53 protein-coding genes and 1 pseudogene (1 of these 54 cut by a window edge) are annotated in these 55,384 nt (G+C 72.1%); 17 read left to right on the forward strand and 37 right to left on the reverse strand.

Going from position 1 to position 55,384, the window contains the following annotated elements; all coding sequences use genetic code 11:
* Both ACFVX6_RS01855 and ACFVX6_RS01860 read right to left on the reverse strand, forming a co-directional pair.
* Positions 1-948, reverse strand: a 948-nt coding sequence (locus ACFVX6_RS01855; RefSeq protein WP_389686932.1) for a glycoside hydrolase family 16 protein, incomplete at its 3' end; no start/stop codon positions are given.
* Between the two features lie 386 nt (positions 949-1,334).
* A complete protein-coding gene (locus tag ACFVX6_RS01860) occupies positions 1,335-1,889 on the reverse strand; it encodes a hypothetical protein (RefSeq protein WP_389686934.1) in 555 nt (184 codons plus the stop codon).
* A gap of 103 nt (positions 1,890-1,992) precedes the next feature.
* Between ACFVX6_RS01860 and ACFVX6_RS01865 the strand changes: the two genes are divergently transcribed.
* Positions 1,993-4,080: a bifunctional polysaccharide deacetylase/glycosyltransferase family 2 protein gene (locus ACFVX6_RS01865; RefSeq protein ID WP_389687218.1), complete on the forward strand. Its 2,088-nt coding sequence runs from the start codon at positions 1,993-1,995 to the stop codon at positions 4,078-4,080.
* Positions 4,081-4,082: 2 nt separating this feature from the next.
* Positions 4,083-5,381 (forward strand): acyltransferase, encoded by a 1,299-nt coding sequence (locus ACFVX6_RS01870; protein WP_389686936.1) that lies wholly within the window; start codon positions 4,083-4,085, stop codon positions 5,379-5,381.
* A 104-nt stretch (positions 5,382-5,485) separates the two neighbouring features.
* Here the strand turns inward: ACFVX6_RS01870 and ACFVX6_RS01875 are convergent, their stop codons facing one another.
* The 4 genes from ACFVX6_RS01875 to ACFVX6_RS01890 form a co-directional block, all read right to left on the reverse strand.
* Positions 5,486-6,019 (reverse strand): SixA phosphatase family protein, encoded by a 534-nt coding sequence (locus ACFVX6_RS01875; protein ID WP_389686938.1) that lies wholly within the window; start codon positions 6,017-6,019, stop codon positions 5,486-5,488.
* A gap of 10 nt (positions 6,020-6,029) precedes the next feature.
* Complete coding sequence (locus tag ACFVX6_RS01880; protein ID WP_389686940.1) at positions 6,030-6,332, reverse strand: ATP-binding protein; 303 nt, start codon at positions 6,330-6,332, stop codon at positions 6,030-6,032.
* A gap of 38 nt (positions 6,333-6,370) precedes the next feature.
* Positions 6,371-6,736, reverse strand: a complete 366-nt coding sequence (locus ACFVX6_RS01885; RefSeq protein ID WP_389686942.1) for an STAS domain-containing protein — start codon at positions 6,734-6,736, stop codon at positions 6,371-6,373.
* A gap of 111 nt (positions 6,737-6,847) precedes the next feature.
* On the reverse strand, positions 6,848-7,201 hold the full coding sequence (locus ACFVX6_RS01890) for a PRC-barrel domain-containing protein (protein ID WP_389686944.1): 354 nt from the start codon (positions 7,199-7,201) through the stop codon (positions 6,848-6,850).
* Positions 7,202-7,414: 213 nt separating this feature from the next.
* On the opposite strand from ACFVX6_RS01890, the gene ACFVX6_RS01895 reads away from it, so the two are divergent.
* Positions 7,415-7,648 (forward strand): hypothetical protein, encoded by a 234-nt coding sequence (locus ACFVX6_RS01895; protein ID WP_389686946.1) that lies wholly within the window; start codon positions 7,415-7,417, stop codon positions 7,646-7,648.
* An 11-nt stretch (positions 7,649-7,659) separates the two neighbouring features.
* Here ACFVX6_RS01895 and ACFVX6_RS01900 read toward each other — a convergent pair whose 3' ends face one another.
* From ACFVX6_RS01900 to ACFVX6_RS01915, 4 genes and pseudogenes are all read right to left on the reverse strand, one after another.
* Complete coding sequence (locus tag ACFVX6_RS01900; RefSeq protein WP_389686948.1) at positions 7,660-7,857, reverse strand: DUF6381 family protein; 198 nt, start codon at positions 7,855-7,857, stop codon at positions 7,660-7,662.
* 59 nt (positions 7,858-7,916) lie between these two features.
* Positions 7,917-8,873 carry a glutathione S-transferase C-terminal domain-containing protein gene (locus tag ACFVX6_RS01905; RefSeq protein ID WP_389687219.1) on the reverse strand — a complete coding sequence of 319 codons (957 nt, stop codon included), beginning with the start codon at positions 8,871-8,873 and terminating at the stop codon, positions 7,917-7,919.
* A pseudogene (locus ACFVX6_RS01910) lies at positions 8,795-9,841 on the reverse strand (glutamate--cysteine ligase); the annotation flags it as partial. The gene ACFVX6_RS01905 and the pseudogene ACFVX6_RS01910, both read right to left, overlap by 79 nt.
* 64 nt (positions 9,842-9,905) lie before the next feature.
* Positions 9,906-10,796, reverse strand: coding sequence for a class II glutamine amidotransferase (locus ACFVX6_RS01915; protein WP_389686950.1), 891 nt, complete (start codon positions 10,794-10,796; stop codon positions 9,906-9,908).
* Positions 10,797-10,989: 193 nt separating this feature from the next.
* On the opposite strand from ACFVX6_RS01915, the gene ACFVX6_RS01920 reads away from it, so the two are divergent.
* Complete coding sequence (locus ACFVX6_RS01920) at positions 10,990-11,412, forward strand: CBS domain-containing protein (protein ID WP_389686952.1); 423 nt, start codon at positions 10,990-10,992, stop codon at positions 11,410-11,412.
* A 723-nt stretch (positions 11,413-12,135) separates the two neighbouring features.
* On the opposite strand, the gene ACFVX6_RS01925 is transcribed toward ACFVX6_RS01920, so the two are convergent.
* Both ACFVX6_RS01925 and ACFVX6_RS01930 read right to left on the reverse strand, forming a co-directional pair.
* The gene (locus tag ACFVX6_RS01925) at positions 12,136-12,723 is read right to left on the reverse strand and encodes a TIGR03086 family metal-binding protein (protein ID WP_389686954.1); all 588 of its coding nucleotides are present in this window, start codon (positions 12,721-12,723) and stop codon (positions 12,136-12,138) included.
* Positions 12,724-12,929: 206 nt separating this feature from the next.
* The gene (locus tag ACFVX6_RS01930) at positions 12,930-15,014 is read right to left on the reverse strand and encodes a calcium-binding protein (RefSeq protein WP_389686956.1); all 2,085 of its coding nucleotides are present in this window, start codon (positions 15,012-15,014) and stop codon (positions 12,930-12,932) included.
* A 258-nt stretch (positions 15,015-15,272) separates the two neighbouring features.
* On the opposite strand from ACFVX6_RS01930, the gene ACFVX6_RS01935 reads away from it, so the two are divergent.
* Complete coding sequence (locus tag ACFVX6_RS01935; RefSeq protein ID WP_389686958.1) at positions 15,273-15,917, forward strand: dihydrofolate reductase family protein; 645 nt, start codon at positions 15,273-15,275, stop codon at positions 15,915-15,917.
* 141 nt (positions 15,918-16,058) lie between these two features.
* Positions 16,059-17,096 carry a PP2C family protein-serine/threonine phosphatase gene (locus tag ACFVX6_RS01940; RefSeq protein WP_389686960.1) on the forward strand — a complete coding sequence of 346 codons (1,038 nt, stop codon included), beginning with the start codon at positions 16,059-16,061 and terminating at the stop codon, positions 17,094-17,096.
* A gap of 25 nt (positions 17,097-17,121) precedes the next feature.
* Here the strand turns inward: ACFVX6_RS01940 and ACFVX6_RS01945 are convergent, their stop codons facing one another.
* The 15 genes from ACFVX6_RS01945 to ACFVX6_RS02015 form a co-directional block, all read right to left on the reverse strand.
* Positions 17,122-18,273, reverse strand: coding sequence for a hypothetical protein (locus tag ACFVX6_RS01945; protein ID WP_389686962.1), 1,152 nt, complete (start codon positions 18,271-18,273; stop codon positions 17,122-17,124).
* Complete coding sequence (locus ACFVX6_RS01950) at positions 18,270-19,178, reverse strand: phytanoyl-CoA dioxygenase family protein (protein ID WP_389686964.1); 909 nt, start codon at positions 19,176-19,178, stop codon at positions 18,270-18,272. Before ACFVX6_RS01950 ends, ACFVX6_RS01945 begins: the two co-directional genes overlap by 4 nt.
* Positions 19,179-19,192: 14 nt before the next feature.
* On the reverse strand, positions 19,193-19,654 hold the full coding sequence (locus ACFVX6_RS01955) for a lasso peptide biosynthesis B2 protein (protein ID WP_389686966.1): 462 nt from the start codon (positions 19,652-19,654) through the stop codon (positions 19,193-19,195).
* A gap of 1 nt (position 19,655) precedes the next feature.
* Positions 19,656-19,907, reverse strand: a complete 252-nt coding sequence (locus tag ACFVX6_RS01960) for a lasso peptide biosynthesis PqqD family chaperone (protein ID WP_389686968.1) — start codon at positions 19,905-19,907, stop codon at positions 19,656-19,658.
* Entirely contained in the window at positions 19,901-21,703 is a 1,803-nt protein-coding gene (locus ACFVX6_RS01965; protein ID WP_389686970.1) for an asparagine synthase-related protein, read from the reverse strand. Before ACFVX6_RS01965 ends, ACFVX6_RS01960 begins: the two co-directional genes overlap by 7 nt.
* A gap of 120 nt (positions 21,704-21,823) precedes the next feature.
* Positions 21,824-21,946 carry a lasso RiPP family leader peptide-containing protein gene (locus ACFVX6_RS01970; protein ID WP_133895650.1) on the reverse strand — a complete coding sequence of 41 codons (123 nt, stop codon included), beginning with the start codon at positions 21,944-21,946 and terminating at the stop codon, positions 21,824-21,826.
* A 177-nt stretch (positions 21,947-22,123) separates the two neighbouring features.
* Positions 22,124-23,149, reverse strand: coding sequence for a heme A synthase (locus ACFVX6_RS01975; RefSeq protein ID WP_389686972.1), 1,026 nt, complete (start codon positions 23,147-23,149; stop codon positions 22,124-22,126).
* A 175-nt stretch (positions 23,150-23,324) separates the two neighbouring features.
* Positions 23,325-23,702, reverse strand: coding sequence for an FKBP-type peptidyl-prolyl cis-trans isomerase (locus tag ACFVX6_RS01980; RefSeq protein ID WP_389686974.1), 378 nt, complete (start codon positions 23,700-23,702; stop codon positions 23,325-23,327).
* Positions 23,703-23,912: 210 nt separating this feature from the next.
* A complete protein-coding gene (locus ACFVX6_RS01985; RefSeq protein ID WP_389686976.1) occupies positions 23,913-25,976 on the reverse strand; it encodes a SpoIIE family protein phosphatase in 2,064 nt (687 codons plus the stop codon).
* Between the two features lie 168 nt (positions 25,977-26,144).
* Entirely contained in the window at positions 26,145-26,804 is a 660-nt protein-coding gene (locus ACFVX6_RS01990; RefSeq protein ID WP_389686978.1) for a Fic family protein, read from the reverse strand.
* Positions 26,794-27,519 carry a hypothetical protein gene (locus ACFVX6_RS01995; protein ID WP_389686980.1) on the reverse strand — a complete coding sequence of 242 codons (726 nt, stop codon included), beginning with the start codon at positions 27,517-27,519 and terminating at the stop codon, positions 26,794-26,796. Before ACFVX6_RS01995 ends, ACFVX6_RS01990 begins: the two co-directional genes overlap by 11 nt.
* A gap of 97 nt (positions 27,520-27,616) precedes the next feature.
* Positions 27,617-29,140 (reverse strand): aldehyde dehydrogenase family protein, encoded by a 1,524-nt coding sequence (locus tag ACFVX6_RS02000; protein ID WP_389686982.1) that lies wholly within the window; start codon positions 29,138-29,140, stop codon positions 27,617-27,619.
* Between the two features lie 56 nt (positions 29,141-29,196).
* Entirely contained in the window at positions 29,197-30,654 is a 1,458-nt protein-coding gene (locus ACFVX6_RS02005) for a transcriptional regulator (RefSeq protein ID WP_389686984.1), read from the reverse strand.
* Positions 30,655-30,791: 137 nt separating this feature from the next.
* The gene (locus ACFVX6_RS02010) at positions 30,792-32,096 is read right to left on the reverse strand and encodes an SWF or SNF family helicase (RefSeq protein ID WP_389686986.1); all 1,305 of its coding nucleotides are present in this window, start codon (positions 32,094-32,096) and stop codon (positions 30,792-30,794) included.
* A 5-nt stretch (positions 32,097-32,101) separates the two neighbouring features.
* Positions 32,102-35,125: a DEAD/DEAH box helicase gene (locus tag ACFVX6_RS02015; RefSeq protein ID WP_389686988.1), complete on the reverse strand. Its 3,024-nt coding sequence runs from the start codon at positions 35,123-35,125 to the stop codon at positions 32,102-32,104.
* Positions 35,126-35,382: 257 nt separating this feature from the next.
* On the opposite strand from ACFVX6_RS02015, the gene ACFVX6_RS02020 reads away from it, so the two are divergent.
* Both ACFVX6_RS02020 and ACFVX6_RS02025 read left to right on the forward strand, forming a co-directional pair.
* A complete protein-coding gene (locus tag ACFVX6_RS02020) occupies positions 35,383-35,565 on the forward strand; it encodes a hypothetical protein (protein WP_356511238.1) in 183 nt (60 codons plus the stop codon).
* Between the two features lie 20 nt (positions 35,566-35,585).
* A complete protein-coding gene (locus tag ACFVX6_RS02025) occupies positions 35,586-36,140 on the forward strand; it encodes an MOSC domain-containing protein (protein ID WP_389686990.1) in 555 nt (184 codons plus the stop codon).
* 131 nt (positions 36,141-36,271) lie between these two features.
* On the opposite strand, the gene ACFVX6_RS02030 is transcribed toward ACFVX6_RS02025, so the two are convergent.
* From ACFVX6_RS02030 to ACFVX6_RS02045, 4 genes are all read right to left on the reverse strand, one after another.
* A complete protein-coding gene (locus ACFVX6_RS02030) occupies positions 36,272-36,658 on the reverse strand; it encodes a hypothetical protein (RefSeq protein WP_389686992.1) in 387 nt (128 codons plus the stop codon).
* A 123-nt stretch (positions 36,659-36,781) separates the two neighbouring features.
* A complete protein-coding gene (locus ACFVX6_RS02035) occupies positions 36,782-37,261 on the reverse strand; it encodes an SAM-dependent methyltransferase (protein WP_389686994.1) in 480 nt (159 codons plus the stop codon).
* A gap of 108 nt (positions 37,262-37,369) precedes the next feature.
* On the reverse strand, positions 37,370-38,158 hold the full coding sequence (locus ACFVX6_RS02040; protein ID WP_389686996.1) for a hypothetical protein: 789 nt from the start codon (positions 38,156-38,158) through the stop codon (positions 37,370-37,372).
* Between the two features lie 330 nt (positions 38,159-38,488).
* Positions 38,489-39,196, reverse strand: a complete 708-nt coding sequence (locus ACFVX6_RS02045) for a class I SAM-dependent methyltransferase (RefSeq protein WP_389686998.1) — start codon at positions 39,194-39,196, stop codon at positions 38,489-38,491.
* Between the two features lie 167 nt (positions 39,197-39,363).
* Here ACFVX6_RS02045 and ACFVX6_RS02050 point away from each other — a divergent pair, with 167 nt between their 5' ends.
* The 5 genes from ACFVX6_RS02050 to ACFVX6_RS02070 all read left to right on the forward strand — a co-directional run bounded on the left by ACFVX6_RS02050 (position 39,364) and on the right by ACFVX6_RS02070 (position 44,430).
* Positions 39,364-40,161 (forward strand): MHYT domain-containing protein, encoded by a 798-nt coding sequence (locus ACFVX6_RS02050; RefSeq protein ID WP_389687000.1) that lies wholly within the window; start codon positions 39,364-39,366, stop codon positions 40,159-40,161.
* A gap of 96 nt (positions 40,162-40,257) precedes the next feature.
* Positions 40,258-42,951, forward strand: coding sequence for a nitrate- and nitrite sensing domain-containing protein (locus ACFVX6_RS02055; protein ID WP_389687002.1), 2,694 nt, complete (start codon positions 40,258-40,260; stop codon positions 42,949-42,951).
* Positions 42,951-43,394: a roadblock/LC7 domain-containing protein gene (locus tag ACFVX6_RS02060; protein ID WP_243340590.1), complete on the forward strand. Its 444-nt coding sequence runs from the start codon at positions 42,951-42,953 to the stop codon at positions 43,392-43,394. Before ACFVX6_RS02055 ends, ACFVX6_RS02060 begins: the two co-directional genes overlap by 1 nt.
* Before the next feature lie 71 nt (positions 43,395-43,465).
* The gene (locus ACFVX6_RS02065) at positions 43,466-43,792 is read left to right on the forward strand and encodes a DUF742 domain-containing protein (RefSeq protein ID WP_254381858.1); all 327 of its coding nucleotides are present in this window, start codon (positions 43,466-43,468) and stop codon (positions 43,790-43,792) included.
* Positions 43,792-44,430, forward strand: coding sequence for an ATP/GTP-binding protein (locus ACFVX6_RS02070; RefSeq protein ID WP_389687221.1), 639 nt, complete (start codon positions 43,792-43,794; stop codon positions 44,428-44,430). The genes ACFVX6_RS02065 and ACFVX6_RS02070 overlap by 1 nt, the downstream gene beginning before the upstream one ends.
* A gap of 62 nt (positions 44,431-44,492) precedes the next feature.
* On the opposite strand, the gene ACFVX6_RS02075 is transcribed toward ACFVX6_RS02070, so the two are convergent.
* A complete protein-coding gene (locus ACFVX6_RS02075; protein WP_389687004.1) occupies positions 44,493-44,921 on the reverse strand; it encodes a PPOX class F420-dependent oxidoreductase in 429 nt (142 codons plus the stop codon).
* 106 nt (positions 44,922-45,027) lie between these two features.
* Here ACFVX6_RS02075 and ACFVX6_RS02080 point away from each other — a divergent pair, with 106 nt between their 5' ends.
* A complete protein-coding gene (locus ACFVX6_RS02080) occupies positions 45,028-45,426 on the forward strand; it encodes a roadblock/LC7 domain-containing protein (RefSeq protein ID WP_389687006.1) in 399 nt (132 codons plus the stop codon).
* A 122-nt stretch (positions 45,427-45,548) separates the two neighbouring features.
* Positions 45,549-46,418: a DUF6397 family protein gene (locus ACFVX6_RS02085; protein ID WP_389687008.1), complete on the forward strand. Its 870-nt coding sequence runs from the start codon at positions 45,549-45,551 to the stop codon at positions 46,416-46,418.
* Here the strand turns inward: ACFVX6_RS02085 and ACFVX6_RS02090 are convergent.
* The 3 genes from ACFVX6_RS02090 to ACFVX6_RS02100 form a co-directional block, all read right to left on the reverse strand.
* The gene (locus ACFVX6_RS02090) at positions 46,382-46,795 is read right to left on the reverse strand and encodes a YchJ family protein (RefSeq protein WP_389687010.1); all 414 of its coding nucleotides are present in this window, start codon (positions 46,793-46,795) and stop codon (positions 46,382-46,384) included. The genes ACFVX6_RS02085 and ACFVX6_RS02090 overlap by 37 nt on opposite strands.
* 47 nt (positions 46,796-46,842) lie before the next feature.
* Positions 46,843-47,745 carry an acyl-CoA thioesterase II gene (locus ACFVX6_RS02095; protein WP_250745037.1) on the reverse strand — a complete coding sequence of 301 codons (903 nt, stop codon included), beginning with the start codon at positions 47,743-47,745 and terminating at the stop codon, positions 46,843-46,845.
* A gap of 106 nt (positions 47,746-47,851) precedes the next feature.
* Positions 47,852-50,374, reverse strand: a complete 2,523-nt coding sequence (locus ACFVX6_RS02100; protein ID WP_389687012.1) for a DEAD/DEAH box helicase — start codon at positions 50,372-50,374, stop codon at positions 47,852-47,854.
* 145 nt (positions 50,375-50,519) lie between these two features.
* On the opposite strand from ACFVX6_RS02100, the gene ACFVX6_RS02105 reads away from it, so the two are divergent.
* A complete protein-coding gene (locus ACFVX6_RS02105; RefSeq protein WP_389687014.1) occupies positions 50,520-51,311 on the forward strand; it encodes a metal-dependent hydrolase in 792 nt (263 codons plus the stop codon).
* Between the two features lie 49 nt (positions 51,312-51,360).
* The gene (locus tag ACFVX6_RS02110) at positions 51,361-52,056 is read left to right on the forward strand and encodes a hypothetical protein (RefSeq protein WP_389687016.1); all 696 of its coding nucleotides are present in this window, start codon (positions 51,361-51,363) and stop codon (positions 52,054-52,056) included.
* 31 nt (positions 52,057-52,087) lie between these two features.
* Here the strand turns inward: ACFVX6_RS02110 and ACFVX6_RS02115 are convergent, their stop codons facing one another.
* The gene (locus ACFVX6_RS02115; RefSeq protein ID WP_389687018.1) at positions 52,088-53,869 is read right to left on the reverse strand and encodes an ABC transporter ATP-binding protein; all 1,782 of its coding nucleotides are present in this window, start codon (positions 53,867-53,869) and stop codon (positions 52,088-52,090) included.
* A protein-coding gene (locus tag ACFVX6_RS02120) for an ABC transporter ATP-binding protein (RefSeq protein WP_389687020.1) crosses the window boundary here: on the reverse strand, positions 53,866-55,384 show its 3' portion. The gene runs 344 nt beyond the window's last position; 1,519 of the gene's 1,863 nt are visible here — the last part of the coding sequence; its start codon lies off the right edge, out of view; it ends in the stop codon at positions 53,866-53,868. The genes ACFVX6_RS02115 and ACFVX6_RS02120 overlap by 4 nt, the downstream gene beginning before the upstream one ends.

Genomic DNA, 55,384 nt, shown 5'->3' on the forward strand with positions numbered 1-55,384 from the left:
GGATGTGGGAACGGTGTTGATGTGGTTGGTTCCGGCGCTGTAGAAGCCGTCCACCGTTTTCTGGACGTCCGCCTGGGAAACGGCCTCACCGGCCTTGTAGTAGAACCAGTTGACTTTCATGTTCCACGTGCGTGAACCACCGGTGAAGGGAAGATCGATGAACCAGTTGCTGAAATGCATGTCCACCTTCTCGCGCGGGACGTATTTGCCGGAGCTGGTGAACAGGTCCTTGCCGTCCAGCGAATAGGTGGCCTTTCCGTCCACGAAGGTGATCATCATGATGTGCCAGCCCTCGAGGCGCTGCTTCTTGAGCGCGTGGGTGACCCGGTCCGGCGGATCGGCCTTGAACCAGCTCGTGGTGTCGAGCTGCGGACCCACCGAACCCCAGCCGCCGTTCGGCAGGTACTCGTAATCGAGTTCGCTGTAGTTCGGCGAGGAGTCCGAGGCGGAGATCGGGAAGAAGGTCTCGACGACGTGGTCGCCGTTGCGACCGCTGACGGGCTTGTCGCTCAGGTAGACCCGAGCGGCGTAGGTCCCCGTGAAGAGGGGGGTGCCGGTGGTCTGCACCTCGACCTGCTTGGTGCCCTGCTTGGTGCCGTCGGTGGAGGACTGCAGCTGAAGGACCCTGCCGCCCTGCGCGGTCGCGTCCGAAGGGAAGCTGGCGCCGGCGGAAGTCCAGCTGTCCTTGATCCCCGGGCCGCCCCCACCGGTACGGACCTCCCAGCCGTTGGCGTTGAGCGCGGGGTCGTCGGGGCCGCTGTACTGGAAGGTGTCGAACAGGGTTCCCGGCGGACCGGACGGGCTCGGCGAAGCGCTCTTGGCGGGCGCGGCGTCATCGCGGCCGGTGCCGCCGGAGCCGCTGGTGCACGCGGCGAGTACGCACAGGAGGGCAGGCAGCGTGAGCGCGGTCCACGCGCGGCGACGAGAGGTGCGGCGGGGGTGACTCACACGGGCTCCTTGGGGCGTAGAGGCGGTACCTGGACACGCCCTGACATGAGGATCAATGGCTGATCACATGAGGTGGTCATCCTAAGGTTCGCGGCGACCTGCTCGACCCCGGGTCTCGGCCGTCCCGGCGAAACGGTTCCGAGCGAACACGCACGGATCAGTGCCCGACGACCGTGCGTGTAGATATACCGACTGGTACTGCCAATTGGTATTCCAATCCGATTACGACACCGGAGCAGATCGCGCCAAAAGCGCACATCGGGCCCAAGTCGATTCGGGTCGGTGCACTAGCGTTCGCCCTGCCATCCCGCGGTCTACGTACCCTGCACTGAAAGGCCCCGCAAGGTGCGATCAGCCCCTCCTTCGATCGAACGCGGACCGGCACATCAGGCACAGCCTGAAATGTCCGAGTCGGACTTTGACGACCCCGCTCCCGCACCTGTTTTCGTCGACCAGTCGGGTCTGCGCGGCCGTCTGCTGCGGGGTCTCGGTTGGCCGGTCTCCGTCGTCGGCGCGGTCCTGGCGGTCGCCATGGGGAGCAGCCTGATCGGCATGCAGGCGGACGCCCCGGCGATGGGCATCCCCGTGCAGCCTTCGCGGTCGCCCGCCCCGCCGGGCTCACCCGTGTCGTCGGTCGCCCCGTCGGGGCCGGCAGGGTCGGCAGGGCCCTCGGGGTCGCCCTCGCCCCGGACGGTTACCACCTCCACGACACCCCAGACGAAGCCCTCGGCCGCCACGTCGAAGCCGTCGGCCGGCACCGCGAAGCCGTCGACCGCCCCGTCGAAGTCCTCGGCCGCCACACGGAAACCCCCGGCCGCACGCACACCGAAGCCCACGGCGAGCGCACCGAAGCCCATGGCCGGCACGGCTGACACGGCCGACACACAGAGCGCCACGGCCACCGCGCCGCCCGGCGCGAGCCCTTCGGGCCAGTCGACCAAGAACCTCTGATCGTCCGCACCACCATCTCCAGGAGCGTCATTGTCCCGCCATCAGCGCCGCCGGCAGTCCCTGCTGAGGCCGCGCCGACTGGCCGCGCCGCCGCTGCGCTTCTTCATGCCGCTGTCCCTGCTGGCGTGCCTGCTTGCGCTTCTCGTGCTGCGCGGCCTCGCCACCAACGAGGCCTTCCACGACGACCGGATCGCGATCTCGGTCGACAAGACGACCGTGCCGCAGCACCTGCTCAAGGGTGGTCCGGTCATCGACGCGCGCGGCAGCAAGAACGCGAAGCCCGTGAGCTATCACATCCCCGACCGCACCGCGGTGCTGAGCTTCGACGACGGTCCCTCGCCGGAGTGGACCCCGAAGATCCTGGACGTGCTCGCGGCCCGCAACGTCCGTGCGGACTTCTTCGTGACCGGCGCCATGACCACGCGCAACCCCGAGCTGATCCGGAAGATCGTCGCGGGCGGCCACGAACTCGGCGTGCACACCTTCACCCACCCCGACCTCGTGTACCAGTCCCCCACCCGGATCAGCTGGGAGCTGGCGCAGACGCAGCTCGCACTGGCCGGCGTCGCGGGCGTCCACAGCGCGCTGTTCCGCCCGCCGTACTCCTCCGACGCCTCGGCGATGGACGACTGGAACTACCCGGTCATCAAGTACGTGGGCGCACGCGGCTACCTCACCGCCTTCATCGACCGGGACACCGACGACTGGAAGCGTCCCGGTGTCGAGGAGATCGTCAAGGCGGCGATGCCGGCCACGCCCGGTGCGGGCGCGCTGATCCTGCTGCACGACGCGGGTGGCGACCGTACCCAGACCATCGCCGCGCTCGAGCAGATCATCGACAAGCTGCAGGCACAGGGCTACCGCTTCACCACCGTCTCCGACGCACTCGGCGCCTCCAGCGCCACCGTGCCGGTGACCGGATTCCAGCTGTGGGCGGGCAAGGGATACATCTGGGCCACCCAGGTCGCCGTGCACACCCTGCCGGTGCTGGTCGGGCTGCTGGCCCTCGTCGGCTTCCTCAACTTCGGCCGGTTCGGGCTGATGCTCGTTCTCGCACCGATGCACGCCCGCCGCGCCAAGCGGCGGGACGCCTGGGGACCGCCGATCACCGAAACGGTCACGGTACTGGTCCCGGCGTACAACGAGCGCGAGTGCATAGCCAACACCCTCAACTCCCTGGCCGTCAGTGACTATCCGATCGAGGTCATCGTCATCGACGACGGCTCCTCGGACGGCACCGCGGACATAGTCGAGGCGATGAACCTGCCGTTCGTCCGGCTGATCCGCAAGGTCAACGGCGGCAAGTCCAGCGCCCTCAACACCGGCATCGCGGCCGCCTCGCACGAGATCATCGTGATGATGGACGGCGACACCGTCTTCGAACCGTCCACCGTGCGCGAGCTGGTCCAGCCCTTCGGGGACGCGACGATCGGCGCGGTCGCGGGCAACGCCAAGGTCGGCAACCGCGACAGCCTGATCGGCGCCTGGCAGCACATCGAGTACGTCCTCGGCCACAACCTGGACCGCCGGATGTACGACATGCTCAACGTCATCCAGACCATCCCCGGCGCGGTCGGCGCCTTCCGCAAGGAGGCCCTGCGGCGGGTCGGAGGGATGAGCGACGACACCCTCGCCGAGGACACCGACATCACCATCGCGGTGCTCTGCGACGGCTGGCGGATCGTCTACGCCGAGCAGGCCCGCGCCTGGACCGAGGCTCCCGCCAGCCTCCAGCAGCTCTGGTCCCAGCGGTACCGCTGGAGCTACGGCAGCATGCAGGCGATGTGGAAGCACCGCGCCGCGGTGACCTCCCGCGGCCCGGCCGGGCGCTTCGGCCGCATCGGGCTGCCGCTCGTCGTGCTGTTCGGCGTGGTCGCCCCGCTGTTGGCGCCGCTGGTCGACATGTTCCTGCTGTACGGCGTGTTCTTCGGGGACGCCGGGATCACCCTCACCAGCTGGGGCGGCTTCATCCTGCTCCAGGCCGTGCTGTCCTGGTACGCCTTCCATCTCGATCACGAGAAGCCCTGGTACCTGATCAGCCTGCCGATCCAGCAGTTGGTCTACCGGCAGCTCATGTACATCGTTCTGCTGCAGTCTGCGATCACGGCGCTGACCGGCGGTCGACTGCGCTGGCAGAAGCTCCGGCGCACCGGCGAGGTCGCCGTACCCGTGGAGGCCTGACCGTGACCGGATACACCAACCTCGGGCGCAATCAGGAAACCGTCCAGTTGAGGGTTCCCGCCGTCCTGCGACAGCGGTGGGAGGCGGAGTGGGAGCCGGAGCCGCAGCTGCAGCCGGACCCGCAGTCGCAGCCGGAGCCGGAGGCGCCGGCCCCGCGCAAGGGCGGCCGGGACCGCTACCTCGATCTGCTGCGCGCGCTGGCACTGGTGCGTGTGATCTTCTACCACAACTTCGGCTGGTTCTGGCTGCCCCTGGTCTTCCCGTCGATGGGCGTGATGTTCGCGCTGGCCGGTTCGCTGATGGCCCGCTCGCTCAGCCGTCCCGCCCTCGGCGTGATCCGCGGCCGACTGCGCCGACTGCTGCCGCCGATGTGGCTGTTCGGCGTCGTCCTGATCACCCTCCAGCTCCTCGACGGCTGGGGTCCCGACTCCGACGGCCACCCCACCTGGTGGTGGACCAAGATGGCGTTCTGGATCCTGCCGCTGAGCACGCCGCCGTTCGCCGAGGACCTGCCCGGGTTCGGCCGCGTGGAAGGCGGCTGGGCCCTGCAGATCACCGTCCCGCTCTGGTACCTCCGCGCCTACCTGTGGTACGTACTGCTCTCACCGCTGATGCTCCGGGCGCTGCGGCGGCTTCCGTGGGTGACGCTGTTCAGCCCCCTGGCGGTGCTGATCGTCATGAACGTGTTCTTCTCCGACCAGGAGTTCGTCTACGGCCGGGTCTGGGAGAGCGCCAACGACTTCGCGATGTTCGGCTCCTGCTGGCTCCTCGGCATGGCCCACCAGGAGGGGCTGCTCAAGAAGATCCCGCAGTACGTCCTGCCGTCCATCGCGCCGCTGGTCATGGTGGCCGGCCTCTGGTACCTGCAGACCCGGCCGGTCGACCCGACCGTACCGACGGACATCGAAGCCTGGCCGATCGCCCAGGCCCTGTGGTCCTTGGGCTTCGTCGCCATCCTGCTCCACGTCAGCCCTTCCTGGGATCGGTGGCCCAGGGTGCTGGAACGCTGGAACGGCCTGGTCAGCCTGCTCAATTCACGCGCGGTCAGCGTGTACCTGTGGCACCAGGTGGCACTGGTGGCCGCGATCCCGCTGATCGACCCCCTCTGGAGCGTCCCCTTCGTCTACGAGAACTTCCAGTGGCTGCTGGCCAGCCAGTGGTTCACCCTGCTGGTGGCGATCCCGCTGATCGGCCTGCTGGTCCTGACCTTCGGCTGGATCGAAGACGTGGCCGCCAAACGCTCACCGCGGCTCCTGCCGTACCCGCGCCGGCAACGGGGCAGGCGCCGGTCCGCCGACTGACGGAGCTCCGCCGGGACCGAGGGGCCGTTTCGGAGCGATCCGGAACGACCCCTTCGCGCAGCGCGGACGGATGCCCGTACGGCCGGCCGGGCCCGCTGCGTGCGTCAGCGGGCGCCGCGGGGGACGGCGAAGTCGATCAGCCGGGCCGAGCCCGGCGCGAGCTCCCGCCAGGAACCGGGGCAGGAGAGCACCGCGATCGCGGACGTCGGGAACTTCTCCGACAGGCGCGCCATCGCCCCGGCCTCCGCGGCGCCCACGGCCTCCCGCGCGAGGCTGACGGCCAGCTCCTCCATGCCCGGGTTGTGGCCGACGAGCAGCAGCGTCCCCACCTCCTGCGGCACTTCGGACACCACCTCCAACAGCTCCTCCGGCTCGGCTGCGTACACCCGTTCGTCGAAGCGCACCGAGACCTCGACGCCGAGCTGTGCGGCCGCCAGTGCCCAAGTCTCGCGGGTCCGCCGGGCGGTGGAACAGATGACCAGGGCCGGCAGGCAGTCGGCGTCGCGCAGCCAGCGGCCCGCCGCGGGCGCGTCCCGCAGCCCGCGCGGGCCGAGCGGCCGCTCGTGGTCCGCGACATCGGGCCAGGCGGACTTGGCGTGGCGAAGCAGCACCAAGCGGGCTGCGGATTGCGCGCTCATGATCTCAGCCTCATGGCCCCAGCCTCCCACGGCCCACCGGCCCGACCAGGCCGGTGTGGCCGATGTGGGGATGCAGGGCCGGGGCGTACGGCGGTGCGTCGAGCTCCACCCACACGCACTTTCCGCCCTCCACCGGCTCCGAGCCCCACTTCCGGGCCAGCCGTTCCACGATGACCAGCCCGTGGCCTCCGGGCCGTGCAGGGTCCGCCGGGTGTCTGACGGTCGGGGGGACCGGGTTCGCGTCGGTGACCTCGATGCGCAGCCCTTCGGCGGTGTGGCGCAGGAGCAGCGAGGTCGGCCCGCCCGCGTGCATGCAGGCATTGGCCGGCGCTCGCTCATCGTGCTCCTCTGCTACGCGCGCTGGTGACGCTCCAGCGCCGCGTCCACATCGGGGTGCAGCGGGAACAGTCCGACCACGCCCGTGACGTGCAACATGCGTTCGATCGGCTGGTGGAGGCCGACCAGTTCGAGACTGCCACCCGATTCCTGGACGGCGAGCCGACCGTGCAACAACACGTTCAATCCCGTGGAGTCGCAGAAGTCCAGCCCGCTGAAATCTAGGAGCAGCCGCTGTCCACCGCCCGCCCGGGCGGCTTCGAGAGCCACCCGCAACGGTTCGACGGTGTCGTGGTCGAGCTCGCCTGCCAGCGCCAGAACGGTGGCTCCCTCGACGGGCCGTACTTCGACCGCGAAGCGGTCGCCGTCCGCCGTGCCCATCGTGCACCCCTTTCCCACGGGTCCCTCACACGGGCTCGTATTCCGGATACGTCGCGCGCCTACCCCCTCACACGCCACCGAACCGTGACGCCGGCGGGGCCACCGCGCCGGTCACATGTGGGGCTGGTTGTAGTACCGGGCGAATTGCTCCAGGTAGGTGGGCCCGCCGCCGTACTTGGCCTGGTCGAACTCGGGAGCGTTCTTGATCTGCTCCTTGCTCCGGTCGACGTAGACCTTCTCCTCGACGGTGTCGATGCGCTTGATGGTGCCGGCCGGGAGCAGTACGTGCTTGCCGAAGATCCAGACACCGGTGTCGACGACGACGTGGGACGCTCCGACGTCCTCGGAGTGCTTGTCGATCTTCCCGATGCTGCCGTCGGTGGCCTCGACCTTGTATCCGACGAGGTCGATCCCCTTCTGATATCCGGCGTCCTGGTGATAGCCCCAGATCTCTTCCGTACTCATGGCTCGTGCCTTTCTGTGCGCGGCCCTTTCGTGCGCGGCGACGGTCCCGGGGCCGGGAAAACGGCCGGGAACCGCTCCGCTTCGTCGCCGTACCTCAGGCGTCTCCCCAGAAAGCGAGCGGGCACGCACCGCGGCTCCGTCCGGCGGACACGCGGGGGTTTTCCGCCCGGGCGTTCGGGCAGGGGCAGTACGAGACCCGGGAGGCGATGTCGCATGACCGAAGGCGCGATCCCCTACCTCTCCCCGGCTCGGGTCACCGTGCTCGGGGTGTGCCCCGCCGACCCGCCGTTCCGCATCGTGGAGATCGACGGCCAGGTGGTCAGCACCGCCAGGTCGATGACGGACGTGGTCCTGACGGCCGCGGCCTCCGGCATCACGATCCACGACCTCGACGACCCCGGCGAGGTCCGCTGGGTCGGAGGCGGGAGGTTCCACTGGACCGGGTGATCCCGCGGTCGCTACATGGGGTCCATGGTGCCGCTGCCCGGGCCGTTCTCCTGCTCGCTCTTCCTCCGGATGTGCAGGGCCTTCTCGATGAGCCGCTGCCGCTCGGCCGGATCCGTCGCATGCTGCGCCGCCTGCTCCAGTTCCTGGGCCTTGTCACGCATCTGCCGGGCACGCAGGCTCGGCTGGCTTGGCTGGCTTTCTTTGCTCATGACCGATCCTCGGTTCGGGGGAATGCGGTACTCCTGCGGTACTGGGTCCTCCCAGCCAATCAGCACAGCCCCGCACCCGCCACCGCGGAGCCCGGAGGTACGCCTTCCCCGGGAGCGATCGGGCCGGGCGGTGTGCCGTCGCCGAAGGGGCGGCCGCCCAGCGACGGCCGGTCGTGGGCCTCGTTCCACCCCGACAGGTCGGGGCCGGCCGGTACGACGCCGGTGGGGTTGATGTCCTGGTGGACTAGGTAGTAGTGGCGTTTGATGTGGTCGAAGTCGACGGTGTCACCGAAACCGGGCGTCTGGAACAGGTCGCGCGCGTAGGACCAGAGGACCGGCATCTCCGACAGCTTCTGCCGGTTGCACTTGAAGTGGCCGTGGTACACGGCGTCGAAGCGCGCGAGCGTCGTGAACAGCCGGACGTCCGCCTCGGTGATGGTGTCACCGACCAGGTAACGGGACGTCCTGAGGCGCTCGCCGAGCCGGGCGAACAGCGCATCGTACGCCGAGGCGTAGGCCTCCTGGGATCCCGCGAAACCGGCACGGTAGACACCGTTGTTCACGTCTTGGTAGACCGCCTCGTTCACCGCGTCGATCTCCGGCCGCAGCGCGGGAGGATAGAGCGCGGGGGCACCTTCACGGTGGTGGGCGGACCACTCCAGCGACATGTCGATGGTGATCTGTGCGAAGTCGTTCGTCACGACCTTGCCGGTGCGCACATCGACGATCGCAGGCACCGTGACGCCCCGGTCGTAGCCGGGGTCGCGGGCGAGATAGGCCTCCTCGAGCCGCTCGATTCCGAGCACCGGGTCACGGCCGTCCGGGTCCACGCAAACCTCCTGCGTCCGTGGTGGCCGTCGTGCTTCCGTCAGCTCGACGCCGCCGTTTCCGCCAGGCTGTCCACCACACCGCAGAGGCGTCCGTGACGCCGGCAGGCGGCCCGTTGCTGTGCCGCACCGGTGCCTTCGGTGCGCAGGAGGTCGAGCAGGGTATCGGCGAGGGCCAGGTCCCCGCAGGCGGTGAGTCCCGGGGTCGCCCGTTCCCGCAGCCGGGCGACCAGGTCCCGGGCGGGCACGGGGGCGCCGGTGAACGGATCGAGTCCGTCGCCGTCCAGGCCGTGCGCAGCGGCGCGCCGATGGGCTTCGCGGAGCCGGGCCGGATGCGGTTCCGGGGTCGGGCAGGCGTCGGCGGACTCCGCGCGCAAGGTGGCGGCGAGGCCCCGTACGAGGACGGCCAGGAGTACGACGGCGTCGAGGCGGGCGTTCACGTCGGCGACACGGATCTCCAGCGTCGGCACGTGCTCGGAGGGGCGGGCGTACCAGTAGATCATCCGCCGGTCCAGCACCGTGCCGCTGCGCACGAGCTCGTCGGCGCAGCGTTCGTACGCGGCTTCGTCCAGGACCGGGGCGGGCCCCACGGTGGGCCAGCGGGCGTGTTCGACGGCGCGCCAACTGGCGTAGCCGGAGTCCCTGCCCCGGTCGAAGGGGGAATTGGCGGCGAGGGCCTGGAGCGTCGGCAGCCACGGGCGCATCCGGTTGGCGAGGTCGAGGGCCTCTGCGCGGCAGCCGACTCCGATGTGCACGTGGCAACCGCACACCGCCTGGTCGTAGTCGCCGAGGACCGAGGCGAAACGGGCCGCCATCCGGTGGTAGCGCTCGTTGTGGGTGACCGTCAGGGGATGCTCGGGCGGTATGACCGGCGTTCCGGCCGCGAGCAGCAGGCAGTCCTCGGCGGCCGCGGCGCGCCGCACCTCGGCACGCAACCGGGCCAGTTGGACCCTGAGCACGGCGGAACTCGCCGTGGGACTGGTGCACACCTCCACCTGGGCGGTGAAGAACTCCGGCTGCACCAACGGGCCGAGCGTGCGCGCGGCGGCCTCTATGACACGGGGTGCGCGGCCCACCGGGGCCCGGCTGCGGCGGTCGACGAGCAGGAACTCCTCCTCGACGCCCATCGTCGGCACGGTGAGTACGGTCGGTGGCATCGATGCCCCCCTCCGCCCGGGGCGTTCCCCGGATACCGGCTCGGATTCGGCTGCTGACCTGCGCCTACCCACCGGAGCCCCACTCACGCAGGCGTCCGGCCGTCAGCGGAATGCCGTCAGGGGATTCCGGTACGAAGGGGAGCCAGTCCTTGTCCGGAGCGGAAGGGATCACCGTGTAGCTGGCCTCGGGAAGCTCGTTCCAGACGCCGGGGAGGTCCCCCAGCGGTTCGGACACCACGATGCGCGACGCGTCGGAGATCTCGCGGAGGAACTCCACTTCGGGGTGGAGGTGGCGGACGGTATCGGCCCGGCTGCTGTAGAAGAGCGACCGGGAGGCGCCCCGGCTCGAGTAGCGGAAGGCCCAGAGCCGCTCTCCGTCGCTGATGGCCAGGGTCATCTGGAGGGGTTCGGGGATGCCGTGCTCCTTGCCGAGACGTTCCACGAGCCCGGTCATCCTGGCCACGGAGCCCGGGACGTCCTGGTCGAGCCCCAGGGTGACCGCCAGGTAGAACATCACCTCGGAGTCGGTGGACCCCTCGATGTACGGGAAGAGGGCCGGGTCGACGGCCAGGCAGAGGTCCCGCTGCAACCGGGGGAAGTCCGCGATGGCCCCGTTGTGCATCCACAGCCACCGGCCGTGGCGGAAGGGGTGACAGTTGGTCTGCTGGATGGCCGAGCCCGTCGAGGCACGTATGTGCGCGAAGAACAGGTGCGAGCGGACGTGCGCGGCGAGCTCGCGCAGGTTGCGGTTGTTCCAGGCCGGGGCGATGTCCCGGAAGACGGCCGGTGTGCCGTCCCCGTTCCCGCTGTACCAGCCGATGCCGAAACCGTCGCCGTTGGTCGTCTCGACGCCCATCCGGGCGTGGAGGCTCTGGTTGATCAGCGAGTGCTCCGGACGGTAGAGCACGGCGTCGAGCAGCATGGACGAGCCCGAGTAGGCGAGCCACCGGCACATGCGAACCATCCCCTTCGCGGCCTGTTCCGAGCGTAACCCCGCGACCGGCGCACCTCTCCCGGGCCGGGTTTGCCGACGGGCTGGGTGGAAAGACGCCGGGTACGGGAGGTGGAGGGCCCACACATGGTGCTGAGCACCCGCTTCCCGGCCATCACAGCGCCAAGAGGCGCTGTAGGCGTCGGTGGGAGGAACCATGACCCGACGAGTCCACGAGGTGATGACCAACAATCCGGTGACCGTCGAAAAGCTGACCTCCTTGGCGGAAGCCGCCAGGGTGATGCGGGACGCGGACATCGGGGACGTCCTGGTCGTCGACGGCGGTCGACTCCACGGCATCCTGACCGACCGGGACCTCGTCATCCGGGCCATGGCGGACAACCGGGATCCTGCCGAGACGACGGTACAGGCGGTCTGCAGCCCCGAACCTGTGACCGTCAAGCCCGACGACTACGTGGACCAGGCCGCCGATCTCATGAGGCGGCACGCGCTGCGGCGCCTGCCCGTGCGAACCGAGGACGGCGAACTCGTCGGTGTCGTCACACTGGGAGACCTCACGGTGGAACGCGATCCGGGGTCGACCCTCGCGGCCATCTCGGCCGCGGAGCCCGACACCTGAGACGCACGCCGCGGAGCCCGCAGGCGATTGAGCCGGACGAGCGCGGGCAGGCGCGGGACCGAGAAGGCCATTGCCGACGATCCGTGGAATCACCATGACGAACGCAACCACCCGCACCGGCGGGCACGCACACACCGGGCAGCCGACCCGCCCGCTCCCGTGGGATCGGGGCTCGGCGCCCACGCACCCGTTCCCCGGCGATCCGCACACGCCGCGGCCGATACCGAGGCCCTTCCCCGATCCGGAGCCGGTTCCCGCACCCCCGCCGTCACCGCCACCCCGGTAGGGCCGGCGCCGTACCCCGACAATTCCCGACCGAAGGGACCAACCATGGGTATCCCTCCCCGTGATCCCGTTCCGCCCAACCCCACCCCGGCGCCGGGCCCCGGCCCTGGTCCGCAGCCCGGACCGGTCCCCGGTCCCGTCCCGGCTCCGGGCGGGCCCGACCCCGTGCCGCCGGCTCCGCCGCAGCCCGACCCCGATCCGCTGCCGCCCCCGGCCCCGCGGCCCGAGCCGCACCCGCAGCCGGGTCCGCTGCCCGGACCCGTCCCGGCACCGGAGCCCGTCACCTGAAGGCGGCGGCGTGCGGGCGGCGTGTGCTCATCGGAGGCGGGCCCCGAGTTCCCGATGACTTCCGTGACGGCCGTCTCCGCGCCCTCGGAGACGGCGAACATGTTCAGGAAGCCGTGTCGTCCGCCACGCTGCGATGGACGGGTCCAGACGTCAGGACTGCCGTTCCGGATCGCGCCCGCTCAGCCCGACCGCCCGGTCCAGCAGCGGGGCGTCGTCCGGTACGGGGACGACGGGGCCGAAGATGTCCCCGCCGCCGCCCTCCTCGGCCGCGGCCACGAGGAAACCGTACGAGGTCTCCAGCGCGGCCTGATCGGGTGCGTACTCCTGGCCGGTGGCCCGAGCCAGGTCCCAGCCGTGGATGACCAGTTCGTTGACGGCCACCAGCCCCGCGATCTCGCCCGGCAGGTCCACGCCGCCCGCGCGGGTCATGCCGGTCCAGGCGGCCGGATCCGTCCAAGCCTCGGCCAGTTCGCCGAGGGCCCGGGGGAGTTCCTCGCGCCAGTCGGCGGGGAGGGTGGGCAGAGCCGCGTCGGGGGCCGTGTCCGTCGTGGGACCGAGGTCCTTGCGGCCGGCGTCGCGGAACGCGACGGCCAGGCCGGTGAGGTGGCCCAGCAGGTTCCCGACCGCGTAGTCGGGGCAGGGCGTCGGGTCGGCGAGCCGGGCGTCCGGGACGCCCGCCGCGAGGCGGGCCACGATCCGGGCCTGCGGTCCGAGGTCGAGCATCGTCGTATCGGTCATGTGCCGCTCCTTCGGGGCGATGGGTCTGGAGGGTAGACCGGCGGCGGCGCCCGAACTCATCGCCACACGGGCGGGATGTCCACCCGGCCGTCCGTCCGGCGGACGGCAGGACGGCTCGGCCCGGGAGGGGAGCGAACCCCTCCCGGGCGTGGCATGAGCCGCTCGGCCGCCGGAGGGCCGGCCGCGCCGCTCGGCGGGGCACCCGCTCAGGGGCAGCTGATGCGGATGTCGCCCGGGTCGGTGGTGCAGGTGTCGGTGCCGATGCCGCCGTTGGCGGTGTCGTTGGCGCCGACGCCGTCGGTGGTGGTCAGGCGGTCGTTGCCGTAGTAGCCCGTGAGGGTGTCGTTGCCCGGGCCGCCGTTGAGGGTGTCGTCGCCGAAGCCCCCGTCGATGTTGTCGTTGCCGGGCCCGCCGTGGACGGTGTCGTTGCCGTAGCTCGCGCGGACGGTGTCGTTGCCGCTGAGGCCGCAGATGACGTCGTTGGAGTAGCCGCCGTTGAGGGTGTCCGTACCGCTGGTGCCGATGATCGTGCAGCCGCGGGAGTTGTTCACCGAGGTCGACGCGCCGGCACTGTTGTTGGCCGGGTTCGGGTCCTGGGGCGTGGCGGTGGCGGAGGCGTTGTTCGTCAGGGTGCCGGTGGCGCGCGGTTCGGCCGTCACCGTGACCGTGGCGCTCGCGCCCGGTGCCAGGCTGCCGAGGGCGCAGTTCGCGCCGGTCGCCGTGGTCGTGCAGGTGCCCTGGGAGGGGACGGCCGACAGGAGGGTGCCGCCGGCTCCCGAGAGGGTGTCGGTGAGCGTCACGCCCGTCGCGGTCGCCGTGGACGTCGAGGCGTTGGTGACCCGGACCGTGTACGAGGCCTGGTCGCCGATGCTCACGGTCGTCGTGCCGGTCTTCGTCACCGACAGGTCGGCGGCCGGAGGGGGCGGAGGCGGGGTGCTGCCGCCGCCTTCGTAGCGGGCGATGCCGAAGGCGCCCAGCCCGGCCAGGCCCGCGGCCACGATCTTCCCGTCGGGCTGCACGAGCAGCCCCCTGATCTCCTCCCCGCCCAGCATGCCGGTGTACACCCGGCCGTCACCGCCGCCGAAGCCGGTGTCCAGGGTGCCGTTCGGCAGGTAGCGGGCGAGGGCGAAGTCGGTGGCCTCCTGGCTGTCCGGGTCGTCGGCCGTGCCGCCGACGAGGATCTTGCCGTCCTGCTGGAGGGTCATGTCGTACGCCATGGCCGTGCTGAGGGGCCAGACGGTGGTGACCCGGCCGCCGGTGCCGAAGGCGGCGTCGGGGTTGCCGCCGGAGGTGAACCGGGCCAGTGCGAAACCGGTGTTGGTCGACCCCGCGGCGACGACCGCGCCGTCGGACTGGACCGCCACGGCCCGGCCGAAGTCCGTACCGCCGAAGTCCGCGGTGGCCATGCCGTCGCCGCTGAAGGACGTGTCGAGGCTGCCGTTGGACAGGTAGCGGGCCACTCCGAAGTCGAAGGCGGTACTGCCCACGTAGCCGACGGCGACGAACCTGCCGTCCGGCTGGAGCGCCAGGCCGGTGGCCTGCCCGCCCGCGTCACCGGGGAAGGCGGGAGCGAAGCCCGCCACCACCGTGCCGTCCCCGCCGAAGGACGGGTCGGGGCTGCCGTTCGGGTTGAGGCGGGCCAGCGCGAAGCCCGCCCCGCCGCTGAGGCCCACTGCGAGGATCTTGCCGTCCGGCTGGACGACCAGGTCGGCGGCCCCCGAGGCGCTGCCGAACGCGTCGACGCGCACGAGGCCGGCCGAGCCGAATCCCTGGTCGAGCGAGCCGTCGGTGTTGTAGCGGGCGACGGAGAAGAAGCAGCAGCCGCCGCCCTCGTCCGGGACCTCCGTACGGCCGGCGACCACGATCTTCCCGTCGGAGGGCTGTACCGCCACCGCCTCGGCCTGGTCGTCACCCCCGAAATCGCTGGTCACCCGGCCGTCGCCGCCACCGAATCCGGTATCGACGCTGCCGTCGGCGTTGTACCGGATCAGCGCCATGTCGAACGGGACGCCCGGCCCCGTGACGTGGCCGGCCACGACCAGCTTGCCGTCGCCCTGCCGGGCGACGTCCAGACCTTCGGCGTAGTCCCACGGCCCGCCGTCGTCGGGGAAGTACGTCTGGACCTTGCCGGAGCCGGCGAACCCGGGGTCCGGGTCTCCCGGAGCCGCCAGCGCCGTGCCGGGCAGCGCGAGGACCAGCGCGAGCGCGGCTGCCACCACCGTGGCCGCCCGTCCACCGTTCCGGACGGGGTGGCGGCGTCCTTCGGGTGGGCTGGGGTGTGTGTGGGTCATGGGCCTACGGACCTCCGAGTCGCGCCGGGGAAACGAGCAGGCAGCAGCTTCGTGCCGGACGTGCGCCGGGCCGCCGAGGCGCGGGCCGGGCTGAGCCCTCCGAGGGCGGGTATCCACCCCCGTGGGCGAACCGGGGGAGGTCCACCCCGACGGCCCGGGAAATCCTCGAGCGAAGCGGGCTCCGGCGCGCCGATGAGTCTGGGGTCGCTCGACGGTCTACCTCTTTGACGGAGACGACCGACTCACCGGGAGCAAGCCATGGGCCTCATCCACATCGAGATGTTCGCGACCCTCGACTTCGTCGGGCAGGCGCCCGGCGGCCCCGACGAGGACCCGGTGGGGTTCCCGTTCGGCGGCTGGCAGGCGCCCCTGCTGGACGAGGCCACCGGGGCGCAGATCGCCGCCGCGTACGAGGGCACGGACGCCCTCCTGCTCGGGCGGCGGACGTACGACATCTTTGCCGCCTACTGGCCCCACCAGGAGGGCGGCGAGGACAACGAGATCGCCACGCTCTTCAACCGGGTCCCGAAGTACGTGGCCTCTCGCGGCAGGCCCGACCTCTCCTGGGCCGGGTCCACGCACCTCGGCCCGGACCTGGCCGGAGCGGTGCGCGAGATCCGTGACCGGCACGAGCACGTGAAGGTCGTGGGGAGCCTGAACCTCGTGCAGACCCTCCTGCGCGAGAAGCTCTTCGACCGTCTCGACCTCTGGGTGCACCCGATCGTGCTCGGCGTCGGGAAGAAGGTGTTCGACGACGGCGCGGTGCCCACCAACCTCGCGCTCCTCGCACCCCCGGCGGCCGGCCCGAAGGGCACCGTGTACCTGCGCTACGGGCTCGCAGACGGCATTCCCGCGACGGGCGACATGAGCGCACCCGATCGCGGTACCGCAAGCGCCGGCTGACACCGCCCCCGTGTCCGGCGGCCCGACGGGCCCCGCGCCCCGTCCGTCGGGGCGCTGTATCACCCGTGCGCGGATACCCTGGTACATGTGATCGAGTCTGGACGGTCGCGGCTCCGCAGGCGCCGCGGCCAGGGAAGACTTGTGCGGCTGTCGCCGGTCTTCCTGACCGTCGTCATCGCCGGCCTCGCGTACACCACCCCGCCGGAAATGGCCTTCAGTCGCCTCCTGCCCGCGGCGCCGGCCCTCGCCGCGGCCATGTGGCCGGTGCTGCCCACCGTCCTGCTCGGTACGGTCTGCCTCTTCCTGATGATCGGCCTCAGCCTCGTCTTCCCCGACCTGGGGACCTGGTGGACGGCCTCGGGGATCATCGCGGTGACCGTGGCCGCCGCGTACGGAAGCCACGTCCGGCTCCAGCGGGAGCGCACCCTCTTCCAGGTGCGGCTCGTGGCCGACGCGGCGCAGCAGGTGGTGCTGAGCCCCATGCCGCACCGCATCGGCGGCATCGAGATCGAGTCGCTGTACCTTGCGGCCGCGGCGGAGGCCCGCATCGGCGGGGACTTCTACGAAGTCGTCGACACCCCGTTCGGGGTCAGGCTGCTCATCGGTGACGTGCGGGGCAAGGGACTCCCGGCCGTGGGGGCGGCCGCGGCGATCGTCAACGCCTTCCGGGAGGCGGCCTACGGCGAGAGCGCCCTGGTCGACATCGCGCGCAGACTGGACGCCAGCAGCACCCGTTACAACGCCGCCTTTCCCCCCGAGGGGCCGATGGAGCGCTTCGCCACGGCCCTCCTCGTCGAGATCCCGCACGGGGGCGGGCACATCGACATCCTCAACTGCGGACACCCCCCGCCACTGATCCTGAACCGCGGGAAACTCCGTGTCCTCGACTCGGCCACCCCCTCCCCGCTGCTCAGCCTCGCCGAGCTGATCGGAGACCACTACACCGTCGACACGTTCGGCTTCGCCCCCGACGACGTGCTGCTCCTGTACACCGACGGGATCGCCGAGGCCCGCGCCCGCGACGGAGAGTTCTTCCCGCTGACGGAGTGGATGCGCCGACAGCCCCCGGCGCCGCCCCGCGACCTGCTCACGGCCCTGCACCGGGACCTGCTCCGCTACAGCAGGGGACGCCTCGACGACGACATCGCGGCCCTGGCCGTACGCCTCTGCGAGCCCTGAGGAACGGCGGACGGCCGGAGCCCGGTCATCCGCCCACACCACTGACCAGCGGCCGGTGGGGCCGGGCAGCAACCCGTGCCGTCCGTGCCGCCTCCACCGCCGCGGCCGAGGCGTAGAGGGTGAGCGCCCGCCCGCCGTGCACCAGCTTGGCCGCCGCCCAGTGGAACGGGTTCGCCCGCCCCTCCACGGCGGCGGCGTGGTCGCCCACCAGCCGCCCGACCCGGGCCAGGAGCGCCGGATCCAGACTCCCGCGCAGCCTGCCGTGCGCCTCCTGCTGCTGCGGGGCGTACAGGTTGAACGGCAGGTACAGCGTGGCGTCCTCCGGCCGGGCCCCGCCCCGCGAGGTCATGCTCCAGCAAAGAGTCGGGCGTACGCCGGCCAGGTCGAGCGGCTCCGCTCCCCGCGGGGCGGAGTCCGCCACCAGACCCGCGGCGGCGGTCGCCGCAGCGCGGCCCAACGGGGCCAGGCGTGCTACGAGTTCGGCGGTGGAACGCTCCGCGACCGTCGTGTAGAACTTGATCCGCGCGTGCGGTGACTCGTCCACGTCGAGCGCGAAGAAGGCCGGCATCAAGTCGGCCATCCCCTGGGGGTCGTGGCGCTGCAGCCAGCTCCAGGCGCCGCCCTGGCCGAGGCGGTCGAGCGCCGTCCCCACGATCTCCCGGCTGCGCCCGGTACCCGCCGCCAGCGTGTCGAAGTACACCTTGGGGCGTGCGATGCCCGAGGCGCGGACCGAGGCCGCCAGGCACATCCCGAACGCCGCCCGCTCGCTGCGCGGCCGGAACAGGTCGGTGACCTCCCGGGCCCGTGCCGTCCGTGCGAGGCCCAGGCGGTCCAGCTCGGCCAGTGTCCGCAGGCCGCGCTCCCAGCTCCCGGTCGCGGAGGCGGGGCCCCGTTCGGAGAGCGGCCGGAAGAAGAGCCGGACGTCGACACGGTCCCCGTCGAGCACGAGAGAGTATTCGAACGGCGCGGTCGACACCGCGTCCTGCCGCGTACCGCCGCCGTCGGCGTCCCGCGAGACCCGGTGGCCCCATCCGTCGAAGAGGGTTCCGACGGCCGCCTCGGCCGCCGCGTCGAAACGTTCCCCCAGGCCGAGCACCTCTCCCAGGTAGCGCAGCCCGTCGACGGCCAAACCCGCGTACCCGGGCCGCTGCGACGTCACCGGGTGCTGCGTGGTCACGGGGCGACCGGTTCGGGGACGGGAGGCAGGTAGGGCTTGGAGTCGATCCCGGGATACATCCGCTCCAGGTGCCCGATCGTCTCCTCGGTCCAGTAGTCGTCCCCGGGAGGCGGGAAGCCCAGCAAATGGCGCTGGCGCGGGTCCAGTTCGACCATGAGCTCGTGCAGGGTGTTCCAGTTCGGGTGGGCCGGCCGCATCGACCACAGGTGCTTGTCCGTCCAACGGGCCTGCGCGCCGTGCATGTTGAAGAAGAGCGCGAGCCGCCGGCCGAGCAGTTCGTTGTAGGCCGACCCCCGGTGGACGATGTCGCCGACGAAGAGCAGGAGCGAGCCGGCCTGGGCCTCCACGGGCCGCTCCTGCTCGTACAGCCCGGGATACTCCGCCTTGTCGTACGAGCCCTTGCCCGCGTCGGTCAGCAGCGGCAGCCCGAGGTGTGCGGCACGGTCGACGACATAGGTGGGCGCGGTGTCCACGGTCACGTCGGTCAGGTAGAGGATGCCGTACACGCGCTGGTAGACGCCGTCCGCACGCGGGTGCACCAGACTGCTGGCCGCCCAGGCGTCGTTGTGCAGGGTCTGGTCCCGGCTCTCCCCGTACGCCGTGCCGTACTTGGCCTGGATGAAGGAGCTGGTCAGACGCAGGTCGGTGGTGCCGAGCAGATCCTCCACGACGTCGATCACCCGGGTGTCCAGCGCGTGCCGGTTCAGGTCGTTGCTGGTGAAGGGGAACGGAACCGCGTGCTTGAGGGCGTTGACCTCATCGGGCGTGCTCCCGCTCGCCTCCGCGTCGGGAAAGTACGTGTCGATCGCGGCCTGCGCCCGTGCGAGGGCCTCGCCCGTCACGAAGCCGGGCACCAGGGCGTATCCCCGTCCGGCCAGCTGTTCCACTATGTGCTTGGTGTCCATGGTGTCCGTCCGTCTCAGCTCTCGGAGAGGTGCTCGTGCGGTCCGTCGCTCCGCTCCGGGCGCAGGGCGCGGGACACGACGATGTTCTTGTGGAAGGCGTCCAGCCGCATGGACTCGCCGACCGCCCGGCCCTCGACCTCGATCCAGGCGTGCGCGGCGAACGGCATCAGGCTGACGCCGGAGATCCAGTCGGGCCAGCTGCCGCGCAGGCGGGCCAGCAGGGCCGCTGCGATCGATCGCTCCAGGCAGTACGGTCCGGCGGCGCGGCGGCTGACGGAGACGACGTCGCTGCGCGCGGCCAGTGCCTCGGCGAGGGTGGCGGGGCGGGCGCCGCCGCTGAACAGGCGCAGCGCCCGTTCCAGCGTGTGCGGGCTCAGCCGGGTCAGCAGGCGGCTCGCCGTGACGGCCAGCAACGGCAGGGGCCGACGGCGCAGCGGCAACCGGGCGCGGGGCTCCAGGGTCATGGGCAGCGTCACGTCAGACCAGCACCTTCGCACGTCGCATGGTGTCGATCAGCTTCGCGACGTCGCCGGGGATCCGGTCGGCCGCCTCCGGGTGACGTGCGCACAGTTCGTCCACGACCTCGTCCTGGGTGCGTCCCGCGGCGAGCATTTCGAACACGGACGTCCCCATCGGGTTGATGCGGAAGTACGTGCCGGACTTCTTGTCCAGGAGGACGGCGGCGTCCTCGGTCTTGGTGAGTACGACGTGAGGGGAGATCTTCAGCATGGTGAGGCCAGTCGTCGGTTCGTGAGGGGGCGTTCGGGCGCCGCCGGTGCGGGGTTCCCCGCGACGGCCTGCATCCAGGCCTCCGCGGCGACGGTCAGCTCCAGCGCGTTGGTCTCGTACTCGGGGCGCATCGTGTCCCGCAGGGCGGCGCGCAGCCGGTCGATGTCCACCAGGCCGTGCTCGGCGAGCAGCGAGTCCTCGAACAGGCCGAGGAGCGAGCGGCGGTTGCGGGCCAGCCCGCGGTGCACCGACATGCTGAACTCGCCCTTGGTGGAGCGGGAGAGCGCGCCCGCCCGGGAACCCGGCGTCGCGTCCACCCGCATGGCGGACTTCAGGACCGGCTTGAATCCGGTGCCCGGCAGGGCCTCGCCGCGCGATACCGCCAGGGCGGCCTCCAGTACCGCGTCGTCCATGTACGGCAGCGACAGGGTGATTCCCTGGTGCTCCATCAGGGCGCGCAGCGGGCCGAGGCGTTGGCCGCCGACGCGGTGTCCCGCGATGCTGGTGTGCACCGATCGGGTGTCGGCCTGCGGGGTGCGGCGGGCATCGCCGGCGGCGGCGACCGCGCGCACGGCCTCGACGTTGGCGGGTGTCGACCACGGGGTCACGCGGACCTGCGGGCCCCAGCTCAGACCGGGTCCGAAGACATCCGGCCGGGGCAGGTGCAGACTGTGCAACTGCTCCTCGAACCAGCCCTGGTACGTCTGCTGCCGGGCGAGCCCGCGCAGGACGGAGGGCATGCTCCAGCGCCGCAGCCGGGCGAGGTCGCGGATGCCGCGCACGGCGCGCAGGGGTGCACGGGCGTAGAGGTCGGCGAAGTGGGACGGCGCGATGGTGAACAGCTCGTCCCCGCCGAATCCGCCGATGTGGACGTCGGATCCGGTGGCGGCGAAGATCCTGGACATCGCGGTCTTCCGCGCCCGGTTCCGGATGAGGGTGTACGGCTCGCCCAGCCCGTACGGAACGTCCTGGACGAGCCCGCGGCCGGATTCCCAGATGCCGTCGTACGGGCCCGGGACGTCCTCGGGGCCGAGGACGGTCAGGTCCCGGTCGATCTCCCGGGCGGCGATCGCCGCCCAGTGGGCGTCGTCGTGGTTGGGGTCGACGGTCTGCTCGACGAACGACCGGAAGGGGGCGCCCTGGCCCGCCAGGAGGAAGCACAGGGAGGTCGAGTCCATGCCGCCCGACAGGTCCGCGGAGAGGCCGCCGGCCGTGGCGATCCGCACGGCGACCGCCTCCTCCAGCGCGGCCCGCACCTTCGGAGCGCCGTCGGCGAGCGACAGCGTCGGCTCCGGGGGAGTCCACCAGGTGGTGGACTCGACCCGGTCGGCGGTCATGCGCAGCCTCTGGTCGGCGGGGAGCCGGCGGACCCCGTGCCAGTAGGTGCCGTGGGTCAGCCCGTAGTCGAATCCGGGGTGCAACATCCCCCAGGCGACCATCTCGATGCGCGGGGTGGCGCCGCTGAGCCGGGCCAGTGGTTCGACCGAGTCGGACGCGGCGTACGAGCCGTCCTGGCGACGGGCGTAGAACACCTGGCGCAGGCCGGACGCGCTCCCCTGGACGTAGGTGGAGCGGCCGTCGGTGTAGAGGATGTGGAAGCTGCCGGCGATCTCGTGCGCGGCGGCCATCAGGCCGGCGGCTTCGTCGTGCTGTGCCAGCAGGCGGGCCAGACGCCCCGCGTCGATGCTCGTCTCGCCGAACAGCGCGAGGCGTCTGGCGCCGGCTTCCGCGGCAATCAGGCGGGCATGGGAGCGGTCTGCGACCACCCACGTCCGGCCCGAGGCGTACGTCAGCACTTCGGTTTTCTCAGTCGGCCCGGCGGAGACCGGAAATGCGTCATCGACGCTCGAAGGGAAAGCGATGAACCATGACGCACTCAAGGAATCCCCCTAGCCAACTGAATTTGCGCACGGCGATTAGATGATCGCGGTGCCCTCACCGTCGTTGCTGGCCCAGCCGTACCACATCGTGAGCTCGGAGAACTCGCCGATGGGCAGCATTTCGGGCGCCTCGTATTCGACAACCTCGTGGTCGTTCATTTGTGTCACCCCCTTCCGTTCGATTGATCAACAACCTAACAAGCGGGAGTGGGGATTCGCGAGACGGTACTTTCGACACAGTCGCCCGTGATGGCCGAAAGCCACGGCCCGGACGAATGGGAATCTTCAATTCCGATTGCCGCGGGTACGTGGCATATGCACTGGTCTCCCGGCGGGTCAGGCGTGCGTCGCGGCGCCCCGCGCGCGCGGCAGCGGTGCACCGCTGAGCGGACTCGAATGGCCGGAACAGGCCCTCTTGACTGTGAAGTGCACCTGGAGTACTCCGGTCCACACGAGCGCCGAGCCCAGCAGATGGAGCATCACGAGGAGCGAGGGCAGGGCCGTCACCGACTGCACCAGCCCCACGAGGCCCTGGCCCAGGAGCACGGCCAGGAAGGCGACCGCCTTGCGGCGCGCTTCGCCGAAGCCGTCCTTGGGCAGGGCGGAGAGCAGGGCTCCGGCCAAGACCAGGACCGTCGCGGCCAGCAGACCGTGGACGACCGTCACGGCCGTCCAGTTGAAGGGCATCCGCGCCACGTCCGAGGAATCGCCCGCGTGCGGACCCGAGCCGGTGGCGAGCGTGCCCACGAAGACCAGCAGGGCCGTCACCGCGACCAAGGCCACAGACAGCGACCGGACCCGCGCGACGGGCGGGGCGCCGTCGGCATCGGCACTGGCGTCGGCACCGGGGCCGTCACCGGTGCCGGCATCGTCACCGGTGCCGGCATCGGCATACGCCGCGTGCCAGGTGTACACCGCGGCGGTGAGCAGCAGCGTGGCGGCGAGGAAGTGAGCGGCAACGATGTACGGGCTGAGCCGCATCCATACGGTCACGCCGCCGACTACCGCGTTGAGCACGACGATCCAGAACTGCGCCCAGCCTCCGCGCAGAACCGAAGGCATGGGCTTTTCCTGGAGGCGCGCGGTAATGATGACCCAGCCGACCACTGCGCACAGCGCCCCGGTCAGGAGTCGGTTTCCGAATTCGATGGCGCCGTGCACCCCCATTTCTGCGGTGGGGGCCAGCGTTTCTCCCGTACACATGGGCCAATCGGTACAGCCGAGACCGGATCCGGTGACGCGGACGATTCCACCGGTCACGATAATCGCGATACTTGCGACGACCGAACCCAGTGCGGCCACTCTGACGCTTCTCGCTCCGAGTGTGTACCTGTCGGCAAGCCATGAGAGGGGAGTGCGCACGATCAGCCTTTCCTTAAGTCGCTTTTACGCGCCGTGGGGCGGGACCTCAGCGTACGCCGCGCGTTTACCCCGGCCTGACGGGGCGTCGCACACTCAAGGGGGCGACGGACCCGCGTGTTCCGGGTCTCCGTCCACGCCGGCTCGGCGCGGTGGCTCCGGATGCCGCGGGCCTTCCTCAGACCACGGAGAGCAGGTCCACCACGAAGACGAGCGTGGAACCCGCCGGGATCAACGGCGAGGGCGACTGGTTCCCGTAGCCGAGGCGCGGGGGGACGATGATCTCGCGCCGACCGCCGACCTTCATCCCCCGGATTCCCCGGTCCCAGCCCTTGATGGCCCTGCCGCCACCCACGGCGAACTTGAACGGCTCGCCCCGGTCCCAGGAGGCGTCGAACTCCCTCCCGGACGCGAAGGTGACCCCGACGTAATGAACCCGGACGACCCGGCCCGGCTTCGCCTCGGCCCCGTCCCCGACGACGATGTCCCGGACGGTCAGCTCCTGGGGGGCCTCACCCGCCGGAAGCTCGATCTCGGGCTTCGTCAGTTCACTCATCGCACCCTCATCACTCTGGTCCATCCACACGGCAGCCGATCACGTTACCCCGTCAGTCGGTCAGGCCGGCGTCGTGCACGAGGAGGCCAATTGGGTCCGGTCGTTCAGGTCGAGCTTGGTCGGCATCGAGGAGACGAGGGCCGAGATCGCCATCGAGGGCACACGCGTACGCGCACGCTGACCCAGGCTCCGCGGCGCCGCCAAGGGCCTCTACGGGGCGCGGTGGACGCGGGCGAGGACGAGAACCGTGTCGTCGGCCGGCGGACTGGGCAGCAGGCTCCCGAGGATGTGGTCCGCCATCGCTTCCAATGGCCCCGGAGCTCCGGCCAGTTCGGTACGCAGTGCCCCCAGACCGGCCTCGATGTCCCGGCCGCGCGCCTCGATGAGGCCGTCGGTGTACAGGGCGAGGGTCGCGTTCGCGGGGAGTTCGATCTCGGTAGTCCGGAAGGGGAAGCCGCCGACGCCGAGGGGGACTCCCAGGACTTCGTCGATGGTCTCCACCGTGCCGTCCGGTCGGAGCATCAGGGGCGGGGGATGGCCGGCACTGGCGATGCGGGCGCGGCCGGTCTTCGGGTCGTAGACGATGTGCAGGCACGTCGCCAGCTCGATGCCGGCCTCCTGGGCGCACGCGTCGAGCTCGGTGAGCAGCTCGGCAGGCTCGCTGTCGTGCCTGGCCAGAGCCTTGGTGGTGATGCGGAGGCGGCCCATGGCTGCGGCGGCCGACACCCCGTGCCCCATCACGTCGCCCACCACGAGAACGACCCGGCCGTCCGGCAGATTGATCACGTCGTACCAGTCGCCGCCGACCTCGGTGATCCGGCTGCCGGGCACGTACCGGTGCGCCACGTCCACGTACGGGCTGGTCGCCAACGCGCTGGGCAGCAAGGCCCGCTGCAGTGTGAGGGCGATGTCCTGGACCCGGCTGTACAGGCGGGCGTTGTCCAGACAGATCGCAGCACGCGAGGCGAGCTCACTCGCAAGGCTGACGTCGTCCCGGGTGAAGGCCGGCCGGTCCCCGGACCGGCCGAACATGGCGATGCCCTGGACGGTGCCCCTGGCGATGAGCGGGGCGACGAGGACGCAGGCCAACCCGCTCTCGGCGAAGAGCCGTGCGCGCGACTCGATGAGGACGGTCCGGGCCAGGAACTCCTCGTTCACCACCGCGGAGATCGCACGACCGGTTCGCAGCATGTCGTGGATGACGGAGCCGGGCGGATACCGCACCGTCTCGACCCCGCTCACGAGTTCGGTGGCAGGCGGGGGCAAGATCGTTCCGGAGGCGATCCGACGGGTGACCAGCAATCTTGCCGGATCGAAGACCTCGTCCTCGTCCATCCACTCCACGACTTCGACCACGGCGCCGTCGCAGAAGTCCGGCATCGACGCGTCGATCAGCTCCTGGGCCGTGATGTTCACGTCCAGGGTGGTCCCGATGCGGGTGGAGGCCCCGTCCAGCAGGGCCAGTCGCCGTCGGCTGGCGGTGGCTTCCAGGATGGCCTGTTCCCGGTCCGTCACGTCCACCATCAGCCCGCCCACTCCGGGACGCGAGCCGACCGCCTGACTCAGGGGGAAGAAGCTCACCGACCGCACTTGGTCACGGTCCGGATGCCCGCGCGGGCGCAGCCCCACCAGCGTCCCCACGACCGGCGCTCCGCCCAGCGCGACGTTCCGGACCATGCGCTGGTACTCGCCGCCGTCGGACATGATCATGAATTCGTCCATGCGCCGGCCGAGGTGCGCCTCGATCGGAAGGCCGTCCATATCGGCGAGCGCCTGGTTGAGGTGGACGTACCGGAGGTCCGGGTCGAGCATGACCAGACCGATGGGGCAGGTCTCGAAGAGTGCGTCGAGGAACGCGAGGTTGGTCTTGACCCGGTCGAGCTCGTCGCTGCGGCTCGCCAGGACCATCACGACCGAACGCCCTCCGGCTCCGGTCACGGAGAAGGCCCGGAAACCGCACTCGAAGGTCGCGCCGTCGTGATGCCGTGCCGTCAGCCGGCCCCTCCAGTACCCCAGGGTCCGGCCTTGCTCCGTCAGCCGGGCGCAAGACTCGGAGGCGCCCCGGAGCCCGTCGGCGAAGAGGACGGCGCCCGGCTCGGACAGGACGGCGGTGGAGTCGTACCCGAAGAGTTCCCGCGCGCCGGGCCCCCAGTAACAGACGAGATCGCCGGCATCGACGCCGAAGACGGCCACGGGCACGTGCTCCAGCAGCGTCCCAGGCTCGGACCAGAACGGGCCGTGAGTCTCCTCGCCCCCCGGCAGAGCCGATGGCACGAGACGTCCCCTTCCACCCGCCGTTCCATCCATTATGCGTGCCCCACCGGCGGTGCGCGGGGGGAAGCGTGCCGCGCCCGACCGCGATCCGGAACCCGCTGGAAGCGCGGACATACGTACCGTCACCCTGACGCGCCTAGAGCCTGTCCTCCCGAGGCGCCTCGCAGGTCACCTGAACCGGGCGTCCCGGTCGAAGGTGCCGCATGCGGTTGCCCGACGGTGCGCGGCACGGATCAGGACGGTGACGAGAGCGGCCAGGTCGAGAGCGCCGTCAGGGTCGTCCGCGTAGCGGGTGGTCCGCAGCGGCCCCACTTCGTCCAGGCGTACTCCTTCCCTCTCCAGGACGTGGGCGAGGACCAGCAGTGCCAGGCGTGCGTTGCCGTCCGGGTAGGGATGGAAGAAGGCGATGTCGAGGTATGCCCTGGCCGCGCGGGCCGTCAGGGGAATCGACGGGTCGGCGCTCTGGTGCAGGCGGGCGGCGAAGTCCTGCCACGTGTGGGGCGTGAGGCCGTAGCGCTCCCGGCCGCCCTTGGCGAAGGCGTCGCCCTCACGCAGACCCACCTCCTTCACGCCGAGGACCAGCTTCTGCCAGTCGGCGAGAAGGGTCGGTGTGAGCGGCTCTCCCCGTGAGGCCGCGACGCGGGACAGGGTCATCGCAGCGAGCAGCCGGTCGGCGCGACGCGGGTCGCGAAGCCGGACCGGACCGTCGAACCAGGCGGCGAGCCCGTCGACGGCCGGGCGCGCCGGAGCGGGGCCCACGCTCGCCGCCGAGCGCCAGTCGACCTGCTCCCTGACCCTGCACCACGCGGCCAGCGCGTCATCGCTCACGATAGAACCCGCGGCCGGTCAGGTGAATCGCCAGGTCCTCTCCCACCGTGTCGAGCAGGGTCGGGGCGGGCGCGGCGTGGCTCTTGAACCGGCCGCCGATGGCGGCGTCCACCGCCTTCTGCGCCTCTTCCGACCCCAGGCCGGTGGAGGTGAGGAACCAGGTCAGCGTCGTCTCGCAGAGCCTGTACCAGGACGACTCGGCGTGGGTGCTGTTGACGACCGCGGTGACCAGGCGGGTCACCGCGCGTTCCAGATGCCAGCTCCGGTCCTCGGTGTCCGCGTCGGGATTCGGTGCGAGCTGCTCGAACCGTTCGGCCATGTCCTCCAGCCAGTCACGCCACTCCAGCAGGCAGGTCACGACGCGTTCGGCGGTCTCCTGCGCCTCTCCGACCGAGTCCGAAGCACAGCACCAGGCCTCGACGGGACCACCGTTGTGGACCGAGTAGTCCCAACCGCAGGCCCACCGGCCGTAACGGGACACCAGGAGCGCAGTGACCTCGTCGGTGAATCGATAGCCCGCCATCCGGTCGGGATCAGCCGTCCGCGCGGCCTCGGAAGGCACCATCGGAACGACGAGCGCCGTCAGCCGTGCCGCCTCGTCGTCGCCCCGGCCGAAAGCGTTCCGGCCGGGGTCAACGGCGGTCCAGGGCAGCAGCCAGACTCGTTCACGGTCGATGGACGTGGCGTACCCCCGGAGTCGGACATGACGGAACAAGTGACCGATCATGCCGACCAGGTCGAGACCTGTCACTCCAATTTGTCGGCCCCGCTGCCTGGCTGCCCACACAGGGCGAACGCTGCTTGACGCGGCACTAGAAGAAGCCGAGCTTCTTCGGTGAGTAGCTGACCAGAAGGTTCTTCGTCTGCTGGTAGTGCTCCAGCATCATCTTGTGGGTCTCTCGGCCGATGCCCGACTGCTTGTAGCCGCCGAAAGCGGCATGGGCGGGGTAGGCGTGGTAGCAGTTCGTCCAGATGCGGCCCGCCTGGATCGCGCGGCCCGCGCGGTAGGCCGTGTTGATGTCGCGGGTCCAGACGCCGGCGCCCAGCCCGTACGCCGTGTCGTTCGCGATGCGCACCGCGTCGTCGAAGTCCTGGAACGAGGTCACCGACACGACCGGGCCGAAGATCTCCTCCTGGAAGATCCGCATGCGGTTGTCGCCCTCGAAGATGGTCGGCTGGACGTAGAAGCCGCCCGCCAGTTCGCCGCCGTGGTCGATGCGCCCGCCGCCGGTGAGGATCTTCGCGCCTTCCTGCTGGCCGATCTCCACGTAGGAGAGGACCTTCTTCAGCTGCTCCGCAGAGGCCTGCGCGCCGATCATCGTGTCCGTGTCCAACGGATGCCCGGGCACGATCAGTTCGGTGCGGGCCACGGCCGCGTCGAGGAAGTCGCCGTAACGGCCGCGCTCGATCAGGGCCCGGGAGGGGCTGGTGCACACCTCGCCCTGGTTGAGGGCGAACATGGTGAAGCCTTCGAGGGCCTTGTCCCGCAGGTCGTCGTCCGCGGTCCAGATGTCGTCGAAGAAGAGGTTGGGGCTCTTTCCGCCCAACTCCAGCGTGACCGGCTTGAGGTGCTCCGCCGCGTACTGCATGATCAGCCGCCCGGTGGAGGTCTCCCCGGTGAAGGCCACCTTCGCCACGCGCGGGCTGGACGCGAGCGGCTTGCCCGCTTCCTCGCCGAAGCCGTTGACGATGTTCACCACCCCCGGCGGCAGCAGGTCGCCGATCAGGCTCATCAGGTAGTGCACCGACACCGGGGTCTGCTCGGCCGGTTTCAGCACCACCGTGTTGCCCGCGGCCAGGGCCGGCGCCAGTTTCCACACGGCCATCAGGATGGGGAAGTTCCACGGGATGATCTGGGCGACCACCCCCAGCGGCTCGTGGAAGTGATAGGCCACCGTGTCCTCGTCGATCTGGCTGAGGGCCCCCTCCTGGGCGCGCAGCGCGCCCGCGAAGTAGCGGAACTGGTCGACGGCGAGGGGCATGTCGGCGGCCAGGGTCTCGCGGATCGGCTTGCCGTTCTCCCAGGTCTCCGCGACCGCGAGCGCCTCCAGGTTCTGCTCCATCCGGTCCGCGATGCGCAGCAGGATCGTGGAACGCTCGGTGATCGAGGTGCGTCCCCACGCGGGCGCGGCGGCGTGCGCCGCGTCCAGTGCGCGCTCGATGTCCTCGGCCGTACCGCGCGCAACCTCGGTGAAGGTCTCACCGGTCACGGGGGAGGGGTTGGCGAAGTACCGCCCGAGGGCGGGCTCGACGTACTCGCCGCCTATGAAGTGGCCGTAGCGGGACGCGTACGACATGAGCGCGCCTTCGGTACCGGGCGCAGCGTAACGGGCCATGGATGGACCTCCCCTTGCCGGGCGCCGGCCGCCATCGGCCGGTGCTCGCCGTGAGGCTAGGGGCGGGCAGGTTGCCGGTACGTTGCACGGCCGCGCGGTGAACGGGCCGCGGACGATGGTGCGGTGATGGTGGTGGTGGAGGAGGAGGTGGCGGTGGTGCCGCCGACGCGGGCGGTGGTGGTTGCGGTGATTCCCGTCGTGGTCCCTTCCGGGGCGGTGCGGCCCCGCCCGGCCGGCCCGGCGGTCGGCAACTCCCGCGGCAACGCCATGAGTTCCGCGTCGATGGCCCGTACGCGGGCCAGCGCGGCCGTCCGGTCCGCAGCCGGGAGTACGGCCGCCAGGGCCCGCCAGGCTTCGATGTCCTCCGCGCCCCACGGACTGCACACCCAGTCGGTCAGCAGACCCGGGTCGGCCCGCGCGATCACGGCGGCCCGTGCCTGCTCCTCGATGCGGCGCCGGAGCCGGACGATGCCGGGCGCCGTGGACGCGGGCAGCAGCGGGCCCGGGTAGCGGGCCAGCGCCGCCGAGACGGCGCCGGAGGCCAGGTTCCGGGTGACGGCGGTGAAGTCGGCCTCCAGCGGAGCGGCCGTGCGGTAGGGGCGGGAGAGCGGGGCCCGGGGGCCCAACAGGCCGCGCAGCCGTGACATTTCGGCGCGCAGGGTGACCGGTGACACCGACTCGTCCTCGTACAGGGCGATCGCCAGTTCCTCCCCCGACAAGCCCTCCGGATGGTGCGCGAGGAGCGCCATGATCTCGCTGTGCCGCCGCCCGAGCCGGACCTCGCGGCCGCCCCCGGTCAGCAGCGCCTCGTCGCGGCCGAGCGCGGTGAGGCAGTCCCCGGGTGCCGGGGGCGTGGGATCGAGCAGGGCCAGCCGGGCCTCGGCCGCGCACGCCACCGCCCGCACGAAGGCGAGGGAGTGGGGATGGGCCAGCCAGTCGCCCCCGGTGACGTCGACGGCGCCGAGCAGCCTTCGGGTGTGCGGATCGCGGACCGGAGCCGCCGCGCAGGTCCACGGGTGCACCCGACGGCTGAAGTGCTCGGCGCCGAAGACCTGGACCGGCTGCCCGACCGCCACCGCCGTGCCGGGGGCGTTGGTGCCCATCGCCGTCTCCGCCCAGTGGGCGCCCGGCACGAAGCCGAGGCCCTCCGCGCGCCGCATCGTGGCGGGTTCGCCCTCCACCCAGAGCAGGCTGCCCCGCGCATCGCACACCGCCAGCAGGTGGGCCCCGTCCGAGGCGAAGGCGCCCACGAGGTCCCGGAACAGCGGGAGCACCCTGGCCAAGGGGTGCTGCTCCCGGTAAGACCGCAGTTCCGCCCCGGCCAGCTCCAGTCGGGGCGTGCACTCCGGGCTGACCCGGGCCCGGGCGCAGCGGCGCCAGGACCTCGCGATGACCGCCCGCACCGGGGCCTCGACCCGCCCGTCCTGGGTGAACGCGGCGTGGGCCCGCCGTAGTTGCCGCGTCCGCTCGGCGGGGTCGGCCCCGCCCGGCAGAGCCACCGAAGGATCGTCCATGTCACCCTCTCGCGGTGCCTTGGTACCCGGAGCGCCCCATCGTCGTACCGGCCCGACGCCCCGACAAGCGGTACGTCGGCCAGTGCGGGATGCAGGTCGGCCGGTCCCCGTCGGTGCGCCCGCCGGGGCGGGTCCTCCTAGCCCTCCGGGTCCTCCGGGTCCAGCGCGGCCAGCGCCGCCGCCGGGTCCGTGGACGGCGGGCCCGCCGGGATCCAGTGGTCCGCCGCCCGGCGGTACGGCCACCAGCGGCCCTCGCGGCCCAGGCGGAGCTGGCGGTCACCGCCCGGCTCCGTCCAGCGGGACCGGATCCGGCGGAGCACCGGGGCGCAGGCGCCGGCGTCCCCACCATCCGCCCCGTCGGGCCAGGCCGCTGCCAGTGCGGCCCGGGCCCGGGTGAGCGACGCCCGGTCCGGGGTCCAGTCCTCCTCCAGCACCGCGACGGCCTGTGCCCCGCCGAAGCCCCAGGCGAGTACGGCCCGGTCCATGGCGGCCCGGTCCCTGTCGGAAGCCGCCGACAGGCGGGAGCGGACCCGAAGGTCGTGGGCCTCCGCCGTGAGCCGTACGGCGTCCTGCGCGGACGTGGGCTCGGGCTGCGGGGCGCACTCCGCGTGGGCCGGAGCGAGCGCTTCCGCGAGCAGCCGGTACGCCTGCGTCGCGGCCGCCTGCGCGAGGAACTCCACCCCGTCCACATCCAGGCCCGGCGGCTCCGTCCCCGACTCCGTGTCCAGCGTCGGCGGCTGGCCCGGCGCGTCCGGCAGCGCCGCGGGCGGAGGCAGCGGGGGCAGGGCGGAAGCCGCGGCGTACACCTCGGACGCGAGGACACCGATCTCACCGGCGGAATCCGGGGATCCCGCTTCCGCTTCCGCTTCCGCCGTGCTGCGCTCCTCCAGCTCGGCCACCAGGCCGGCCTCCGCCCGCCCGCGCAGCAGCAACAGCACGAAGGGGTCCTGGTCCAGCAGCCGGGCCACCTGGTAGCAGAGCGCCGCCGTGTGCGGGCAGTGGTCCCACGCCTCGCAGTCGCAGCGCGGGTCGAGGTCCCCTATTCCGGGCAGCAGTTCCACCCCGGCCGCCGCCGCGTCCTCGACGAGCTCCGGCGGGACCTCCCGGTCGAGCAGCGCCGCGATGTGCCCGGACTCTGCGGCCGCCAGCCCGAGCAGCCGGTCCCATTCCGCTTCCGTGAACTCCTGCACCAGCACGTCGGTCCGGTGCGCCGTCCCGTCCGGATCGCGCACCACGGCCGTCAGCCCGCCCGGCCGTACGGACACGGCCCCGACGGCGCCCGAACGCGCGTACCTCCGGCCCTGCTTGACCTGTTGACCGTCGAGCGCGCTGTCCTCCAGGGCGCGCAGCCAGGCATGTCCCCACCAGGTGTGGGCGAAGGCGCGGCCCGGGGTGGGCGCGAGGGGCGGGAAGGTCTTCTCGTACGGGTCCTTCGCGTTCATCCGTGTCACTCCCCGGAGGCGGTCGGGCGAAGCGCGACCAGTTCGGTCAGCTCCGCGTCGCTCAGTTCGGTCAGCGCGGCCTCGCCGCCCGCGAGCACGGAATCGGCCAGGGCCCGTTTGCGTTCGAGGAGTTCGGCGATGCGGTCCTCGACGGTGCCCTCGGCGATGATGCGGTGGACTTGGACGGGCTGGGTCTGGCCGATGCGGTAGGCGCGGTCGGTGGCCTGTTCCTCGACGGCCGGGTTCCACCAGCGGTCGTAGTGGATGACGTGCCCGGCGCGGGTGAGGTTGAGGCCGGTGCCCGCGGCCTTGAGGGAGAGCAGGAACACGGGGACCTCGCCGGCCTGGAAGCGGTCCACGAGCTCCTCGCGGCGGGGCACGGGCGTGCCCCCGTGCAGCAGTTGGGAGGCGATGCCGCGCGCCGTCAGGTGGCGTTCGATGATGCGGGCCATCGCCACGTACTGGGTGAAGACCAGGACCGAGCCGCCCTCGGCCAGGATCGTGTCGAGCAGCTCGTCGAGGAGCTCCAGCTTGCCGGAGGCCGGCCCGCCGGACTCCTTCGAGCCGCCGGGCTGCTCCTTCGTGTACTGGGCGGGGTGGTTGCAGATCTGCTTGAGCGAGGTGAGCAGTTTGACGACGAGCCCGCGGCGCTCCATCCCGTCTGCCGCGGCGATCGCGGCGAGGGTCTCGCGCACGACCGCCTCGTACAGGCCGGCCTGTTCACGGGTCAGGGACACGGCGTGGTCGGTCTCGGTCTTCGGCGGCAGCTCGGGCGCGATCCCGGGGTCGGACTTCTTGCGGCGGAGCAGGAACGGCCTGACGAGCGCCCCGAGCCGGGCCGCCGCCCGCGGGTCGCGGCCGCTTTCTACCGGCTCGGCGTAGCGCGTGCGGAAGGTGCCGAGGCGGCCGAGGAGGCCGGGCGTGGTCCAGTCGAGGACGGCCCACAGCTCGGACAGGTTGTTCTCGACCGGGGTACCCGTGAGGGCCACACGGGCGGCCGACGGGATGGTGCGCAGGGCCTTGGCGGTCGAGGAGCGCGGGTTCTTGACGTGCTGGGCCTCGTCCGCGACGACCATGCCCCAGCGCACGGCGGAGAGTCGGAGCGCGTCCAGGCGCATGGTGCCGTAGGTGGTGAGGACGAACCCCCCGGCGGGTTGGTCAGCTGCTCCTTCGAGGTCGCGGCCGGCACCGTGGAAGCGGCGCACCGGCGTGCCGGGGGCGAACTTCTCGATCTCGCGCTGCCAGTTGCCGAGCAGCGAGGCCGGGCAGACCACCAGCGTCGGGCCCTCGTGCCCGTGCTCCTGGCGGTGCAGGTGCAGGGCGATCAGCGTGACCGTCTTGCCGAGGCCCATGTCGTCGGCGAGGCAGGCGCCGAAGCCGAGCCCGGTGAGGCGGGCGAGCCAGCGCAGGCCGCGGAGCTGGTAGTCGCGCAGGGTGGCGCGGAGGGCGGCCGGGGCTTGTACGTCGGCCTGCGCATCGGAGTGCTCCGGGACGGGGTGCACGGGGGTGGTGTGCTCGGGGGCGCCGTGCCCGCGATCCGACTGCTCGGAGTCGGCCGTGAGGAGCGTGCGGAGCCGTTCCAGCGGACCGGTGGCCTCTACGTCGTACCGCGTGCCGTCGAGCTCCGCCGAGCCGGTCAGTACGGCTGCCAGCGCGTCGGCGGCCGTCACCTCGCGGTTCTCGCGGGCAAGGGCCCGGGCCCGGCGGGCCGCGGCCGGATCGATCAGGACCCACTGGTCGCGCAGCCGGACCAGGGGCCGCTTCGCCTCGGCTAGCCGGTCCAGTTCGTCGGCGGTCAGTTCGCCCTGGCCGCTCAACGTGTAGCGCCAGCCGACGGGATGCGCGGAGCTGGCCGAGAGCGGCCCCGGCAGGCCCGGCAGGCCTCGCAGGCCCGGCAGGCCCGGCAGGTCGGAGCCGGCGGCGGGCCGGCCCACGACGGCCCGCGCGGTGAGCGTACGGGCGAGCCCGCGCGGCCAGTGCACCTGCACCCCGTCGGCCGCCAGGGCGCCGGCGGCCTCCCCGAGCAGCTCCGCGACCTCCTCGTCGGCCAGGTTCACGGCGTCGGGGACGGCGGCGCCCAGCAGCGGTGCGAGCGGCGGCCACAGGCGGGCCGCGCGGCGCAGGGCCCGGAGGGCGTCCAGGCGGGCACCGGGCGGGAAGGCGGCCGCGGCGGGTCCGGACCCGGCCCAGACGTCGGCCGCGTCCGCGACGAGCGTGGCGTCGGCGAGGCCGTGCATCTGCAGGACGGCCCGGAAGGCGGCGGGTTGGACGTCCGGGTCCACCTCGATGCGGAGCGAGACGCGCACCCCGGCGTCGTGCCCGGCCGCGATCTCCGCGGCCCAGTCGCGCAGTTCGGGGTGGAGCTGCGGCGGGCGGGCGGCGTAGGCGGAGCCGCCGCCGGCGGCGGCGGGTGCGGCGGGGGAGCGGGGCAGGGTGTCGGCGACGGCGTCGAGGAAGGCGCGCAGCAGCGGCTCCGGTGCGGGCAGCCGCGGCGGGACGGCGAGGCCGCGATCCCCGGCGGTGCCGGTGCCGGTGCCGGTTTCGGTGCGGGTGCCGGCCGCCGTCCTGTCGTGGCCGCCGTCGCCGAGGTCGACCGGTACGCAGCGCGCGTCGGGCGGCATGGCCGCCGCCAGCTCCCGGACCTCCTCCAGGTCGGCGGCGTCCAGCGGCCCGAGCCGCCAGGCGTCGTACCCGGCGGGGCTTAGCCCGGGCAGCAGCAGCCCGCGGGCGGCGAAGCGCAGGGCCAGCAGGGTGGCGGCGCCCCAGAAGGGCGCGGCTCCGGCCGATGCGGCGGACCGGACCCGGGTGAGCAGCGGCAGGGCTTCGGCGAGGGGCAGGACGAGGGCCGGCACCGTGGTGCGCTGCAGGTCGGGCGTGACGATGGTGAGTTGCTCGGGGGTGCCCCGGCCGCCGAGGTGGAGGATTTCGTCCGGGTCGGGCCGCCAGAAGGCGATCCGGCCCTCGCGGGCCGGCTCGGCGGGGAGGAAGACGGCGGAGTAGGGGATGAGGCCGGAGATCGTTGGGAGCACGCATTCCTCAAACTTGACTACCGAATACGGAGTGGCCGAGGGTAACCCACCGGCGGCCGCCCCGGCCCGCGGCGACGCGGTGACCCGGGTCACGTCCTCGGCCGTTCGCGCGACCGTGCATGCGCGACCCTGCATGCGCGACCGTGCATGCGCGAGCGGCACGGACGCGAGCGGAACGGAAACGAGGAGGCGGGAACGCGGGGACCGGAGCGCGCGTTGTGTGGGGTAGTGGCCGACGGAGAAAGAGGGTGCCGCAGATGTCCACGAGCGGAAAGATCGCGGTTGCCGGTGTGGTGGCAGCCATCGTGCTGTTCTGGGCGGTCGGGTTCTGGGCCGGACTGCTGGTCCTGATCGGCGTCCCCGTGGCCGCCTACCTGCTGTTGGACTCCTCCCAGCGTCGTAGGCTGCGGGGTATGTCCAGGAAGCAGATCGGCCGCTGACGGCGGCAAGGGGGCCAACCATGAGCACGGCGGGCGCGGCGCGGGTCGCGGCGGTCAGCAGCAACGAGGTCTATTCGTTCACCAAGCCCACGCGCGAGAGCATCACGCTCCTCGAAGGGCTCGGGGTCGAGGGAGACGTCCACGCCGGAGTCACGGTCAAGCACCGTTCCCGTGTGGCCCAGGACCCCACGCAGCCGAACCTCCGGCAGGTGCACCTGATCCACCGGGAGCTCTTCGAGGAGGTGGCCGAGGCCGGTCACCAGGTCGAGCCGGGCCAGCTCGGGGAGAACGTCACCACCGAAGGCATGGACCTGCTCGCCCTGCCGACCGGCACGTTGTTGCGCCTCGGTGCGGACGCGGTGGTCGAGGTGACCGGGCTGCGCAACCCGTGCCTGCAGATCGACAACTTCCAGCACGGACTGCTCAAGCAGGTGGCGGGCAGGGACGACGAGGGCAACGTGCTCCGCAAGGCCGGAATCATGGGCGTGGTCCACCGGGGTGGCACCATCCAGCCCGGCGACACCATCGAGGTCACCCTCCCGCCGACTCCCCACATCCCCCTCGACCGAGTCTGACCCGCCGAGCCGAAGGCCCGGCCGCGCCGCGGTCCGGGCCGGGTCGGACCCGACCCGGGTCGGGTCCGCGCCATGTCGGTGCGGGCAGGTCCGCCGCTCCGTGGCATGCGCAGCGAGCGCCACCCGATCGCTCAGCCGATCCACGCTCGTAGACGCTCGCTGAGCACCACGTCATGGGGCAGCCGCTCCAGCTCGTGCGCGGGCACGTCCACTCCCTGCTCCCCGAGGACGCCGGCCAGGTAGCCCCAGTGTCCGGCGGCCATCTGTTCCTGCGTCATGCCGTCGAAGGGCTCGTCCGGCCCGACCACCGTCCGGGCCGTCTCCTCGATGTCCTCGGCGGAGGTCAGCGCACGGATGCCCGAAGGGCCCGAGCTGCTCCAGCCGCGATCGTCGAGCAACACCACGCTGCGGCCGTCCGCGAGGACGGCTTCCAGCCGTGCCGACACCGACAACTGCCGGGCGTTCGTCGCGTCGACGTGCAGATCGGTGTACGTGACCAAACGGGTCACCACGGTCATGCCGCACTCCTGTCGGCTCGCCCAACGCCAGGCCCTGTTCCCTGAGCTTCCCGCTACGGCCTGCCGCACGCGCTCACGGAATCTCGGACCCTACACGCGGAGCCCCGCCCCACCCCGCGCGACTCAGTAGTAGTCCCGCATCAGCTCCGTCGCCCACTCCGGCTGGCGGTGCTCGCCGCGCGGGCCGAATTCCGTCATGTACGGCTTGAGGTCGAGCACCGGCGTGCCCGCGACCGCGTCCAGCCCCTCCACGTGCAACTCCGGGCCGTCCGCCGCCAGTACGTCCACCTTCAGGACGCGACAGCGCGAGAGGCCCAGCCGGTTGGGCCGGTTCTTGCCGCGCTGGGCGAAGATGCCGACGAGCGGCCAGTCCGGATTGCCCCGCGGGCGCCGCGCACCCGTCTCGATCTTGTCCTGCGGAACCCGGTCGAAGTGGAAGACCACCTCGACGTGCGAGAAGTCCTCCAGCCCGTACAGGGCTTCCGGCCCGAACCGCTCCCGGTCCAGGCGGATCACCGCAGTCTCCCGCCCCCAGTCGTCGTCGACGACCGCCGAGCGGCCGCCCACCACCATGCCGACCGGGACCACTTCCACCGGATCCATCAGCGCATCCTCCCCCTCACGCCCAGCTCGCCCATCGGACACCCCGCGCGCGGCTCGCCCGCGCCGCGCACCGCGCCACACCGCACCCCGTCTCGGCCCCCGCCCGGCTCAGGCCGGCCGCACGGCCACCCGGTCCAGGGCCGCCAGCAGCTCCGACAGCTCCGGAAGCTCCCCCTGGGCCTCGTGCGGTACGGCCAGCACCTCGCTCGGCTCGTCGTCGAGCAGGACGAAGGCGGCCCCGCCGGTGCGGGCCACCAGCGACCACCCCGGCCCGTCGACGCGCAGCGTCCGCGCCTCGTCGCCCGCGAAGGACGACCGCACCCTGCCGGGTGGCGGCGGGCTCTGCGTGTACCCCAGGGCCTCTTCCAGGGCCCGCGCCAGCCCCGGGTGCGCGGCGGCCGCGGCCCCGCCGTCCGTGGCGACCCGCTCGCTCCAGTCGGCCCACTCCCGAGCGATCTGGTCGGCGCCCATCCGCCGCTGCACCGGACCCCAGGTCTCGGCCGACGGCGGGGCCAGCGGCACCCGCCCCGTGCCGTCGGCGCCCTGCTCGGGATCGTGCGGATCGGGGATCCCGGCCGTGGCCACCGCGAGCGCCAGCGGCCAGCCCGCCAGCGAAACCACGATGGACCGTTCGTCGGGGGACAGGTCGTACTCCATCCCGCAGTCCCACGAGGCGATGGCCATGGCCACGAGCGACACGTCGTCGACCACGACCGTCCAGCGCGCGCCCTCCTCGTCCTGCCCCAGCACCAGGCCGTACCCGGCGGCCGCCGGCGGCACGCCCAGCAGCGAGCAGGCCTCGGGGTAGTCGTCACCCAGGATGCTCGGGAACTGCGCGGGGGTCAGCAGCACGGCGGTCAGCACGTACAGCGACCCGCCGTCCTCCTCTTCGGACACGTGGCCTCCCGGTCGTTCTCTCGTCGGCGCACCCTAACCAGCGAGTAACCACCGCGTCGAGAGCTGGCGGGAGCCGATTTCCAAGCCCGTCACCTGCACGGAGCGTCCGCCACCCGCCACGGAAACGGCTCGGCGCCGCTGACGGCGTGCCGCGGGCGAGCTCGGTGCGCGGCCGGTGCGCCCCGGTGCATGGCCGGTGCCCGGCTCGGGCGGATGCCCCGTACGGCACCCGCTCCGGCCGGCCGGAGCGCAGGCTCAACCTCCGGGCCGGTCGGGACCGGCTCCGCGGGTTCCGGGCAAGTGGCCGACGTAGAGATTCGTTGGTCGTGGTCAGGGGGTGCGGACCGCCACCGCGAGGAAGCGGGAGTCCTCGTCGGCGTACGAGGTCATTCGCCAGCCCGAACCGGCCAGCAGCGGCCCGAGGTTGGGCTCGGCGCGCATGTCGTCCGGGGTCAGTTCGCGGCCGTGGCGCGCCGCGAGGGCCGCCCGCCCGATCGGGTGGAACAGCGCGAGCCGGCCGCCGGGGCGGACGACCCGGGCGAGCTCGCGCAAGTTGGCCCCGGGGTCGGGCAGATGGGCGATGAGACCGGCGGCGAACACGGCGTCCAGCACCCCGTCGCGCAGCGGCAGCCGGGCCACGTCGGCGAGCAGCAGGGCACCCTCCGCGTCCCGGCCGGCCTCGTGCGCGGCAACCAGCATCTGCGGGGTGACATCGGCGCCGAGCACCGTTCCCGACGGTCCCACGGCCGCGCGGAGCGCGGTCAGCGCCCGCCCGGTGCCACAGCCCGCGTCGAGCACCCGGTCGCCGGGACGCAGTCCGAACTCGTCGACGGCGGTCGCGAAGGCGGGCCCGTCCCCGGGGAACTTGCGGTCCCAGCCGGCTGCGCGCGCCCCGAAGAACTCCTGGACGTGGCCGCGGTCCCGCGTCTGGTCCCGGGGCCGGTTCCGAGCGGGGTCCTGCGACCGGTCCCGAGCGGGGTCCTGAGCCGGGTCCTGCGACCGGTCCCGGGTGTGGTCCTGTGTGCGGTCTTCGCTCATGTGCCCATGATCCCTCACCGGGGCTTCGGCACATGCCTGCGGAACGTGTGCAAGGTGGTACGCGGCGTGATCGAAGATGAACGTATCTCTGTCATATTCCAGCAGTTCCAGTGGCTTTCGAAATGCGGCCCGTGTTCGCTCCCTCACCCGGACTAGCTTCCGTGGCCATGGGACACCTGGACCACGCCGCCTATGGCTGGCTTACCCCCGCGCTGTCATACGTGATGGCTTCGATCGGCGCCGCCCTCGGCCTGCGCTGCACCGTTCGCGCGCTCGCCGCGACGACCGGAACCTCCCGCCGCAACTGGCTCCTCACCGCGGCCTCGGCCATCGGCACCGGGATCTGGACGATGCACTTCGTCGCCATGCTCGGCTTCCACGTCACCGGGACCGAGATCCGCTACAACGTGCCGCTGACCATCCTCAGCCTCCTCGTCGCGATGATCGTCGTCGGCGCCGGGGTCTTCGCCGTCGGCTACGGGAAGGACCGCGGCCGGGCTCTCGTCCTCGGCGGCCTCACCACCGGCCTCGGCGTCGCCAGCATGCACTACCTCGGCATGGCGGCCCTGCGCCTGCACGGCTCGGTCTCCTACGAGCCGCTCACCGTCGGGCTCTCCGTCGCCATCGCGGTCGTCGCGGCGACGGCCGCCCTGTGGGCCGCCCTCAACATCAAGTCCCCGGTGGCCGTCGCCGTCGCCTCGCTCGTGATGGGCGGCGCCGTCAGCAGCATGCACTACACCGGCATGCTCGCGGTCGCCGTCGAGGTCACGCCCTCGGACGCGGCCCTGCCGGGCGCCACCGCCATGCAGTTCATCTTCCCGCTCGCCGTCGGCCTCGGCTCCTACCTCTTCATCACCTCCGCGTTCGTCGCCCTCTCACCGACCGCCGACGAGCGGGAGGCCTCCGCGATGGCCTCCGCCGACCTGCGCCTGGGAGAGCGGGCCGCCACCGCCCCCACCGGCTGAGGCGCCGCCGCCACCCGGCTGCGGGTGATGCCCGCCGCCACGCCACCGCCCCCGCGACCGTCACGTACGTACGCACCCGCCCGGAACGAGGAGCCCATGCGCAGACCCCGCAGAACACCGGAAGCAGCGGCGTCGCGGCCGCCCGCGCCCGCGCCGGCGGGTGGCCGCGGCAAGGGGCCGGGCCGCCGGGCGCACGCCGGACCTCCGGCCGAGGAGCCCGCGGAGCGTGCGACCTCCGACGTGCTCGGGGCGATACCCGGCGGGGCCGGGGGCGGGGGCCGCGGTCCGCGCCTGCGGCTGCGTCCCGCCACCGTCCGAGCGAAGATCGTCTCGCTGCTGATGGTGCCGGTGGTCTCCCTGCTCGCCCTCTGGGCCTTCGCGACCGTCGACGCGGCCCAGGACGTCGCCCGCCTCACCCGCGCCCAGCGCGTCGACCGTGAGCTCCGGGCACCGGTCGAGGCAGCCGTCACCGCCTTGCAGGCCGAACGGCGCACGGCCGTACGGCTGCTGGCCGACCCCACCGCCGGCCAGGCGGCCGCCGCCCAGGCCCCCGGCCAGGCCGCCGCCCTGGACGAACAGGCACGCCGCACCGACGGCGCCGTACGGGCGCTGCGGCTCGGCGACCGCAACACCGTGGCCGACTCCGGCGACTACCGCACCGACATCGTCATCCGGCTGCGCGACTTCGTCGCCGCCGCCGAGGGACTGGGACCGGCGCGCAAGGACGTCGCCGGGCACCGGGCCACCCCGGAAGCGGCGTACGAGACGTACACGCGGGTGATCGACGCGGCCATGGAGGTCGGCGGGGCCCTCTCCGGAGGAGGCCAGGACGCCGAACTGGGCGGCGACGCCCGGGTCCTGCTGGAGTTCGCGCGGGCCGGGGAACAGCTGTCGCGGGAGGACGCCCTGCTGACGGCGCCGGGGCCGCGCACCGCCGAAACGCTTCGCCGGTTGACCGGCGCGGTCGAGACCCGCCGGGCCCTGACCGCCGCCGCAGCCCGGGACCTGCCCGCGGCACAGCAGGACGCCTGGCAGTCCGTGGCCAAGAGCGCCGCCTACGCCGACCTCGCCGGGGCCGAGGACCGGGCGCTGGCCGCCGCGGCCGGTCCCGCCGCCGGCCCGCCCCCCGGCTGGGAGGCGGCGTACACCTCCGTCGCCGGCTCGATGCGGGAGATCACGGACGCCGCCCACACGGCATCCGCCGACCGCACCGACCCGTTCGGCGCGGGTGCGCTGAGTCCCGCCGGAGCCGCCGTCCTCCTGGGCCTGGCCGCCGTGGCGGCCTCGCTCGTCATCTCGGTCCGCATCGGCCGGGCCCTCGTCGTCGAACTGGTTTCGCTGCGCAACACCGCGCTGGAGATCGCCCACCGCAAACTCCCGCAGGCCATGGACCGGTTGCGGGCCGGCCAGGACATCGACGTGGCTGCCGAAACCCCGCGGGGACCGGCCGCCGACGACGAGATCGCCCAGGTCGGCGAGGCACTGGCCACGGTCCACCGGGCAGCACTCAGCGCCGCCGTCGAACGCGCCGAGCTGGCGAGCGGCGTGAGCGGGGTCTTCGTCAACCTCGCCCGGCGCAGCCAGGTCCTGGTGCACAAGCAGCTCACCCTGCTCGACTCGATGGAGCGCCGCGCAGACGACCCGAACGAACTCGGCGACCTCTTCCGCCTCGACCACCTCACCACCCGGATGCGACGGCACGCGGAAAGCCTGATCATCCTCTCGGGCGCCGCCCCCGGGCGCGCCTGGCGGATGCCGATCCCGCTGACGAACGTCGTACGGGCCGCCGTCTCCGAGATCGAGGACTATCCGCGCGTCGAGGTCCGCCAGCTCGCCGAGGCCGCCGTCGTCGGCGGAGCCGTCGCCGACCTCACCCACCTGCTGGCCGAACTCATCGAAAACGCGACCCAGTTCTCCCCGCCCCACACCAAGGTCCGGGTCAGCGGAGAACCCGTCGGCGCCGGCTACGTCCTGGAGGTGGAGGACCGGGGACTCGGCATGGGCCGCGAATCCCTCCAGGAGGCCAACCGTCGCATCGAGCAGTCCGAGGCCCTCGACCTCTTCGACAGCGACCGGCTCGGGCTCTTCGTGGTCAGCCGCCTCTCCGCCCGCCACGGCGTGAAGGTGCACCTGCGCATGTCCCCGTACGGCGGCACCACCGCGGTGGTGCTGCTCCCCAACTCCCTGCTCCAGGGCGCCCTGACGGCCGCCTCCCCGCAGCCCGAGGAGGAGCACGGCGCGGCTCCGGCCCCCGTTCCCTCGCCGGAGTCGGTCGCCGAACCGGTCCGGGAGCGGTACCGGGAGCCGTCCCAGGCCATCAGCGTCGTACGGGACGACGTGCGCGGGGTCCCGGTCCCGGACCGGAGCCCCGTACGCGAGGAGCCCCGGCCCTCCCCGGTGGCCCCGCTGCGGCCGCGCGGCTCCGCGGGCGCGGTGCCCCGTACGCCCGTCCCGGCGGTCGCGGCGGCCCCCTCGGGTCCGGCCGGCTCAGGTCCGGCCGCGTCGGTCACCGAACTGCCGCGCCGCGTACGGCAGGCGAGCCTCGTCCCGCAGCTGCGCGAGGCCCCCGCTCCCAAGGCCCCGGCCGGGGTCCGGGGGGCGGAGGCACCGCCCGGCCGCAGCCCCGAGCAGGCGCGCGAGCGGATGGCGGCCTACCGGGCGGGCTGGGTGCGGGGCACGCAGGCGAGCGGCGAAGCCGGCGCGGACGGTCCGGGCCGCGCAGGCGACGCGGGCGGCACGGGCGGCACGGGCGGCACAGGCAGTACTGGCGAAGGCGAAGGAGCACGGTGATGATCGAACATCAAAGGATCGACCTCGACGGCGTCCGCAGGTCGGGCGAACTCGACTGGCTCCTGGACGACCTCGTGGTCCGGGTGCGCGAGGTCCGGCACGCCGTGGTCCTGTCCAACGACGGCCTGGCGGTGGGCGCTTCCAGCGCGCTCAGCCGGGAGGACGCCGAGCACCTGGCGGCCGTGGCCTCCGGCTTCCACAGCCTGGCCAAGGGCGCGGGCCGGCACTTCCACGCCGGAGGCGTGCGCCAGACGATGGTGGAGATGGACGAGGGCTTCCTCTTCGTGGCCGCCGCCGGAGACGGCTCCTGCCTGGCCGTGCTCAGCGGGGCCGGCGCCGACATGGGGCTCATCGCCTACGAGATGGCCCGGCTCGTCAAGCGGGTCGGCGAGCACCTTTACACCCCGGCCCGGTTCGCGGCGCGGCCGCCGGCCGCCGGTTGAGGGCGGCGGCCTTGAGCACGAACGGCCGGTGGTACGACGCCGACGCGGGCCCGCTCGTCCGTCCGTACGCCATGACCGGCGGGCGCACGAAGCCGGGACCCCACGGGGTCCGGTTCGACCTGATCGCGCTCGTCGTCGTGGACCCGGCGGGGACGGACGAGGCGGCCGAGTCGCTGCTGGGACCGGAGCACCGGGCGTTGCTCGGTCTGTGCCGGGACGAGACCCAGTCGGTGGCCGAACTCGCGGCGGACGCGGACCTGCCCGTGGGCGTGGTGCGGGTGCTGCTCGGAGACCTGTTGGAGGCCGGGCACGTGAAGGTCAGCCGGCCGGTGCCGCCCGCACAGTTGCCGGACGAGCGGATTCTGCGTGAAGTCATCGAGGGATTGCGAGCGCTGTGATGGGACTGCACCACAACGGGCCGGCGCCGGCCGCCGAGGGCGGCGAGGAACTGGCCGCGCTCGCGCTGAAGATACTCGTGGCGGGCGGCTTCGGAGTCGGGAAGACGACCCTGGTCGGCGCGGTCAGCGAGATCCGGCCGCTGCGGACGGAGGAACTGCTCAGCGAAGCCGGGGAGCTGGTCGACGACACGGGAGGGGTCGACCAGAAGACGACCACCACCGTGGCCATGGACTTCGGGCGGATCACGATCAGGTCGGGGCTGTCGCTGTACCTGTTCGGGACCCCGGGGCAGGACCGGTTCTGGTTCCTGTGGGACGAGTTGTCCCAGGGGGCGCTGGGCGCGGTGGTCCTGGCCGACACGCGACGGCTGGAGGACTGCTTCCCGGCGGTCGACTACTTCGAGCACCGCAAGATCCCGTTCGTGGTGGCCGTCAACTGCTTCGCGAACGCGCGGCGGTACGCCTCGAACGAGGTCGCGCGGGCGCTGGACCTGGATCAGGGGACGCCGGTGGTGCTGTGCGATGCACGGGACAAGGACTCGGGGAAGGAAGTGCTGATCCGGCTGGTGGAGTACGCAGGACGGGTGCACACCGCGCGGTTGCTGGAGTCGGTGGAACCGCGGGCCGATTCGGTGTGAACCGGCCCGCGGCACAACGGCGTTGCGGGGGTGGTGGTGCGGGAGTAGTGCAGGGGATGCCGTCAGTCGGCCACGCCGGCGGCCGAGATCACCTTGTCGATGGAGACGCGCACGAGGAGCTCGCCGGGGACGGCGTTGCGGCGACCGAAGGCCTCGCCGTGCTCCGCTCCCATGTAGCGGGCGCCGATCCTGGTCGACCAGGGGAGCATCGCGTCCAGGTCCTCGCTGATCTCCGCCCGGCCCTGGAGGACGACGTAGGAGAAGGGCGGCCGGTCGTCGTCCATGCAGAGGGCGACGCGGCCGTCGCGGGCCAGATTGCGCCCCTTGACGGTGTCCTTCCCGGTGTTGAACACGAAGGAGTCGCCGTCGAGAACGAACCAGATGGGAGCGATGTGAGGGCTTCCGTCCTCACGGACGGTGGACAGTTTCCCGGTGCGGGTGGAGTGGGAGACGAACTCCCGCCATTCCTCTTTGGTCATCTTCTTCACCATGGGTCCATCCTCCTTGCCGGAAAGCCGCTGGTGGGGAAGGCTGGCGGCACGACTATGCGGGGTGGGGCGCGGCCGGTCCGGCCGCGTCGACGGGGAGGGACTGTATATGGCGCTGGACAAGCAGCTGGACTGGCTGCTGGACGACTTGACGCGGCGGGTGCAGCAGGTGCGGCACGCGGTGGTGCTCTCCAACGACGGCCTGGTGACGGGCGCGAGCGCGGGGCTGGCACGGGAGGACGCGGAGCACCTGGCGGCGGTCGCGGCGGGGCTGCAGAGTCTGGCGAAGGGCTCGGGGCGGCACTTCCGGGCGGGTGAGGTCCGTCAGACGATGGTCGAGTACGACGACGGGGTCCTCTTCGTCATGGCGGCGGGTGCGGGCAGCTGCCTGTGCGTGCTGAGCGCCTCCGAGGCCGACATCGGGCACGTGGCGTACGAGATGACGCTGCTGGTCAACCGGGTGGGGGAACACCTGGGTGTCGCGCAGCGGCGGATCACCGGCGGTTAGGGAGGTTGGCTGGGGAGGGCGGCGCCGTTCGCGCTTTCCTGGTTGTCCACAGGCACTGCGGGGTGTCGTAGCTCTGAGTTACGGTCTTCACACACAGTAATCACTCTGGTGGGGAGAGCGTGATGACACAGATGACACTTATGACGCAGACGATGCGGGCGACGACGGCGACGACGACACCGACGGCGGTGCCGAGGGCGGAGTCCGCGCCCGCGGGGTGCGGAGAGGTCGCCGGGCTGATGGGCGGTGGGCGAGCCGCCGGCGAACTGGGGCTGAGCCGCAGTGAGTTCGCCCGTGCCGTCCAGCTGGGCCTGGTACGGGCCGGACCCCAGGGGCCCGCCGGGGCCGCGCGGTACACCCGGACCGAGCTCGACCGGGTCCGGTCGGCGGAGGGGTTCCCGGACGCGCTGCGCGAGCGGGTGGAGACGGTCGCGGGAGCGGAAGCCGCAGCCGCCGTCCTGGGGGTCGGCCCGAGCCGGTTCACCCGGCTCGCACGCTGCGGCCACCTCACTCCGGTGGGGTACCGGATCAACCGCTACCGGGCGGTGGTGTGGCTCTATCTGACCGCGGAGCTACGGGACTTCGCGGCCCGCGAGCCCGGGATGCTGCGGGGGAGCGCACCGCCCGCGGACCGGGAGCTGATGGCGGCCAGGGCCGACCTGCGCCCCCGGAAGTGGCGCGAGCGGCACGTCGGGCTGTTGCTGAGAGGGACCGCCGACCCCTGGGAGCGGGCTGCCGTACTGGCCTCCGTGCTCCCCGAGGACGACGTGCGCGCGATCGTGCCCGACGCGGCGGAACGCATCTTGCTCGGGGCCCTCGCCCCACCCCCGCCCTACGGGCACCCGCAGGTTCCGGCGGCCGCCGAGGTGGCGGCCCGGCTGCTGCTGGCCGGGTCACCGGACGAGACCGGCTGGTACCGCACCAGCCTCGACTTCGCCCTGACCGGAGCGAGGGGTCAGTCGAAGTCGACGGGGGAGAGGGGGCCCACGTAGACCCAGGCCCCGTTGTCCCGGGCGAAGGAACTGTGCTCGTGCAGAGAGCCGGTGTGCCGGCCCTCGCGGTAGTGCGCCCGGAACTCGACCGAGCCTTCCGTCTCGAACATCCCGCCGCGCTCGGCGGCCAGGATCTCCAGCCGTTCCCAGCGCTGCCCGGGATCCAGGTCGAGCACGCCCGGCCGGGTCGACGGGTGCCAGGAGCGCAGGAGATAGGCGGTGTCGCCGACGGCGAAGGCGCTGAAGCGGGAGCGCATCAGCAGCTCGGCGGTGGGCGCCTGCCGCTCGCCGGAGTGGAAGCGGCCGCAGCACTCCGGGTAGGCGGCGGGCAGCCCGCAGGGGCAGGGGACGGCTGGAGCGGGAGCCGGGGTGGGCATGGAAGCACTCATGTTCTTCGGGGAGGGGAGGGAGGAGACGGGCGGGACTACTGCGGGGACACGGCCGGCTTGGACGCCTTGGCGCCGTACGGGCGGAAGAGCCCCTCCTGGACCACCGACACCAGCAGCTTGCCCTCGAGGTCGTAGATGCGACCGCGTGCCAGGCCCCGGCCGCCGTGCGCGATGGGCGACTCCTGGTCGTACAGGAACCACTCGTCCGCCCGGAACGGCCGGTGGAACCACATGGCGTGGTCGAGGGAGGCCATGTCGAAACCGCGCATGCCCCACAGGGGCTCCACGGGGATGCGCACGGCGTCGAGGAGGGTCATGTCACTGGCGTAGGTGAGGGCGCAGGTGTGCACGAGCGGGTCGTCGCCCAGCGGGCCGACGGCGCGCATCCACACCGCGCTGCGGGGATCGGCGTCCTTGAGCTCCTCGGGGGTCCAGCGGAGCCGGTCCACGTAGCGGATGTCGAAGGGCTGGCGGCGGGCCATCCGCTCCAGCGCCTCCGGCAGCGTGCCCAGGTGCTCGCGGATCTCGTCCACGACCTTCGGGAGCGTGTCCGGGTGCGGGAAGTCGAGGCGGGGAGGCAGCTGGTGCTCGATGCTGCCCTCCTCCGGCTGATGGAAGGAGGCGGTCAGATTGAAGATGGTCTTGCCCTGCTGGACCGCGGTGACCCGGCGGGTGGTGAAGGAGCGCCCGTCGCGCACCCGCTCCACCTGGTACACGATCGGCACTCCGGGGATGCCGGGGCGCAGGAAGTACGAATGGAGGGAGTGGACGGGCCGGTCGCCCTCCGTGGTGCGGCCGGCCGCCACCAGCGCCTGGCCGGCGACCTGGCCGCCGAAGACGCGCTGGAGGGACTCCTGGGGACTGGCGCCCCGGAAGATGTTGACCTCGATCTGCTCCAGGTCGAGCAGATCGACCAGCCTCTCGGCGGGGTTCGTCATCAGAGGATCTCCACTGTCGGGCCCGGCCGCCGTGAGGGCGCCGGTCGGTTGCGGGTCGGGGGTCGGTTGCGGGGCGGGTGCCCGTCCGGGCGGAGCCGGAGGGTGGTCAGAGCTGGCCGAGTTCGCCGACCGAGGTGACGCGCAGGACCGCCCGGCCCTCCTCGTCGGAGGCGGCGAGGTCCACCTCGGCGCTGATGCCCCAGCCATGGTCCCCGTTGGGGTCGGCGAAGGTCTGCCGGACGCGCCACAGGCCGTGCGCCGGGTCCTCCTCGATCTGGAGCAGCTTGGGGCCGCGTGCGTCGGGGCCCGTGCCCAGGTCGTCGTACTCGTCCCAGTAGCCGTCCATGGCCTCGCCCCAGGCGTCGGCGTCCCAGCCGGAGTCGCCGTCCAGCTCGCCCAGCACGTTGACGTGGTCCAGGGCCGCCAGCTCGACCCGGCGGAACATGGCGTTGCGGACCAGGACGCGGAAGGCGCGGGAGTTCGCGGTGACCGGCTTGACCTGGTCGGCCTTCTCCTGGGCCTGCTCCGCCGTCTCCACCTCAGGGTTCGCCAGCTGCTCCCATTCGTCGAGCAGGCTGGAGTCGACCTGGCGGACCAGCTCGCCGAGCCACTCGATCAGGTCCTGGAGGTCCTCGGACTTGAGGTCGTCGGGGATGGTGTGGTCGAGCGCCTTGAAGGCGCTCGCCAGGTAGCGCAGCACGATGCCCTCGGTGCGCGCCAGTTCGTAGTACGAGGTGAACTCGGTGAAGGTCATCGCGCGTTCGTACATGTCGCGGATGATCGACTTCGGGGAGACGGGGTGGTCGCGGACCCACGGGTGGCTCTTGCTGTACACGTCGTAGGCGTGCAGGAGCAGCTCTTCGAGGGGCTTGGGATAGGTGATCTCCTGGAGCCGCTCCATCCGCTCCTCGTACTCGACCCCGTCGGCCTTCATCGCGCCCACGGCCATGCCGCGTTCCTTGTTCTGCTGGGCGGCGAGGATCTGGCGCGGGTCGTCCAGCGTGGACTCCACCACCGAGACCATGTCCAGCGCGTAGGAAGGGGACTCCGGGTCCAGCAGGTCGAAGGAGGCCAGCGCGAAGGTGGACAGCGGCTGGTTCAGCGCGAAGTCCTGCTGGAGGTCGACGGTCAGCCGGATCGTGCGGCCCTCGGCGTCCGGGGAGTCGAGCTTCTCGACGACGCCGCCGTCCAGCAGCGAGCGGTAGATGGCGATGGCCCGGCGGATGTGGCGCAGCTGGGCCTTGCGCGGCTCGTGGTTGTCCTCGAGCAGGTGGCGCATGGCCTTGAAGGCGTCGCCGGGCCGTGCGATGACCGACAGGAGCATGATGTTGGTGACCTTGAAGCGCGAGGTCAGCGCCTCCGGGTCGGCGGCGATGAGCTTCTCGAAGGTGGTGTCCGACCAGGCCACGAAGCCCTCGGGGGCCTTCTTGCGGACCACCTTGCGGCGCTTCTTCGGGTCGTCGCCCGCCTTGGCGAGGGCCTTCTCGTTCTCGATGACGTGCTCGGGCGCCTGGGCCACCACGTAGCCCGCCGTGTCGAAGCCGGCCCGGCCGGCGCGGCCGGCGATCTGGTGGAACTCGCGGGCGCGCAGCGTACGGACCCGGGTGCCGTCGTACTTGGTCAGCGCCGTGAACAGCACGGTGCGGATCGGGACGTTGACGCCGACGCCGAGGGTGTCGGTGCCGCAGATGACCTTCAGCAGACCGGCCTGGGCCAGCTTCTCCACCAGGCGGCGGTACTTGGGCAGCATGCCCGCGTGGTGCACGCCGATGCCGTGGCGGACGTAACGCGAGAGGTTCTGGCCGAACTTGGTGGTGAAGCGGAAGTTGCCGATCAGCTCGGCGATCTTGTCCTTTTCCTCGCGGGTGCACATGTTGATGCTCATCAGCGACTGCGCCCGCTCGACCGCCTGGGCCTGGGTGAAGTGCACGATGTAGACCGGGGCCTGCCGGGTCTCCAGCAGCTCGGTGATGGTGTCGGTGATCGGCGTCGTGACGTACTCGTACGACAGCGGGACGGGCCGGGTCGCGGAGCGGACCACCGTGGTGGGCCGGCCGGTGCGCCGGGTCAGGTCCTCCTCGAACCGCTTCATGTCGCCGAGCGTCGCGGACATCAGCACGAACTGCGCCTGCGGCAGCTCCAGGATCGGGATCTGCCAGGCCCAGCCGCGGTCCTGCTCCGCGTAGAAGTGGAACTCGTCCATCACGACCTGGCCGATGTCGGCGTACTTGCCGTCGCGCAGGGCGATCGAGGCCAGCACCTCGGCGGTGCAGCAGATCACCGGGGCGTCCGAGTTCACCGAGGCGTCGCCGGTCAGCATGCCGACGTTCTCGGTGCCGAAGAGCTTGCACAGGTCGAAGAACTTCTCCGAGACCAGCGCCTTGATCGGCGCGGTGTAGAAGGTGACCTTGTCCTGGGCCAGGGCCGTGAAGTGCGCGCCCGCCGCCACCAGGCTCTTGCCGGAGCCGGTCGGGGTGGACAGGATCACGTTCGCGCCCGAGACGACCTCGATCAGCGCTTCTTCCTGAGCCGGGTACAGGGTGATGCCCTGGTCCTCCGCCCACGAGGAGAAAGCCTCGAAGAGGGCGTCGGGGTCGGCGTTCGGCGGGAGCTGATCAATGAGGGTCACACCCCCCATCTTGCCTGGCTTCCCCCCGGATCAGGGAACCGGCGGACAGTAGGAAGATCATCGACGGTACGCTGTGCCGTCGATGCGGCCCGAACGACACCGTCAACAGGGCCCGACCAGCACACCACCGGGGCGGGGAACGACCATGATGGGTCCGGCGCACTCACTGTCCGGGGCAGCGGCCTGGCTGGGGGTGGGCGCCGCAGCGGCCGCCTCCGGGCACGCGATGCCCTGGCCCGTCCTCGTCGTCGGCGCGCTGATCTGCGCCGGAGCCGCCCTCGCCCCCGACCTGGACCACAAGTCGGCGACGATCTCCCGCGCCTTCGGTCCGCTCTCCCGGGGCCTGTGCGAAGTGGTCGACAAGATCTCCTACGGGGTCTACAAAGCCACCCGGGCCCCGCGCGACGCCCGCCGCACCGGGGGCCACCGCACCCTGACCCACACCTGGGTCTGGGCCGTACTGATCGGCGCCGGATCCTCCGCGATCGCCGTCACGACGGACCGGTGGGGCGTCCTCGCCCTGCTCTTCGTCCACCTGGTCCTCGCCGTCGAAGGCCTGCTGTGGCGGGCCGCCCGCATGTCCAGCGACGTCCTGGTCTGGCTGCTCGGCGCGACCAGCGCCTGGATACTGGCCGGCGTGCTCGACCAGCCCGGCAACGGCTCCGACTGGCTCTTCACCGCCCCCGGCCAGGAATACCTGTGGCTCGGCCTGCCCATCGTGCTCGGCGCCCTGGTCCACGACATCGGCGACGCCCTGACCGTCTCCGGCTGCCCGATCCTGTGGCCCCTGCCCATCGCGGGCAAGCGCTGGTACCCGATCGGCCCGCCGAAGATGATGCGCTTCCGCGCCGGCAGCTGGGTGGAGCTCAAGGTGCTGATGCCCGTCTTCATGCTGTTGGGCGGGGTCGGCGGAGCCTCGGCCCTCGGCTTCTTCTGACTGCCTGACCGGCCAGTACACCCGGCGACCGGCGACGTAGCCTGGCCGGATGCCCGATGACATCCTCGCCCTGTGGCCGCTCGCGTCCCCCGCCGAGACGGACTGGCTCGCAGAGCTCGCCCAGGACGACGGGCTCACCGGCTACGAGGCCCCCGGCCGGCCCGACGCCGCCTGGGTGCTCGGCGGCATGTACGAGCGCGGAGAAAACGCCGGGGACTCCGTCAACCACAGCCAGAGCCGGGAGGAGCACCCCGGACCGGGCTGGGAGCGGCTGCGCTGGGCGGACCTGGCCGTCCGCCTCGGAGATCCGGTCGTGCCCCAGGGGATGTACCCGTGCTTTCGCTGCTTCCCCTCCACGAAAGAGGCGGGCATCCGGCCCGGTTCCGTGGAGTGGCCCGCCGAGGGCAGTCTCGACCGGCCCACGTGGAACCAGTTGGTCCGGTTCCTCACCACGAACAGCCCGCGGGGAGCGGACACCCCTTGCACGGCCTACTACAGCCCGATGGTCGTGTGGGACTTCGACAGGAAGTACGTCCGTTCCGGGAGGCTGGGCGACGCGCAGGCCCTCTTCGACCACCCGGACATCCTGTACACACCCTCCAACCTGTGGCCCGAGGACCGTTCCTGGATCGTGTACACCGACTACGACCTCTGGGCCACCAAGGTCTCCGGACCCGAGGGCCTGGTCGATGCGCTGCTCCGTGACCCCGAGATCGAGGCCGTCCGCTTGCCCTGGACCACGTAGAGAAGGCCCAGGGCAGGCGGCGCGGTGCCGGTCAGCCGTGCCAGGAGCGCCACAGGGCGGCGTACGCCCCGTCCGCCTCGACCAGGGCGTCGTGCGAGCCGAGCTCGGTGATGCGGCCGCCCTCGACCACCGCGATCACGTCCGCGTCGTGCGCGGTGTGCAGCCGGTGGGCGATCGCGATCACCGTGCGGCCGTCGAGCACCCGGGCCAGCGAGCGCTCCAAGTGCCGGGCCGCGCGCGGGTCCAGCAGCGAGGTGGCCTCGTCCAGCACCAGCGTGTGCGGATCGGCCAACACCAGCCGGGCCAACGCGATCTGCTGCGCCTGCGCCGGAGTCAGCGCCGAGGCTCCCGAGCCGACCTCGGTGTCCAGACCGGCGTCCAGCGCCCGCGCCCAGACCTCCGCGTCGACGGCACCGAGCGCCGCCCACAGCTCGGCGTCACCGGCCTCCGTGCGCGCGAGCCGCAGGTTGTCCCGCAGGGAGCCCACGAACACGTGGTGCTCCTGGTTGACCAGGGCCACGTGCTCGCGCACCCGCTCCGCGGGCATCTGCGACAGCCGCGCCCCGCCGAGGGTGACCTCGCCGGTCCGCGGCGCGTAGATGCCCGCCAGGAGCCGGCCCAGCGTGGACTTGCCGGCGCCCGAGGGCCCGACCAGGGCCATCCGGGTGCCCGGCGGCACCGACATCGACACCTTGTGCAGTACGTCGACGCCCTCGCGGTACCCGAAGTGCACCTGGTCCGCCCGGACGTTCCTGCCGTCCGGGGAGACACTCGCGTCGCCCGCGTCGGGCTCGATCTCCCGCACGCCCACCAGCCGGGCCAGCGAGACCTGGGCGATCTGCAGCTCGTCGTACCAGCGCAGGATCAGACCGATCGGGTCGACCATCATCTGTGCCAGCAGGGCGCCCGTGGTCAGCTGCCCCACCGACATCCAGCCCTGGATCACGCAGTACCCGCCGATCATCAGCACCGAGCCGAGGATCGTCACGTAGGTGACGTTGACGACGGGGAAGAGGACCGTCCGCAGGAACAGCGTGTACCGCTCCCACGCAGTCCACTCCTTGATCCGCCGCTCCGACAGCTCGATCCGGCGCCCGCCGAGGCGGTGCGCCTCGATGGTGCGGCCCGCGTCCACCGTCTCCGTGAGCACGGCCGCGACCGCCGCGTAGCCGGCAGCCTCGGAACGGTAGGCCCGGGGGGCCCGCTTGAAGTACCAGCGGCAGCCGATCACCAGGACCGGCAGCGCCACCAGCGCGGCGAGTGCCAGCGGCGGCGCGGTCACCGCGAGCGCCCCGTAGAGCAGGCCCGCCCACACCACGCCGATGGCCAGCTGCGGCACGGCCTCGCGCATCGCGTTGGCCAGCCGGTCGATGTCCGTGGTGATCCGCGACAGCAGGTCACCGGTTCCCGCGCGCTCCAGCACGCCCGGCGGCAGGCCCACCGACCGTACGAGGAAGTCCTCGCGCAGATCGGCCAGCATCTCCTCGCCGAGCATCGCCCCGCGCAGCCGGACCAGCCGCACGAACACGGTCTGGACGCCGAGCGCCAGGGCGAACAGCAGCCCCACCCGGCCCAGGTGGAGTTCGCGGGCCCCTTCCGAGAGCCGGTCCACGACCTGGCCCAGCAGGTACGGGCCGACCATGGAGGCGATGACCGCGACCGTGTTGACCCCCACCAGGACCAGGAAGGCCCGCCGGTGGCGACGGAACAGGCCGCGCACGTAGTCCCGTACCGTCGCGGAGCTGCCCACGGGCAGGGTCGCGGCCGTTTCCGGAGCGGCCGGATCGTAGTGCGGCGGCGCCACGCCGATCATGCGGATTCCTCGATCTCTGTCAGTACGGATTCCAGCCGCGGGAGCCGCTGTTCTTCCTCGGTCTCGCGGGTGACGACCGCCCGGTAGCGCGGGTCGCCGTGCAGCAGCTCGCGGTGCGTGCCACTCGCCGCCGCCTTGCCGTCGTCGATCAGGACGACCCGGTCGGCGCGGTCCAGCAGCAGCGGCGAGGAAGCCAGTACCACCGTGGTGCGACCGGAGCGCAGGGCCGAGATCCCCTCCGCGATCCGGGCCTCGGTGTGCGAGTCGACCGCAGAGGTCGGCTCGTCCAGCACCAGCACCTCGGGGTCGGTCACCAGGGACCGCGCCAGCGCCAGCCGCTGGCGCTGCCCGCCGGACAGCGAGCGTCCGCGCTCGGTGATCCGGGCGTCCATCGGGTCGTCCACCCCGTCCGGGGCGGACTGCAGCAGGGCGTCCAGCACGTCCGCGCACTGGGCCGCCGCGAGCGCCGCGGACGGCGCGACCGCTCCGGACGCCGGTACGTCGAACAGCTCGCGCAGCGTCCCGGACAGCAGGACCGGATCCTTGTCCTGTACGAGGACCAGCGTGCGCGCGGTGTCGAGCGCGAGCTCGTCCAGCGCGACCCCGCCCAGGAGGACGGAGGGCCCGGCCGCTGCGTCCATCGGGTGCCCGCCCAGGCGCTCGGCGAGCCGACCCGCCAGGTCGGGGTCCCCGCAGACCACGGCGGTGAACCGGCCCGCCGGGACCAGCAGCCCGGTCTCCGGGTCGTACAGGTCTCCGCCGGAGGCCGGGGCCCGCGCGGCCTCGGTGGCGACGACCGGCTCCGCGGCCGTCTCCGGCTCCGCACCGGCCTCCGCCTCCCCGCCGGTTTCCGCCTGTGCGCCGGTCCGGGTCAGCGAGAGCACCCGGGCGGCCCGTTTGGCGGAGGGGCGGGAGAAGGAGTACGCCATGGCGATCTCCTCGAAGTGCCGCAGCGGGTAGAGCATGGTGGCCACCGCGCTGAAGGCGGCGACGAGTTCGCCGACGTCCAGTCGGCCGTCCAGGACGAGCGCGGACCCGTACCAGACCACCGTGACCAGCAGCGCGCCCGGCAGCAGCACCTGGATCGCGGAGATCAGCGCCCACATCCGGGCACTGTGCACCGCTGCCTCGCGGACCTGCTGCGAGGCCTCGCGGTAGCGGCCGAGGAACAGTTCCTCGCCACCGATGCCGCGCAGCACCCGCAGCCCCGCCACGGTGTCCGAGGCCAGTTCGGTGGCCTTGCCCGCCTTCTCCCGCTGGACGTCGGCGCGTCGGGTGGCTCGCGGCAGCAGCGGAAGGACGGCCAGGGCGAGCACCGGCATGCCGAGGGCCACGACCACGCCGATGGTGGGCGCGTAGAACAGCAGGACGACACAGCCGATGACCAGGGTCAGGGCGGCGGCCAGGAAGCGGGAGACCGCCTCGACGAACCAGCCGATCTTCTCCACGTCGCCCGTGGAGACGGCCACGACCTCGCCCGCCGCAACCCTCTGGGTCAGGGCGGAGCCCAGCTCG

Source organism: Streptomyces sp. NPDC058289, assembly GCF_042880975.1.
Classification (GTDB): Bacteria; Actinomycetota; Actinomycetes; order Streptomycetales; family Streptomycetaceae; genus Streptomyces; species Streptomyces stoeckheimensis.

What these genes read in the sequence shown, in the direction of transcription:
- ACFVX6_RS02060 (WP_243340590.1), top strand. Translation starts at nt 42,951, where the DNA reads ATGATCGAACATCAAAGGATCGACCTCGACGGCGTCCGCAGGTCGGGC.
- ACFVX6_RS02005 (WP_389686984.1), bottom strand. Translation starts at nt 30,654, where the DNA reads ATGGACGATCCTTCGGTGGCTCTGCCGGGCGGGGCCGACCCCGCCGAG.
- ACFVX6_RS02070 (WP_389687221.1), top strand. Translation starts at nt 43,792, where the DNA reads ATGGGACTGCACCACAACGGGCCGGCGCCGGCCGCCGAGGGCGGCGAG.
- ACFVX6_RS02080 (WP_389687006.1), top strand. Translation starts at nt 45,028, where the DNA reads ATGGCGCTGGACAAGCAGCTGGACTGGCTGCTGGACGACTTGACGCGG.
- ACFVX6_RS01895 (WP_389686946.1), top strand. Translation starts at nt 7,415, where the DNA reads ATGACCGAAGGCGCGATCCCCTACCTCTCCCCGGCTCGGGTCACCGTG.
- ACFVX6_RS02055 (WP_389687002.1), top strand. Translation starts at nt 40,258, where the DNA reads ATGCGCAGACCCCGCAGAACACCGGAAGCAGCGGCGTCGCGGCCGCCC.
- ACFVX6_RS02110 (WP_389687016.1), top strand. Translation starts at nt 51,361, where the DNA reads ATGCCCGATGACATCCTCGCCCTGTGGCCGCTCGCGTCCCCCGCCGAG.
- ACFVX6_RS01980 (WP_389686974.1), bottom strand. Translation starts at nt 23,702, where the DNA reads ATGAGTGAACTGACGAAGCCCGAGATCGAGCTTCCGGCGGGTGAGGCC.
- ACFVX6_RS01925 (WP_389686954.1), bottom strand. Translation starts at nt 12,723, where the DNA reads ATGACCGATACGACGATGCTCGACCTCGGACCGCAGGCCCGGATCGTG.
- ACFVX6_RS02035 (WP_389686994.1), bottom strand. Translation starts at nt 37,261, where the DNA reads ATGGATCCGGTGGAAGTGGTCCCGGTCGGCATGGTGGTGGGCGGCCGC.
- ACFVX6_RS01970 (WP_133895650.1), bottom strand. Translation starts at nt 21,946, where the DNA reads ATGAACGACCACGAGGTTGTCGAATACGAGGCGCCCGAAATGCTGCCC.
- ACFVX6_RS02025 (WP_389686990.1), top strand. Translation starts at nt 35,586, where the DNA reads ATGAGCACGGCGGGCGCGGCGCGGGTCGCGGCGGTCAGCAGCAACGAG.
- ACFVX6_RS02045 (WP_389686998.1), bottom strand. Translation starts at nt 39,196, where the DNA reads ATGAGCGAAGACCGCACACAGGACCACACCCGGGACCGGTCGCAGGAC.
- ACFVX6_RS02095 (WP_250745037.1), bottom strand. Translation starts at nt 47,745, where the DNA reads ATGACGAACCCCGCCGAGAGGCTGGTCGATCTGCTCGACCTGGAGCAG.
- ACFVX6_RS02000 (WP_389686982.1), bottom strand. Translation starts at nt 29,140, where the DNA reads ATGGCCCGTTACGCTGCGCCCGGTACCGAAGGCGCGCTCATGTCGTAC.
- ACFVX6_RS01935 (WP_389686958.1), top strand. Translation starts at nt 15,273, where the DNA reads ATGGGCCTCATCCACATCGAGATGTTCGCGACCCTCGACTTCGTCGGG.
- ACFVX6_RS02115 (WP_389687018.1), bottom strand. Translation starts at nt 53,869, where the DNA reads ATGATCGGCGTGGCGCCGCCGCACTACGATCCGGCCGCTCCGGAAACG.
- ACFVX6_RS01880 (WP_389686940.1), bottom strand. Translation starts at nt 6,332, where the DNA reads ATGCACGCGGGCGGGCCGACCTCGCTGCTCCTGCGCCACACCGCCGAA.
- ACFVX6_RS01960 (WP_389686968.1), bottom strand. Translation starts at nt 19,907, where the DNA reads ATGCTGAAGATCTCCCCTCACGTCGTACTCACCAAGACCGAGGACGCC.
- ACFVX6_RS02010 (WP_389686986.1), bottom strand. Translation starts at nt 32,096, where the DNA reads ATGAACGCGAAGGACCCGTACGAGAAGACCTTCCCGCCCCTCGCGCCC.
- ACFVX6_RS01920 (WP_389686952.1), top strand. Translation starts at nt 10,990, where the DNA reads ATGACCCGACGAGTCCACGAGGTGATGACCAACAATCCGGTGACCGTC.
- ACFVX6_RS01875 (WP_389686938.1), bottom strand. Translation starts at nt 6,019, where the DNA reads ATGAGCGCGCAATCCGCAGCCCGCTTGGTGCTGCTTCGCCACGCCAAG.
- ACFVX6_RS01885 (WP_389686942.1), bottom strand. Translation starts at nt 6,736, where the DNA reads ATGGGCACGGCGGACGGCGACCGCTTCGCGGTCGAAGTACGGCCCGTC.
- ACFVX6_RS01915 (WP_389686950.1), bottom strand. Translation starts at nt 10,796, where the DNA reads ATGTGCCGGTGGCTCGCCTACTCGGGCTCGTCCATGCTGCTCGACGCC.
- ACFVX6_RS02065 (WP_254381858.1), top strand. Translation starts at nt 43,466, where the DNA reads ATGACCGGCGGGCGCACGAAGCCGGGACCCCACGGGGTCCGGTTCGAC.
- ACFVX6_RS01950 (WP_389686964.1), bottom strand. Translation starts at nt 19,178, where the DNA reads ATGGACACCAAGCACATAGTGGAACAGCTGGCCGGACGGGGATACGCC.
- ACFVX6_RS01900 (WP_389686948.1), bottom strand. Translation starts at nt 7,857, where the DNA reads ATGAGCAAAGAAAGCCAGCCAAGCCAGCCGAGCCTGCGTGCCCGGCAG.
- ACFVX6_RS02090 (WP_389687010.1), bottom strand. Translation starts at nt 46,795, where the DNA reads ATGCCCACCCCGGCTCCCGCTCCAGCCGTCCCCTGCCCCTGCGGGCTG.
- ACFVX6_RS02020 (WP_356511238.1), top strand. Translation starts at nt 35,383, where the DNA reads ATGTCCACGAGCGGAAAGATCGCGGTTGCCGGTGTGGTGGCAGCCATC.
- ACFVX6_RS02105 (WP_389687014.1), top strand. Translation starts at nt 50,520, where the DNA reads ATGATGGGTCCGGCGCACTCACTGTCCGGGGCAGCGGCCTGGCTGGGG.
- ACFVX6_RS02075 (WP_389687004.1), bottom strand. Translation starts at nt 44,921, where the DNA reads ATGGTGAAGAAGATGACCAAAGAGGAATGGCGGGAGTTCGTCTCCCAC.
- ACFVX6_RS01930 (WP_389686956.1), bottom strand. Translation starts at nt 15,014, where the DNA reads ATGACCCACACACACCCCAGCCCACCCGAAGGACGCCGCCACCCCGTC.
- ACFVX6_RS02050 (WP_389687000.1), top strand. Translation starts at nt 39,364, where the DNA reads ATGGGACACCTGGACCACGCCGCCTATGGCTGGCTTACCCCCGCGCTG.
- ACFVX6_RS01890 (WP_389686944.1), bottom strand. Translation starts at nt 7,201, where the DNA reads ATGAGTACGGAAGAGATCTGGGGCTATCACCAGGACGCCGGATATCAG.
- ACFVX6_RS02085 (WP_389687008.1), top strand. Translation starts at nt 45,549, where the DNA reads ATGACACAGATGACACTTATGACGCAGACGATGCGGGCGACGACGGCG.
- ACFVX6_RS02030 (WP_389686992.1), bottom strand. Translation starts at nt 36,658, where the DNA reads ATGACCGTGGTGACCCGTTTGGTCACGTACACCGATCTGCACGTCGAC.